Consider the following 56,831-nt stretch of genomic DNA (forward strand, 5'->3'; position numbering starts at 1 on the left):
AGGTCAAGCGCGCCGCCGACGTCCACCGGGCCTGCCAGGCCCTCGCCATCCCGACCCTCATCCTCGACGGCGCCCACGACATCCGCCCCCGCTCCGCCGTCGACTCCCTGGAGCGGGCGCTACCCCACGTCCGTCGCGTGACCCTCCCGGACGCCGGTCATCTGCCCTGGTTCGAGGACCCACAGGGCTTTCGGCAGGCGGTACATGACGCTTGGGCGTAGCGGACTGCCCTCGGGGAGGGTGGGGTCCTCGAAGTCGTCGGCCGGGTCGTAGGTCATGCCCAGGCGGCGCATCACGGCCCGCGAACGGTCGTTGCCGGTCGCCGTGACGGCGAGGATCTCCGGCAGATCCAGTTCCGCGAAGCCGAAGTCCAGCACGGCCCGGGCCGCCTCCGTGGCGTAGCCGTGGCCCCAAGCGGCACGGGCCAGCCGCCAGCCGGCCTCCACGCCGGTGAACGGCTGCCCCTCCTCGACCGGGTCCAGGCCGGTGAACCCGATGAACTCGCCCGTGCCGCGCACCTTCACGGCCCAGAAGCCCCAGCCCCGCTGCTCCAGAGCGGCCTGGAATCGGGCCACGGCCGCGTCGCACTGCTCGCGGGTGGGCGTGCCGGGCAGGTACCGGCGGACCTCCGGGTCCGCGTTGAGCGCGGCCCAGGGTACGAGGTCGGACTCCCGCCACTCGCGGAGCAGCAGGCGGTTGGTGCGCAGTCGGGGCATCGGGCCAACGTAACGGGCGTACGGAGGGGGAGCCACTGGATTGTGGCCCCGCGATACTTGTCCCCATGACCACCCGGACCGCACGCCCTGCCCGGACCGCCCACACCGCCGACCTCGCCCCCGACGAACTGCTCACCGTCCGGCGCTTTCTCCACGACGCCTTCGACGGCGACTTCGGCGACACCGACTGGGACCACACGCTGGGCGGCATGCACGCCCTGGTGCACGACGAGCGCGGCCTCGCCGCACACGGGGCGGTCGTGATGCGCCGCGTGCGCTACGGGCGGCGGTGGCTGCGGATCGGGTACGTCGAAGGGGTCGCCGTACGGCACGATGCGCGGCGCACCGGGCACGGCGGGCGGGTCATGGACGCCCTGGAGGGGATCATCAGCCGGGCGTACGCCTTCGGCGCCCTGTCCGCCAGCGACGACGGCGCCCGCCTGTACGAGGCCCGGGGCTGGCAGGCGTGGGGCGGACGCGTCTGCGCGCTCGGCCCGGACGGGGTGATCCGGCTGCCCGAGGAGGAGGGATCCACGTACGTGTGGCCCGCCCCCGACGGGGTGGCCGATCCCGCCGACGAGCTGGTCTTCGACTGGCGCGACGGTGATGTGCTCTAGCGGAAACCCGCAGGTCACGGTCGTGTGACGCACTCCGCCGTCTCAGATAGTAGGAAGTCCGAGTAATTGTGGGGACAGACGCTCCGTCCTCGCTTAGCTTTGTAGGAGCCGAACGTCTCGCTCGATCCAGCGAATGGCGGTCGTGAGCCGGGCCCCGTGCAGGCAACCCCTGCGGCACCGCTCCCCGCCCCACCCGGCGTCTCGAAACCCCCTGCCGTACTCCACGCTGTCGAAGGAGTCGATTTCCCATGGCCGAGACGACCGTCCGCCGCCGAGTCCGTCACGTCTCCCGTACGAGCGAGTCCGACCGCAAGAACGCCGCCGCAGCCCTCCAGCGCGCCCTCGACCGCCGCGACAACGGCGGCGAGACCGGCCACTGAGCCGTCCGTATCGCGGACAGCGTGTGTCATCCCATGGGACGAGGAGTAGGGTGCCCGCATGTCTCGCAGCATCAATCTCGCAGTGATCCCCGGTGACGGCATCGGCCAGGAGGTCGTGACCGAAGGCCTGAAGGTCCTCTCCGCCGCCCTCCCGCAGGATGTGAAGCTGGAGACAAAGGAGTACGACTTCGGAGCCCGGCGCTACCACGCCACCGGTGAGACCCTCACCGACGCCGACCTCGACGCCCTCAAGAAGCACGACGCCATCCTGCTTGGCGCGATCGGCGACCCGAGCGTCCCCTCCGGCGTCCTGGAGCGCGGCTTCCTGCTCAAGCTCCGCTTCGCCTTCGACCACCACGTCAACCTGCGTCCGTCGAAGCTGCTCCCGGGTGTGGACACGCCTTTGAAGGGCGAGCCGTCCATCGACTTCGTCGTGGTCCGCGAGGGCACCGAGGGCCCGTACACCGGCAACGGCGGCACCATCCGCAAGGGCACCGAGCACGAGGTCGCCACCGAGGTGTCCGTCAACACGGCCTTCGGTGTCGAGCGCGTCGTCCGTGACGCCTTCGCCCGCGCCCAGGCCCGCCCGCGCAAGAAGCTCGCGCTGATCCACAAGAACAACGTGCTGACCTTCGCGGGTCACCTGTGGACCAACATCTTCAACAAGGTGGCCGCGGAGTACCCCGAGGTCACCACCGAGTACATGCACGTCGACGCGGCGACCATCTACCTGGTCACCCAGCCCGAGCGGTTCGACGTCATCGTCACCGACAACCTCTTCGGCGACATCATCACCGACCTCGCCGCGGCCGTCTCCGGCGGCATCGGCGTCGCCGCGAGCGGGAACATCAACCCGTCCGGCGAGTTCCCCTCGATGTTCGAGCCCGTGCACGGCTCGGCGCCCGACATCGCCGGCCAGGCCAAGGCCGACCCCACCGCCACGGTCCTGTCCGTCGCCCTGCTGCTGCGCCACCTCGGCCACGAGGCCGAGGCGACCCGGATCGAGGAGGCCGTCGCCGCCGACCTCGCCGAGCGAGTCGGCAACCCGGCCCGCAGCACCTCCGAGATCGGCGACGCACTCGCCGTACGAGTAGCCGGCTGACCCGCCGCGCCGCACTTCACAAGGCCGCCGGGTCGCAATCCGCGCCCGGCGGCTTTTCTCTGTCTCCGCCGGGTGCGACCATCATCCCCTGGGTCGCATTTCACGCCGTTTTTCGTCCACGGCAACCCGCGCGCGATAATCGAACGCGGAGCCGCGGACTGAGGGAATGCTCGGACGTCCTAGCACTGGCCAGTGGCAGTACGGGCGTGAGCGGCGGCCCGTCACTACAACCGGTGAAGGACAACCACTCATGACGACGCCCACGATCGAGCTCAAGCCCTCCGCCAATCCGCTCTCCGACGCGGAGCGGGAGGCGATCCTCGCCAGCCCCGGCTTCGGCCGCCACTTCACCGACCACATGGTCACCATCAAGTGGACCGAGGGCCGCGGCTGGCACGACGGACAGCTCGTCCCGTACGCGCCGATCTCCCTCGACCCGGCCACCATGGTCCTGCACTACGCGCAGGAGATCTTCGAAGGCCTCAAGGCCTACCGGCAGCCCGACGGTTCGGTCGCCACCTTCCGCCCGGACCAGAACGCCCTGCGCTTCCAGCGCTCCGCCCGTCGGCTGGCGATGCCCGAGCTGCCGGTCGAGACGTTCATCGAGGCCTGTGACGCGCTGGTCAAGCAGGACCAGGCATGGGTCCCGGCGCACGGCGGCGAGGAGTCCCTCTACCTGCGCCCCTTCATGATCGCCACCGAGGTCGGGCTGGGTGTGAAGCCCGCGGGCGAGTACCTCTTCCTCGTCATCGCCTCCCCGGCCGGCGCCTACTTCCCGGGCGGCGTCAAGCCGGTCTCCATCTGGGTCTCCGAGGACCGCGTCCGCGCCGTCCCCGGCGGCATGGGCGACGCCAAGACCGGCGGCAACTACGCCGCCTCCTTGCTCGCCCAGGCGGAAGCGGCCAAGCAGGGCTGCGACCAGGTCTGCTACCTCGACGCCGTCGAGCACAAGTGGGTCGAGGAACTCGGCGGCATGAACCTGTACTTCGTGTACGGCGACAAGATTGTCACGCCGACCCTCACCGGCTCCATCCTGGAGGGCGTCACCCGCGACAGCCTCCTCGCCGTCGCCCGCGACCTCGGCTACGAGGCCGAGGAGGGCCGCGTCTCCGTCGACCAGTGGCAGCGCGACTCGGAGAACGGCCGCCTCACCGAGGTCTTCGCCTGCGGTACGGCCGCCGTGATCACGCCGGTCGGCACGGTCAAGCGCGCCGACGCGGAGTGGAAGCAGGGCGACGGCGAGCCCGGCGAGGTCACCCTCCGCCTGCGCCAGGCCCTTCTCGACATCCAGCGGGGCACGGCCGAGGACAAGCACGGCTGGATGCACCAGCTGGGCTGAGCCCCCCGCCGGTGGTGCCGAACCGCGCCTCACCAGGCACGGTTCGGCGCCGTTATCTTGTTGTGATCCGAATCACAACGGGCATAGGGTGAATGGGCCCGAAGGTCACGCCGGGGTGCGTGCCGAACGGCGGTGCGCGCCCGGAGCGACCTGCGGGTGAGGAAGTGATCCCGTTGTCCGTCGCTTGGGACGACATCGGCGGGCTCGTCGATGCCCACGAACGGTTTCTGGCCGGTACGCTCGTCGACTCCGCGGTCCGCGACACGGTGCTGAACTCCTGGAAGCGCAGCAGGTCCGCGGGGCTCGAGCCGCACCAGCTGGTGATTCCCTACGCCCCGGACCTGGCGCTGGAGGACCGTTTCCTGCGCGCCGCCGAACCGGTCCTGAAGGATCTGGCCGCCGCGCTCGCCGACGTGGGCATGGCGATCGCGCTCTGTGACGCGCAGGGCCGTATGGTCCAGCGCCTCGGCGGTGACCGGCAGCTGCGCGACCGCCTCGACGAGGTGCGGTTCGCCCCGGGCTTCGACGCCTCCGAACGGGTCGTGGGCACCAACGGCGTCGGCACGGCGCTGGCCGAGCGCGGTCCCGTCTTCGTGATCGGCCGGGAACACTTCGCCGACTGCCTGCAGCCCTTCGCCTGCGCGGGCGCGCCGGTGCGCGACCCACTCAGCGGGCGCATCGAGGCGGTCCTCGACCTCACCTGCCTGCGCGACGACAACGACCCGACCATGCTGCGGCTGGTGCGCGAGGCCGCCCGCGGCATCGAGGCGCGGTTGCTGGAGCAGTCCACGCAGCGGGAACGGGCCCTGCTCGCCGCGTACCGGCGAGCGGGCCGCGACACCGACCGATGGCCGCAGCAGCCCGCGGTCCGGGCGGCGCCCCCCTGGGGTGCTCCCGACGTCGGTGGCCTCGGCCGGCTGGACCTCGCGGTCATGCGGGAGAAGGCGGAGGAACTCATCGCCTCGCCGCAGCGCACCCTCGACGAAGTGCCGCTGTCCGACGGCCGGACAGCCACTCTGCTGCGCCGCCCGGTCATGGGGGCGGCGGGCGTGACGGGCGTGGTCGTCGAGGCCCGCATTCTCGGCGGCCCGCGACTGCGCATGACCGGACCGGCCACGGCGACCGAGGCGGCGACGGGTGTGTCGACGCGCCCGCCGACCCGGCCGAGGTCGGTGGCCGAGGCGGCGCCTACGGGCCCGTCGGCCCGGCCGAGGTCGGTGGCCGAGGTGGTGCCCACGGGCCCGCCGACCGAGCCGCGGTCGGTGCCCGAGGCGGCGCCCACGGGTGCTCCGACCCGCCCGAGGTCCGTGGCCGAGGCACTCCTCGCGGCCCTGCCGACGCCGACCGCCACGCCGACCGTGGCCCGCCCGCCCGTCACCGAGGCCGCCCCGGAACCGGGCCGGGCCGCCGTGACCGACCGGGACGACGGCGACGTCGGCCGGCTCGTGCTGGTCGGCGAGCTCGGCGTCGGCCGGCTGGCCGTCCTGGCCCGCAAGCGCCTGGAGCTGCTGCACGACGCGAGCGTCCGGATCGGCACCACGCTCGACGTCACCCGCACGGCCGACGAGCTGGCGGAGGTGACCGTCCCCCGCTTCGCCGACTTCACCGCCGTCGACCTTCCCGACTCCGTCCTGCACGGTGACGAGCCCGGCCCCCTCGGAGCGGACACCCCGCTGCGCAGGGTCTCCCTGGGTGCCGTACACGAGGAGTCCCACCTCTACCGCGTCGGCGACCCGGTCCGGTACGTGCCGTCCACACCGCAGGTCCGCAGTCTGGAGAGCAGGCAGTCCGTGCTCGAACCCGTCCTCGGCGAGGCCTACGGCTGGCGCGCCCAGGACCCGCCGCGGCTCGAACGGGTGCTCGCGGCCGGCATTCACTCCCTGATCACCGTGCCGCTCCGGGCGCGGGGCGCGACCCTCGGCGTCGTGAGCTTCTACCGCTCCGAGAAGCCCGCCCCCTTCGAGGAGGACGACCTGTCCCTGGCGCAGGAGCTGGCCGGCCGCGCGGCCATCTGCATCGACAACGCCCGCCGGTACACGCGCGAGCACAACACCGCCCTCGCCCTGCAGCGCAGCCTGCTGCCGCGCGGCCGGCCCGAGCAGAGCGCCGTCGACGTCGCCTACCGCTATCTGCCCGCCCAGGCAGGCGTGGGCGGCGACTGGTTCGACGTGATCCCGCTGTCCGGCGCCCGGGTCGCGCTGGTCGTCGGTGACGTGGTCGGCCACGGCCTGCACGCCGCCGCCACCATGGGTCGGCTGCGCACCGCCGTCCACAACTTCTGTTCGCTGGACCTGCCGCCCGACGACCTCCTGACCCACCTCGACGACCTGGTCGGCCGACTCGACCGGGGCGAGGGCTGGGCGGTGGAGAGCACCCAGCCGGACTCCGGCATCGTCGGAGCCACCTGCCTGTACGCGGTCTACGACCCGGTGTCCCGGCACTGCACCCTGACCCGCGCCGGGCACCCGCTGCCCGCGGTGGTCGGCCCCGACGGCACGGTCGAGTTCGTCGACCTGCCCTCGGCACCGCCGCTCGGGCTCGGCGGGCTGCCCTTCGAGACCGTCGAACTGGAACTGGCCGAGGGCAGCCAGCTCGTGCTGTACACCGATGGCCTGATCGAGGACCGGTACCGGGACGTGGACTCGGGCCTGCAGAAGCTCGGCGCCGTACTGGCCCGGGCCGACCGGACGCCCGAGGACACCTGCGAGGCGGTCCTGGACGCGCTGCTGCCGGTCCGGCCCAGCGACGACGTGGCCCTGCTCGTCGCCCGCACCCACGCCCTGGGGCCCGAGCAGGTCGCACAGTGGGAGGTGCCCAGCGACCCGGCGGCCGTCTCCCGGTCCCGCGCCGCGGTCACCGACCAGCTGTCCGCCTGGGGCCTGGACGACCTGGCCTTCACCACGGAACTCGTCGCCAGCGAACTGGTCACCAACGCCATCCGCCACGCCACCGGCCCGGTCCAGCTGCGGCTGCTCCGCGACCGCGCGCTGATCTGCGAGGTCTCCGACGGCAGCAGCACCTCGCCCCGGCTGCGCCGCGCCCGCACGGAGGACGAGGGCGGACGCGGGCTCTTCCTCGTCGCCCAGCTGACCGAGCGCTGGGGCACCCGCTACACCACGAACGGCAAGATCATCTGGACGGAGCAGTCCCTGACGTCACCCGCCATTTGACTACACCTCGGCAGTCGCCCGGGCCGCCCCGGAGTCCCCTTCCACGGCGGCCCTCGCGCGGACCGGGATCAGCAGATACGCCAGAGCGCCCACCGCTCCCGACAGCAGGAAACTCACGTCCACCCCGCCGGTCAGGGCCAGCAGCGGCCCCTCGTACGACGGCAGGGACACCGCCAGCACGCCGACGAAAGCGCCCAGCGCCCAGGACACGCTGGCCGCAACGTTCCAGCCCCCCCGGTACCAGTACGCCCCGCCCCGCGCACGCCGGTTGTAGACCTGGAGCGCCTCCGCGTCGTACACACCGCCGCAGCGGACGAAGCCGATCAGCGTGATCACCGCCCACGGCGTGCCGATCGCCGTCAGCAGCAGCACGAAGGACGTCATCGCGGCCTGCGCCTCCCAGGCGAAGTGCCCGACGAAGACACAGGCGGTGGCGACGACGGCGACCGCGCAGGTGGCCCGGGCGCGGGAGGCGCGCGGCAGGATGGCGTCCAGGTCGAGGCCCATGGAGTAGAGCATGAGCCCGGCGTTGCCGACCGAACCGGCGGAGGCGGCCAGCAGGAGCGGGATCAGGTACCAGGTCGGGGAGGCCGTGACCAGCGGCCCGGCGTAGTCAAGGGCCGCGCGGGCGGCGTACGCCGTGAAGGTGCCGAAGAGTTGCGGGACCAGCAGCCCGAGCATCAGGCCCAGCCAGGTCGCGCGCAGCACCCGGCGGGAGGAGTGGCGGGCCGGTGAGATGTAGCGGGTGTAGTCGCCGAGGAGCGTGATGAAGGCGATCGGGCCGGACAGCCCGGCGGCCACCGTGGCCAGCACCCACGTCGGCCAGAAGCCGCCGAGCAGATAGCCGCCCGCCTCCGGGAGCGCGCCGGTCGTGAAGTCGGGGGCGTAGGCGACGAGACCGAGAACCAGCAGCCCGGTCATGGCGAAGGCGAGGACGCGGGACATGGCGAGCAGCACGCGGTAGCCGTAGACCGCGCCCGCGACGGTGGCGGCCGCGAGCAGCGCGTAGACCAGGCCGTACGACAGCCCGCTCGCCGGCAGTCCGAAGAGGCGCTCCAGCACGCGCACCGTGACGTCGCCGCCGATCCACACGGTCAGCGCGGTGTAGCCGAGGGCGAGCAGCAGCCCGACGATCGAGCCGACCAGCCGCCCGCGCACCCCGAACTGGGCGCCGGAGGACGTCGACAGGTTGGTGGCGGTGCGCAGGGAGACCAGAGCGAGCGGGGCGGTGAAGAGGGTCCCGACGACCGTACCGACGACGATCGCGCTCACCGACCCCCACCAGTCCAGCCCGAAGGACGGCGGCAGCCACCCGAAGACGATCACTCCGAGGCAGAGGTTGGAGCCGAGCAGGATCGAGACGAGGTCGCGCGGTGTGCTGGTGCGTTCCTCGTCGGGGATGGTGTCGACTCCGCGCTGTTCCATCGGCATGGTTGGGCTCCCTCAGTTAGAGTGACGTTCAATCTGAGGTGTTCGGACTCCTGTCGTCAACCCTTTGGTTGCGGCAATTCAACGTTTAGAGTTGCGCTCTAAAGCTAGGAAAGGCAAGGAGGTGCCGCGCAGTGAGACTGACCCCCACGGAACGTGACCGGCTGCTGCTCTTCGGGGCCGCCGAACTGGCCCGCGCACGCAGGTCCCGCGGGCTGCGGCTGAACGTGCCGGAGGCGACCGCACTCATCGCGGACACCGTGTGCGAGGCCGCCCGCGACGGCGCCCGGCTCGCCGAGGCCATCGAGCGCGCCCGCTCGGTGCTCGGCCCGGACGACGTCCTGCCGGGTGTCGCCGACGTCGTGACCGAGGTGCATGTCGAGGCCGTATTCGACGACGGCTCACGGCTCGCGGTCGTGTCGGACCCCATCGGGGGCGGGCTGGGGGAGCGGGCGCCGGGCGCGCTGCTGCCGGGGCCGGAGCACGCCGAGCCCGAGGCGGTCGTACGCCTGACGGTCACCAATACCGCCACCGTGCCGGTCTCCGTCACCTCCCACTTCCACTTCTTCGAGGCCAACCCGCGCCTGGACTTCGTACGGGCCGACGCCTACGGGATGCGGCTCGCCGTGCCCGCCGGGTCGTCCGTGCGCTTCGGGCCGGGGGAGACCGCCGAGGTCGGCCTGGTGCCGATCGGCGGCGAGCGGATCGCGATCGGCTTCGCCGGGCTGGTCGACGGGCCGCTGGACGCGCCGGGGGCCAAGGAGGAGGCCCTGCGACGGGCGGCCGCCTGCGGCTACCTCGGCGTATCAGGAACCACTGACCAGGAGGTCGAGCGATGAGCCGCCCCGGAGGCCACCCGGCCGAAGCCCGCCGTCTCACCCCGTACGAGTACGCGGCCACCCACGGCCCCCGCGCCGGGGACCGCGTCCGGCTGGGCGACTCGGGACTCACCATCAGGGTCGAGTCCGACGCGCAGCAGTACGGCGACGAGTTCCTCGCCGGTTTCGGCAAGACCGCCCGCGACGGGCTGCACCTCAAGGCGGCCGCCGTCCGGGACACCTGTGACGTCGTGATCAGCAACGTCGTCGTGATCGACGCGGTGCAGGGGATCCGCAAGGTCTCCATCGGCATCCGCGAGGGCCGGATCTGCTCGATCGGGCGGGCCGGTAACCCCGACACCCTCGACGGGGTCGACGTCGTCGTCGGCACGGGCACGTCGATCGTGTCCGGCGAGGGTCTGATCGCCACTGCCGGGGCCGTCGACACCCACGTCCATCTGCTGTCGCCGCGGATCATGGAGGCCTCGCTGGCGTCCGGCGTGACCACGATCATCGGGCAGGAGTTCGGGCCGGTGTGGGGCGTCGGCGTCAACTCGCCGTGGGCGCTGAAGCACGCGTTCAACGCCTTCGACGCCTGGCCGGTCAACATCGGGTTCCTGGGGCGGGGTTCGTCGTCCCACGAGGCGCCCTTGATCGAGGCCCTCGCCGAAGGCGGCGCGTCCGGCTTCAAGGTGCACGAGGACATGGGCGCCCACACCCGCGCCCTCGACACCGCGCTGCGGGTCGCCGAGGAGCACGACGTCCAGGTCGCCCTGCACAGCGACGGCTTGAACGAGTGCCTGTCGGTGGAGGACACCCTGCGGGTCCTGGAGGGCCGCACCATCCACGCCTTCCACATCGAGGGCTGCGGCGGCGGACACGTCCCGAACGTGCTGAAGATGGCCGGGGTGCCCAACGTCATCGGCTCCTCCACCAACCCCACCCTGCCCTTCGGCCGGGACGCGGTCGCCGAGCACTACGGCATGATCGTCTCCGTCCACGACCTGAAGACCGACCTGCCGGGCGATGCCGCCATGGCCCGCGACCGCATCCGCGCCGGGACGATGGGCGCAGAGGACGTGCTGCACGACCTGGGCGCGATCGGCATCACCTCGTCGGACGCGCAGGGCATGGGTCGCGCGGGCGAGACGGTCCGCCGTACGTTCGCCATGGCCGGGAAGATGAAGGCCGAACTCGGCGCCCCGGACGCCGATCACGACAACGAGCGCGTCCTGCGCTACATGGCCAAGCTGACCATCAACCCCGCCATCGCGCACGGCCTCGCGCACGAGGTCGGGTCGATCGAGGTCGGCAAGCTCGCCGACCTCGTGCTGTGGCGGCCGGAGTACTTCGGCGCCAAGCCGCAGCTGGTGCTCAAGGCCGGTTTCCCGGCGTACGGCGTGGTCGGCGACCCCAACGCGGCCACCGACACCTGCGAACCCCTCGTGCTGGGCCCGCAGTTCGGCGCGTACGGTGCCACGCCCGCCGACATCTCCGTGGCGTTCGTTGCCCAAGCCGCCCTCGACCAGGGCCACGACACCATGCCGACCCGCCGCCGCAGGGTCGCCGTGCGCGGCACGCGCGGGATCGGCCCGGCCGATCTGCGCCTCAACTCCCGTACCGGGCAGGTCGACGTCGACCAGCGCACCGGCCTTGTCACCCTCGACGGCGACCCGCTGCGCTCCCGACCGGCCGAGTCCGTCTCCCTCAACCGTCTGTACTTCCTGTGAGGAACCCTGTGAGCACCCCCGCATCCGACGGCTTCCGCATGCCCGCCGAGTGGACCCCGCACGAGCGCACCTGGATGGCGTGGCCCGGCCCGAACCCCACCTTCGACAACCCGGAGGACCTCGCCGCCGCCCGGCTCGCCTGGGCCTCGGTCGCCCGCGCGGTCCGCCGCTTCGAGCCGGTGACGGTGGTGTGCGGCCCCGGACAGTCGGCGGACGCGAAAAGCCTCCTGGGCGAGGACATCGAGACCGTCGAGCGCGACCTCGACGACGCGTGGATGCGGGACATCGGCCCGACGTTCCTGACGAACGGCAAGGGTGAACTGGCCGCCGTCGACTGGACGTTCAACGGCTGGGGCGCCCAGGAGTGGGCCCGCTGGGAGCACGACGCGAAGATCGCCGCGTATGTCTCGGACCTCGCGGGCGCGAAGACGTACGCCTCGAAGCTCGTCAACGAGGGCGGCGCGATCCATGTCGACGGCGAGGGCACGGTCCTGTTGACGGAGACGGTCCAGCTCGGCCCCGAGCGCAACCCCGGCCGGCCGCGCGAGGAGGTCGAGGCGGAGATCCACGCTCACCTCGGCACCCGCAAGGCCATCTGGCTGCCCCGCGGCCTCACCGGCGACTACCCTCCGAACGGCTTCGGCACCCTCGGCCACGTCGACATCGTCGCCGCCTTCGCCCGACCCGGCGTGGTCGTGGCCCATGCGCAACCGGACCCGGCGCACCCCGACCACGAGGTGACGAAGGAGGCCATCGGCATCCTGAAGGCGCAGACGGACGCGCGGGGCCGCCGCCTGGAGGTCGTCGAGATTCCCGCCCCGACCGTCCTGGAGGCCGACGGCCACTGGGCCGACTACTCCTACATCAACCACTACCTCTGCAACGGCGGCGTCGTGCTGTGCGGCTTCGACGACCCGCGCGACGAGATCGCGGCCGGCATCTTCCGCCGCCTGTTCCCGGAGCGCACCGTGACCCTGGTGGACGCCCGTACGATCTTCGCAGGCGGCGGAGGCATCCACTGCGTCACGCAACAGCAGCCGAAGATCTAGAGGAGTCACGGATGGCCGGTGCGGCTCGCGCGCGGAAGAACGCACCGCCTCGCGAAGACGTTCTCGCCGCCGCCATGGAGATGATCGCCGAGCGCGGTCTGGAGAAGCTCACCATGGCGGCGCTGGGCCGTGCGGTGGGGATGAGCAGCGGCCATCTCCTGTACTACTTCCACAGCAAGGACGAGCTGCTGCTGCAGACCCTGGAGTGGAGCGAGGGACGGCTGGGCGTCGAGCGCGGACGGCTGCTCAGCCGTGGCGGCGGCGCTCGGGAACGCCTCGACGCCTACGTGGACCTGTACGTCCCCGACGGTCATCGCGATCCGCACTGGACGCTCTGGCTGGAGGTCTGGAACCGCTCGCAGAACGCCGACGACGACGCCCGCGCCCGGCAGGCCGCCATCGAGGGCGCCTGGCACCGCGATCTCGTCGCGCTGATCGCGGAGGGGGTGTCGAGGGGGGAGTTCCGCCGCGTCGACCCCGACCGTTTCGCCTCCCGGCTGCGCGCGCTGCTCGACGGTTTCTCCATCCATGTGGCGATCGGGCTGCGGGGGACGGACCGGGCGCAGATCCTGGAGCACGTACGGGAGTTCCTGGACGACGGGCTGGTCCGGGGCGACGCCTGAGGGCACGTCTGAGGGCACGTTGCCCTGGCGTGACGACGGGACTACCGCCCGCATCCTGAGACACCCGTGAGACGCGGGGCGGTTTGTGCCAGACTGCCCCCGTGCTCTCGTTCGCCACGATGATTATTGGCAGCAGGCGCGCCGGTCCGCAGTGACCGCCACGTACGACCACGTACGGGTGGACACCGTCGTCCTCGACCCGCGCGCAGACCTCTCGCACCCGCGAGAGGTTTTTCGCTTTTCTGGCCCACCTTCAGCCGGGAGCGCAGCGCGAGGGATCATAGGGGACGGTGGAGCCGGTCATTCCGGTACAGACCGAGATCCATACATCAGGAGCCTTCAGACCATGACGGAAACCAGCGAGCTCGACGACTCGTTCCACGTCTTCGACACCACCCTGCGAGACGGCGCCCAGCGGGAGGGCATCAACCTCACTGTCGCGGACAAGCTGGCCATCGCACGGCACCTGGACGAGTTCGGCGTGGGCTTCATCGAGGGCGGCTGGCCGGGCGCCAACCCGAGGGACACCGAGTTCTTCGCCCGCGCCCAGCAGGAGATCCAGTTCCGCCACGCCCAGCTGGTCGCCTTCGGCGCCACCCGCCGCGCCGGGGGAAAGGCGAGCGAGGACCCGCAGGTCAAGGCGCTCCTGGAGGCCGGCGCCCCGGTGATCACGCTGGTCGCCAAGTCGCACGACCGGCACGTCGAACTCGCCCTGCGCACCACCCTGGACGAGAACCTGGAGATGGTCCGCGACACGGTGTCCTATCTGCGGGACCAGGGCCGCCGCGTCTTCGTCGACTGCGAGCACTTCTTCGACGGCTACCGCGCCAACCCCGAGTACGCCAAGGCGGTCGTCCGTACGGCGTCGGAGGCCGGCGCGGACGTGGTCGTCCTCTGCGACACCAACGGCGGCATGCTCCCCGCCCAGGTGCAGGCGGTCGTCTCCACGGTGCTGGCCGACACGGGTGCCCGCCTCGGCATCCACGCCCAGGACGACACCGGCTGCGCGGTGGCCAACACCCTCGCCGCGGTCGACGCGGGCGCCACCCACGTCCAGTGCACGGCGAACGGCTACGGCGAGCGCGTCGGCAACGCCAACCTCTTCCCCGTGGTCGCCGCCCTGGAACTGAAGTACGGCAAGAAGGTCCTGCCCGAGGGACACCTCCGCGAGATGACGCGCATCTCGCACGCCATCGCCGAGGTCGTCAACCTCACCCCCTCCACCCACCAGCCCTACGTCGGCGTCTCCGCCTTCGCCCACAAGGCCGGCCTGCACGCCTCCGCCATCAAGGTCGACCCGGACCTGTACCAGCACATCGACCCCGAGCAGGTCGGCAACACCATGCGGATGCTGGTCTCCGACATGGCGGGCCGCGCCTCGGTCGAGCTGAAGGGCAAGGAACTCGGCATCGACCTGGGCGGCGACCGCGAGCTGGTCGGCCGGGTCGTGGAGCGGGTGAAGGAGCGCGAGCTCAAGGGCTACACGTACGAGGCGGCGGACGCCTCCTTCGAGCTGCTGCTGCGCACGGAGGTCGAGGGCAGGCCGCTGAAGTACTTCGACGTCGAGTCCTGGCGCGCGATCGTCGAGGACCGCCCCGACGGCAGCCACGCCAACGAGGCCACGGTGAAGCTGTGGGCCAAGAGCGAGCGCATCGTCGCGACCGCTGAGGGCAACGGCCCGGTCAACGCCCTCGACCGGGCCCTTCGAGTGGCCCTGGAGAAGATCTACCCCCAGCTCGCCAAGCTGGAGCTGGTCGATTACAAGGTCCGCATCCTGGAGGGCAAGCACGGCACCCAGTCCACGACCCGGGTCCTCATCGCCACCTCCGACGGTGCGGGCGAGTGGTCGACGGTGGGCGTCGCGGACAACGTCATCGCCGCCTCCTGGCAGGCACTGGAGGACGCGTACACCTACGGCCTCCTCCGCGCAGGGGTGGAACCGGCTTCGTAGGGTCAGGGTGCCCGCCACACGTTGTCGAAAGCCTCGTTCTCGATGCGGCGGCGCTGGCGGACGGCCTCCAGTTCCGTCAGGGCGTCGTTGACGGCGCCCAGGATGGTCACCGTCGCTTGGTTGGTGGCCTCGTCGGAGCCGGTCGTCGAGGGGGTCTCGATACCCAGGGCGTCCGCGAGGCCCACGAGGACGGGCTCGTGGGCGGCCCACCGGTCGTTCGCGCGGCGTCGGGAGGGCGAGTCTGCCGTCGCGGCCGGGTCGCTGCGCCGCCGGAGCCAGTGGCGGCGCGTCCCGCCGGTCGGCGTCTCCTCCTCCAGGACGCCGACGTAGGCCTGGGCCAGCCCCCGCCCGCGGCGCCACAGCCAGTCCTCGATCGTCTCGTACGGCGGCTGCCGGACGAGCGACGCCCCCGCCTCGTCCAGCAGGCGGTCGCCCGTGGTGCGCTCGGCGCCGGGCACGAGGAGATCGTCGTCCAGGGTGAGCACCCCGGCGTCGAGAAGGTCGAGCAGTTCCGCTCCGGCGAGGGCGAGCGACAGGTCGCCCTGTCCCACGTCACGGCTGGAGGGGACGTTCAGGGCGACGATCAGCAGATCCTGCGGTGTGGTCATCTCGGCTCCAGGTCACGGGCGCGGGTACGGGCCCGTATCTCCACGATGGGGCCGTTGCAGCCTATCCGCAGCCCGACCGCCGCCCCCGGCCCTACTGCAGCCGCCACTTCTGATTGGCCGCCCCGGTGCAACTCCAGATCTGTGCCCGCGCCCCGTTCGCCGACGAGTTGTCCGTGACGTCGAGGCACTTGTCCGCGGCGAGGTTGACCACATCACCCGTCGACGAGTTGTACGACCACTGCTGCGCACCCGTGCCGTTGCAGTCGTACAGCTGCACCTTTGCCCCGTCCGCCGTCGACCCCGACGTCACGTCCAGGCACTTGCCCAGCGCCCGCACCGACCCGTCGGCCCGCACGGTCCACTGCTGGGCGGCGCTGCCGTTGCAGTCGTAGAGCTGCACGGCCGTACCGTTCGCCGACGAACCCCCGGCCACGTCCAGGCACTTGCCCGCCAGACCGACGAAGGCCCCCGTCCGGTCACCGCCACCGCTCTGCGTCCCCGACCAGGTGAAGGTCGCCGACGTCTTGCCCGGCAGGGTGTACGTCGCGTGCTGCGAGCCCCAGTTGATGGTCACGGTCTTCGCCGCCGAGGCGTCGTTGTAGGCGATCAGCGCCTTCGAGCCGTCCGGGTTGCGCCAGGCCACGTTCGGAACGGACGTCGACGCGGTGGAGGCGATCCGGTGGGCGCCCGGCCGGACGAACTTCGTCAGGTGGCCTATCGTGTAGTACTCGACGGTGTAGTCGACCTGCCCGTGCCGCGCGTCCCCGTTGTGCACGGTGATCAGCCCGTCGCAGACACCGCAACCGCCGTTGTGCGGACCCCGGTTCTGGTCGACCGCGAGGGACCACTTCGTCACCGACTTCGCCCAGTTCCGGGTGTAGTCGATGATGTTCATCATGTCCTCGCGCTGCTGGTTGGCGATCCAGGTGCCGCCCGAGTGCTCGGTGCCGAAGGCGTCCAGCTGCGGGTACTGGTTGTGCACCGCGGTCTGCTTGGCCACGTCACCGCCGTAGCCGTGCCAGGCGATTCCGCCGAAGTTGGGGTGCGAGCGGACCGCCGCGTCGTCCACCGTCTGGGCGGCGTACGCGTCGTAGGTGTCCCAGTTCCAGTCGTGCGCCAGCACCTTGGTGGACAGGCCCGCCGCCTGGAGCTTGGGCAGCAGCTCGTTCTTGGTGAAGTAGTGCAGCCCGGAGGCGTTCCAGCTCATCGACGGATAGCCGGAGCAGCACGTCGGCTCGTTCTGCGCGGTGACGTACGAGATCGGGATGCCCTGCGCCTGGTACGCCTGCACGTACTTCACGAAGTACGACGCGTACGCCCCGTAGTGCTCCGCCTTCAGCCAGCCCCCGTTGAGCTGTCCGCTGTCCTTCATCCAGGCGGGCGCGGTCCACGGCGAGGCCATCACCGTGAGCGCGGGATTCAGCTGGAGCGCCTGCCTGGTCAGCGGCACCACGTCCTGCAAGTCGTGTGCGATCGTGAACTCGGAGAGGTCGGGGTCCGTCTGCCCGGCCGGCATGTCGTCGTAGGTGTAGCCGAAGCGGGCCAGGTCCGAGCCGCCCATCGGATTGCGCAGGAACGACAGCCCGATGCCCTCCGTCGGCGAGAACAGCTTGCGCATGGTCTCGTCCCGCGTGGCCTGCGACAGCGCGCCGCTGCCGTCCATCAGCCAGGCCGCGGTGTCCGTGAAGGAGGCGCCGCCGCCGGTGAAGGTCTGGTAGCGGGTGTTCTCGTCGACGGTGATGTTCTCCCCGCCGCCGCCCGCGCCGGGCTGGAACGCGAAGGGCGCCTGGGGTTGCAGACCGCGGACGACATGGCGTCCGCCGGCGTCGTCGGTGGTGGTCAGGTACGCGGTGATCTGTTCGCCGGCGGCCTGTGCGGGTGTGATGCCCGCGGCGCTCAGCAAACCGGCCAGCAGCAAGCCGACGGCCGGGAGGCGTGTTCTCATCGTGCGCCGCCCTTCTGGGGGGAGTGGGGGAAGTGGGGCGTGCGAGCGGTGAGTAAATGACGCCCCGGGGCGGGCGTCAAGGGGTTGCGCATTCAGAAGCCGAACGGACAACGGCCCGGATCCGGCCCGGAGTTGCCTCTGTACCGGTTCTGACGTGAAGTCTTGACGACTGCGGGGGCCGCCAGTTAACTCACGCCGTGATCTAAGTCGTAAAAGACTTACGAGAGTCGAGGGACGTTCCATGCGAAGAACCGCCCTGCTCGCCTGTGCCGCCCTGCTCACCGGACTGCTCCCGCTCACCACCGCCGCCACGGCGTCCGGCGCCGACGACCCCGCCCCCGTGCCCGTCGACCGCTTCGAGGGCGAGGTGCCCTTCGCCAACCCGCCCGCCGGCGGCATCTTCACCTGGGGCAGCGACACCGACGACCCGCCCACCCTCGCGCTGACCGCCCGCGACGATGCGCCCGAGGGCGCGAAGGTCCTCTCCGGTACCTACGACATCAGCGGATACGGCGGCTTCACCCACGACTTCGCCTTTGCCGAGCCCGCCCACGACTGGTCCGCCCACCAGGGCATCCGCTTCTGGTGGGACGGCCAGAACAACGGCAAGAAGATCGCCTTCGAACTGAAGGACGGCGGCGCCAACGGCGAGGCCTCCGAGCTCTGGACGACGTCCTTCACCGACGACTTCACTGGCTGGAAACAGATCGAGATCCCCTTCGCCGACTTCACCTACCGAACGGACTACCAGCCCGTCGGCGGCATCGACCACATCCTCGGCCTCACCGAGATGTGGGGCTACGCCGTCACGCTCCCCGTCGGCGTCAAGGGCGAGTTCGCGATGGACGCCGTCGAGCTGTACGGCAGGGCGGACCAGTCGCTGCGGGCCTCAGTCCGCACGGACTCCGCGGTGTACCCGGTGAAGGAGGGCGGCACGGCGAAGGTGAGGCTCACGGTCGCCACCACGGGCGAGGCCCCCATCGACGAGCCGGTCACCGTGGCGTACGAGACGAGCGGCGGCACCGCCTCCGACGCCGACTACACCCCCGTCAGGGGCGAGTACACCTTTCCCGCGGGCACCGCCTCCGGCACCACCCACACCCTCCGCGTCCCCACCCGCAAGGACAGGACCGCGGAATCCGCCGAGACGATCCCCCTGAAACTGACGGTCACCGGCGCCAAGGCCCCCACCGAGACCCCGCAGGTCGTGATCGACGCGCACGGGCTGCCGTACCTCGACAGCAGACTCCCGGTGAGCAAGCGCGTCACCGATCTCCTCTCCCGCATGTCCCTGGAGGAGAAGGCCGGTCAGATGACCCAGGCGGAGCGCGGCGCGCTCACCAACGCCGGGGACATCGCCGCGTACGACCTCGGCTCGCTGCTCTCGGGCGGCGGCTCGACGCCGACGCCCAACACCCCCGAGGCCTGGGCGAAGATGATCGACGGCTTCCAGCTGAGGGCCCGGGCGACCCGCTTCCAGATCCCGCTGATCTACGGCGTCGACGCGGTGCACGGCCACAACAACGTCGTCGGCGCGACGATCATGCCGCACAACATCGGCATCGGAGCGACCAGAGATCCGCGGATCGCTCACGAGACGGGCGCGGTGACCGCCGCCGAGGTACGGGCCACCGGCATCCCCTGGGACTTCGCCCCCTGTCTCTGCGTCACCCGCGACGAACGCTGGGGCCGCTCCTACGAGTCCTTCGGCGAGGACCCGGCGCTGGTCGAGGCGATGGAGACGGTCATCCAGGGCCTCCAGGGCCGCGCCGACGGCCGTGACCTGGACCGCGACGACAAGGTCCTGGCCACCGCCAAGCACTTCGTCGGCGACGGCGGCACCGAGTACGGCTCGTCCACCACCGGCACGTACACCATCGACCAAGGCGTCACCAAGGTCACCCGCGAGGAGCTGGAGGCCGTCCACCTGGCCCCGTACGAGAGCGCTGTCGACCGGGGCGTCGGCACGGTCATGCCGTCGTACTCCTCCCTCGACCTGATCGGCGACGACCGGGGCCCGGTGAAGATGCACGCCAGTGCGGACATGATCAACGGCGTGTTGAAGGGCCGTATGGACTTCGACGGCTTCGTCATCAGTGACTGGGCGGCCATCGACCAGATCCCGGGCGACTACGCCTCCGACGTCCGTACGTCGATCAACGCCGGCCTCGACATGATCATGGTCCCGTACGCCTACCAGGACTTCCGCACCGCCCTGATCGACGAGGTGCGGGCTGGGCGGATCAGCGAGCGGCGGATCGACGACGCCGTCTCCCGCATCCTCACGCAGAAGTTCCGGCTGGGCCTCTTCGAGCAGCCGTACGCCGACACCAGCGGCGCGTCGAGGATCGGCTCCGCCGGGCACCGGGCGGTCGCGCGCGAGGCGGCGGCCGAGTCGCAGGTGCTGCTGAAGAACAGCGGGGGCCTGCTGCCGCTGAAGCGCTCGCAGAAGGTGTACGTCGCCGGATCCAACGCCGACGACATCGGCAACCAGACCGGCGGCTGGACCATCACCTGGCAGGGCAGCTCCGGTGACATCACCCCCGGCACGACCGTCCTGGAGGGCATCCGCAAGGCAGGCGGGGACGTCACCTACTCCAAGGACGCGTCGGCGCCGACGGCCGGTCATGACGTGGGGGTCGTGGTGGTCGGCGAGACCCCGTACGCCGAGGGCGTCGGCGATGTGGGCAACGGCCACGACCTGGAGCTGAGCGCCGCCGACCAGGCAGCCGTGGACAAGGTGTGCGCGGCGATGAAGTGCGCGGTGCTGGTCGTCTCCGGGCGCCCGCAGCTCCTCGGCGACCGGCTCGGGAAGATCGACGCGCTGGTGGCGTCCTGGCTGCCGGGCACGGAGGGCGACGGCGTGGCCGACGTGCTGTTCGGCAGGCGGCCCTTCACCGGGCAGCTGCCGGTGACCTGGCCGAAGACGCAGGACCAGCTGCCGATCAACGTCGGGGACGCCTCGTACGACCCGCAGTACCCGTACGGCTGGGGTCTGACCACCCTGACCAAGGTCCCGCAGGGCGGCACCCTGACCCTGAAGGGGCTCGGCATCGCGGCCCGGGCGGCGGAGAGGGCGGGCGCGAAGGAGGCGGGCCGGGCGATCGTCACCAAGGCGCGGCTGCTGGTCCAGCAGCGGATCGGGCAGGACATCACGGCGTCGGCGGCGAAGCCGTTCGCCGAGGCGGACCACCTGCTGCTGACCGGCCGGTACGGGGCGGCGGTGGACAAACTGACCGCCGCGTACAAGGCGGCGTGACCGATACCGCTGCGGGCATCGGTCCGGGGGGAATTTCCTCCCCGGACCGATGCCCCTTTCTGCACCCATTCAGGTAGCTTCGAACATATGAAGGCCGCGCTCGTACAAAGGCTCGTACGCCTGCTGATCGTGCCTGTCGCCGCCGTGCTGGCGGTGCTGGTGGCCGGTGCGCCCGGCGCACACGCGGCCACCGACCTGTCCAAGGTCGCCGAGGCCCTGCGCGAGAGCCCGGTCTACGTGGACCCGGCCGCGTCCGACATACTGTCCGGCTCGGACGCCGAAGCGCTCGCGGACAAGATCAAGGACGCGGACAAACCCGTCTTCGTGGCGGTCCTGCCGTCCGATTACCCCAAGGCGAACCTCTTCCAGAACCTGCGCACCGAAACCGGTGTCACCGGCCTGTACGGCATCCGGCTCGGCGACGAGTTCGACGCCCGCGCCGACAGCGCCGTGCTGAGCCGCGGGGCCGTGTCCAACCTGGTCACGTCCGTGCAGAGCGCGGGCGACGCCAAGGCCCAGCTGAACGACTTCGTCGACAGCGCGCTGCGCAACGTGGGCGGCACGGCGCCGAGCAGCTGGAGCGAGGGCACCGGCGACGGCGTCTCGGCCACCGGCCTGATCACCCTCGGCGCGGTACTGGCCGCCGGTGGCGCGAGCGCGTACGCGATCGTGCGCCGCAACCGCCGCCGCCACGAGGAGGAGCAGCGGGCGGCGCTGGAGAAGCTGCGAGTGGTGGTCGACGAGGACATCACCGCCTTCGGCGAGGAACTGGACCGTCTGGACTTCCACCCCGCCGAACCCGGCGCCGACGACGCCATGCGCGCGGACTACGAACACGCGCTGGACGCGTATGAGAAGGCCAAGGGGCACATGGCGGCGGCCCAGAAGCCCGAGGACGTACGGGCGGTCACACAGTGCATCGAGGACGGCCGCTTCTCGCTCGCGGCGCTGGCCGCCCGCCGCGAGGGGCGCCCGCTTCCCGACCGCCGTCCGCCGTGCTTCTTCGACCCGCGCCACGGCCCCTCGGTCGCCGACGTCACCTGGACGCCGATGGGCGGCGCGACCCGTGACGTGCCGGTCTGCGCGGCCGACCAGGCCCGCCTGTCCGACGGCCAGGACCCGATGATCCGCGAAGTGGAGACGGCCTCCGGCCGCCGCCCGTACTGGGACGCGGGCCCGGCCTACGGCCCCTGGGCCGGCGGTTACTTCGGCGGCGGCATCCTCCCCGGCCTGCTCATCGGCACGATGCTCGGCAGCATGATGGCCACCCCGTCCTACGCCGCCGACTACGGCTCCGGCTACGGCGACTTCGGCGCCGGCGGCTACGAGGGCGGCGACGTCTCCGGCGCGGACTTCAACACGGACGACTTCAGCGGCGGCTGGGGCGGCTTCGGCGGCGGCGACTTCGGCGGGGGCGGGGACTTCGGAGGCGGTTTCTGACACTCGTCCCTTGGTCCGTCACCGGAGGGGGAGATCAGGCGGGAGCGGTTTCCTCGGCCACTGAAGGGGGCTCCGCCCTGGCGATGAGCAGGGCCACATCGTCGAAATGTCCCGGGTGGCGCAGGGAGCCCAGCAGCATGTCGCAGGTTTCGTCCAGCGAGCGGTGGGGGTCGTCGAGGAAGTCGAGGAGGGTGTTCAGGCGTGCGTCGATGGGCTGGTCGCGGATTTCGACCAGGCCGTCGGTGTAGAGAACGAGTTGGTCACCCGGCACGAGGTCGAGGCAGGTGGTGTCGAAGGTGACGCCGCAGCCGCCCAGCGGTGCGCCGGTCGGCACGTCAAGGAGTGCGCGCGTGCCGTCCGGGTGGAGGAGGACGGGCGGCAGGTGGCCGGCGAGGGAGACGTGGCAGTGTGCGGTGTGGGGGTCGTACACGGCGTAGACGCAGGTCGCGATCGTGTCCATGCCGTCGGTGATGCTGTCGAGGTGGTGCAGGACCTGGGCGGGGTCGAGGTCGAGATCGGCCAGCGTACGGGTGGCGGTGCGGAGCTGGCCCATGGAGGCGGCGGCGCCGATGCCGCTGCCCATGACATCACCGACCACGAGGGCCGTCTTGTCCGCGCTGAGCGGGATGACGTCGAACCAGTCGCCGCCGATCTCACTGGTGGCCTCGGCGGGCTGGTACCGAGAGGCGAGGGTCAGGCCGGGGCGCTGCGGTGGGGGGTGGGGGAGCAGGCTGCGCTGGAGGGTCACGGCGGTGCGGCGTTGTTCCTGGACGGCACGGTGCCGCTCGGTGACGTCCACGCTGGACGTTGCCACGCCCAGCACCTTCCCGTTGGGGGCTTCGAGTCGGAAGAACGAGATCGACCAGGCGTGGTCGTTCTCCGGATCGGCCGGGGTACGGCCGACGGTGTACTGGTCCAGGATCGGTGTGCCGGTGGTCAGGACCTTCTTCATCGCTGCTTCGAAGGACTCGTCGAGGTAGGGCAGCACCTCATGGACGTGCCGGCCGACGTGCTCGGCGGCGGGGACACCGTTCATGCGCTCTTCCGCCGGGTTGACCGTGATGTAGCGAAGATCGGTGTCCAGCACGCCCAGCCCGATCGGCGACTGGGATATGAGCTGGGTGGACAGCGCCAGGTCCCGTTCGACCTCCCGCACCGTCGACTGCTCCGAGGCCAGGCCCAAGGCGTAGAAGTCCTGCTGCTCGTCCTGCAGCCGCATGTTGCGGAACTCGACCAGTCGGGTGCTGCCGTCCTTGTGCCGAACGGGAAACACTCCCGCCCAGCTACCCGCGCCCGCCATGACCTGGGCAAACAGCCCCAGCACGACCTCCAGGTGCTGCTCGTGGACCAGCAGGCGGCCCGCATACTGCCCGAGGGCCTCCTCGGCGCTGTAGCCGAACAGATCCTCGGCCTGCGGACTCCACAGCTTGATTCTGCCGTCGGCGTCCAGAACGACGGCGGCGACGGCCAGCACATCGAGCAGGCCACCTGACGCCACGCGTGCACTCCCAGCCTGCCCCACGTCGTCACCGAAGGCTTCGGTTGCGCTCATCCCGGCACCCCTTCCGCCCGCCCGCCGCCACGACTGGCTGTCTGCCTCGGCCAGGGCCCGCCTTGCTGCACGAGTTCCACAATCGTCCCCCCGGCACCCGCCGCTCAGCCATCCGCACAAGCGCCGCCCGGACCACTGTCCGGGCGGCGCGTCACAACAGGGCGAACGTTGCCTGGTGCGGCAACTAGAGAGTGGCCGCCGCCGAGGCGATCGCGGAGGCGAAGGTGGAGACCTCGGTGTAGACACCAGGGGCGTTGGGGCGGGCGCAGCCGATGCCCCAGCTGGTTATGCCGACCTGGATCCAGGCGCCGGCCGCGTCCCGGCGGAACATGGGACCGCCGGAGTCGCCCTGGCAGGTGTCGACGCCGCCCGCCGTGTACCCGGCGCATATCTCCTCGCCCGCGATCAGCCCGCCGTAGCCGCTGTAGGAACGGCAGGTGGCGTCACTGACGAACGGCACGTTCGCCTTGAGCAGGTAGCGCTGCTGGCCGCCGCCCTCGCGGGCCGCGCCCCAGCCGGCGACGGTGAAGGTGCCGGTGTTGTACTGCGCGGTGGTGGCGATCTTCAGGGTCGGCAGGTTGATCGGCTGGGCGAGCTTGATCAGGGCCCAGTCCTTGCCGTTGCCGTTGTAGCCGGGGGCTCGGTAGACCTTGGTCGAGCGGACCTGGACACGGCCGTTGGTGGACTGCAGGTCCACCACACCGGCGGTGGCGGTGATGCTGGTGTTGTTGCCGGTGGCGCCGACGCAGTGGGCGGCGGTCAGCACGATCTGCTGGGTGTACAGCGCACCGCCACAGCCCATCGACAGCCGGACCATGAACGGGAACTCGCCCTGCGCGGCACGCGTGCCGCCGACCACGGGCGCGGGGGCCGCCTGCGCGGCGGACACGGGCTGAAGGCTGACCACCGCGAGCGCGGCCGCACCGGCGACCGCGCATCTCTTGAGGGCCTTGAGGAAAGTCTTCACCTTGACGCCTTCCAGTGGGGGGTCTGGGGATGCGGGAATGTCAGGCGCATGTCAATTCCCGCTTGGATTATGAGCCCCTCCCACCCTCCGCACCAGCATCACAATCCGGCCATCCCGCACCGGCCGTCAGGCCGGTCCCCTCACCGGTCGGGCAGCGCCAGCCACTCGTCCCAGGTCAACTCCCGCCCCACGAACCGCGGCCGCTCGAACGGCCACTCCGTACCGATCCACCGCGGCACGAACACATCCAACGCGCGCTCCAGTTGCCCACCGACCTCGCTGTCCACCACCCACCAGGAGATCTCGGCATCGGCCCCGGCCTTCTGGGGCGGATCGATGTAGACGCAGCCGCGCAGCGCGGTCCTGTCCTCGTTCTCCACGGTGTAGTTGAACGACTCGTGCGCGTCGATCTCGGCGGCGTGCCGCTCCAGATCCTTCTGGTTGGCCTCGTACGACATCGTGGCCGACGGCCAGCCCCAGGCCTTCCCGTAGATCGACCACAGCCGCTCCCGCGACCCCATCACGGCCGGGTAGTCCAGCGGCGCGTCGGCCCCGCTGATCGGCCGCAGATGATGCCGGTTCCCGTCGGGGATCTCGACGCGCAGCGGGTGCACGAAGTCGCGCGGCAACCAGGTCATGCGAGCCGACCGAGGAAGGTGGTCCAGGTGTCGGGGGAGACGGTGAGGACGGGGCCGTCGGGGGTCTTGGAGTCGCGGATGTGGATGGCGGTGGGGTGGGTGGCGACTTCGAGGCAGGCGCCGCCTTCGTTGCTGCTGTGGCTGGACTTCCGCCAGACGTAGGCGACTTCCAGGCAGTCGCCGCCTTCGTTGCTGCTGTAGCTGGACTTGAACCACGCGGTCTTCATGACTCTCCTAGCAGTCCCTTCAAGAGGCGGACGCTCTCGCTGGTGGAGTAGGCCTGTGACCGCAGCATTCCATACTTCAGGTGGTAATCACTGACCTCATCTGGGTCATCTACGAGGAAGCTCGCGCGCTGCACCTCCAGGTAGACCAGGCGCTCGTGTTCGGGTGTTTCCAGTAGCGTCATGGGGCCCGCGAGCCCGGCGTGCGGCATCCGATCCATGGGCATGATCTGCACGCTCATGTGGATGGGGTCGGTGTACTCCAGGATCTGGCGGATCTGCTGCCGCATCACCTCCGGTCCGCCGACCTGCCGCCGCAGGATGCTCTCCTCCAGGACGAAGTGGCCCACGGGTGGACGCTCCCGCTGCCAGATCAACTGCCGCTCCATACGGGCGTTCACCCACTGCTCGGCTGTCTCGCTCCCGAGTGCGGGATAGCGGGAGTCGAAGGCGGCGAGGCAGTACTCCCTGGTCTGGAGCAGTCCCGGCACCATCTGGGTCTGGTACGAGAGAATGCAGACCGCCTCCTGCTCATGCTCGACCAACCCCTGCGCGAACTGCACGATCCTCTCCCGCACCGGCAGTTTCGCCACCAGCACGCTCAACACCCCACCGGTCCCCAGCAGTTCATCGAACTGTGCCGCCCGGTCCGGCTGAAGCGCGAGCCGTCCCTGCTCGATGGACCCCACCGTGTCCACATGAATGTTCGCCAGCTCGGCGAACTGCTCCTGTGTGAGGCCCGCTTGCTTCCGGAAGTGGGCGAGCACCGCGCCAACTGCCTGCCAGGAACCGACCTTCTTGGGCCTCTTCGCCGTGTGCATGCGTGGACCTTTCCCCCGTACGCAGCAGAACTCCTCGTAGTGGAGTCGTAGCAATCAGAACTACGACTTCACTCCCTGATCCACGATAGTGACTCCCTGTGACAGTGGCCGCATGAACGCACAATCCCAACACCCCCGCACCCGCGAGGCGTTCTACCGCCGAGACCGCAGATCGGTGCGTCTGGCACGGGAGTTCACCGGCGAGACGCTGACCGAGTGGGGCGTGACCGAGCGCGGCGACGATGTGCTGCTCTGCGTGAGTGAGCTGGCCACCAACGCGTTACTGCACGGCGTACCGCCAGGCCGCGGCTTCCTCGTCCGCCTCACCCTGTATCCCGAGGGTGTGCTCCGCGTCGCCGTCCATGACAGCGGCTCCGGCGAAGTCCGCGCCCCCGACCCGTCCCCGGACGCGGAACACGGGCGAGGCCTGCTCCTCGTCACCGCACTCGCGGACAAGTGGGGGGTGGGTGAGCGGAACCCCGGCAAGATCGTGTGGTGCGAGTTCGCGGAGCCGGCGGGCGCGGGCTGATACGCCGAGCGCCCGCCCTCCCGCACGGGGAGCGGAGGGCGGGCGCGCTCGAAAAGGCGTTACGCGTTCTTGATCGCCGAGATGTCGAAGTTCAGCTTGATCTTGTCGGAGATCAGCACACCGCCCGTCTCCAGCGCCGCGTTCCAGGTCAGGCCCCACTCCGAGCGCAGGATCTCGGCCTTGCCCTCGAAGCCGACCCGGTCGTTGCCGAACGGGTCCTTCGCGGAGCCGTTGAACTCCAGGTCGATCGTGATCTGCTTGGTGACGCCGAGGATCGACAGGTCACCGGTGATGCGGTAGTCCTCGCCGCCGAGCGCCTCCGCCTTGGTGGAGCGGAACGTCATCGTCGGGAACTCCTCCGTCTTGAAGAAGTCCGAGCTCTTCAGGTGGCCGTCCCGGTCGGCGTTGCCCGTGCTGATGCTGTCCATCGTGACGTCGATGGTCGCGGTCGACTTCGACGGGTCGGTGCCGTCCAGGTGCAGCGAGCCGGTGAAGTCGAGGAACTTGCCCTTCACGTTCGTCACCATGGCGTGCCGGGCGACGAAGCCGATGGTGGTGTGCGCGGGGTCGAGCGTGTACTCGCCGGTCAGGGCGGCCAGCTCCGGGTTCACCGCTGCGGTCGTGGTCGAGGTGTCGGTGTTCTTGCTGCCGAAGATGCCCATGGTGTGCTCCTCTGGGGACGGGTGGCTGTTGAACGTTCAACCATGCTCAACGGAGTCGACCGTAGACCTATTCCGTTCAACTTTCAACCTCATCGACGGGGTGTCGCGCTACCCTCACGTGTCACCCAAGGGATGGCATGGGCCAGACATGAATCTTCCGTGGCTGTCAGCTGACCATTTTGTGTGACCCCTACAACACCGAAGCCCTCTGAGCGTCGAAACGCCTGCATGCCGCCCCGGTTCTGTTCAGTGGCACCAGGAAAACGCCCCGGAGACTGTACGGAGTCGACGGCCCGCTTTCCTTGGTGTCCTTCGTAAGGTCGCTACATGACCGTTTTGGATGAGGCGCCGGGTGAGTCCACGAGCGAGCCGACGGACGCGCGCGGGCGAGTGGCCGAACTGCACGAGATCCGCGCCCAGGCGGTGGCCGGTCCCAGCGAGAGGGCGACCGAGGCGCAGCACGCCAAGGGCAAGCTGACCGCCCGCGAGCGGATCGAGCTGCTCCTCGACCCGGGCTCCTTCCGTGAGGTCGAGCAGCTGCGCCGGCACCGGGCGACCGGCTTCGGCCTGGAGACCAAGAAGCCGTACACCGACGGTGTCATCACCGGCTGGGGCACGGTGGAGGGCCGTACGGTCTTCGTCTACGCCCACGACTTCCGCATCTTCGGCGGCGCCCTCGGCGAGGCCCACGCCACGAAGATTCACAAGATCATGGACATGGCCATCGCGGCCGGTGCCCCGCTGGTCTCGCTCAACGACGGCGCGGGCGCCCGGATCCAGGAGGGCGTCAGCGCCCTGGCCGGTTACGGCGGCATCTTCCAGCGCAACACCAAGGCGTCCGGCGTCATCCCGCAGATCAGCGTGATGCTCGGCCCGTGCGCCGGCGGCGCGGCCTACAGCCCCGCCCTGACCGACTTCGTCTTCATGGTCCGCGAGACCTCGCAGATGTTCATCACCGGCCCGGACGTGGTCAAGGCGGTGACCGGCGAGGAGATCACCCAGAACGGCCTCGGCGGTGCCGACGTGCACGCCGAGACCTCCGGCGTCTGCCACTTCGCGTACGACGACGAGGAGACCTGCATCGCCGAGGTGCGCTACCTCCTCTCCCTGCTCCCGCAGAACAACCGGGAGAACCCGCCGCGGGTGGAGTGCTCCGACGCCCCCGACCGCCGCTCCGACGTCCTGCTGGACCTGGTCCCGGCGGACGGCAACCGGCCGTACGACATGGCGAAGGTCATCGAGGAGATCGTCGACGACGGCGAGTACCTGGAGGTCCACGAGCGCTGGGCGCGCAACATCATCTGCGCGCTGGCCCGGCTGGACGGCCAGGTGGTCGGCATCATCGCCAACCAGCCGCAGGTGCTGGCGGGCGTCCTTGACATCGAGGCGAGTGAAAAGGCCGCGCGCTTCGTCCAGATGTGCGACGCCTTCAACATCCCGATCATGACGTTCCTGGACGTCCCCGGCTTCCTCCCCGGCGTCGACCAGGAGCACGGCGGAATCATCCGCCACGGGGCCAAGCTGCTGTACGCGTACTGCAACGCCACCGTGCCGCGGATCTCCCTGATCCTGCGCAAGGCCTACGGCGGCGCCTACATCGTCATGGACAGCCAGTCCATCGGCGCGGACCTCACGTACGCCTGGCCGACGAACGAGATCGCCGTGATGGGCGCCGAGGGTGCCGCCAACGTCATCTTCCGCCGCCAGATCGCCGACGCCGAGGACCCCGAGGCCATGCGGCAGAAGATGGTCAAGGAGTACAAGTCCGAGCTGATGCACCCGTACTACGCGGCTGAGCGCGGCCTGGTGGACGACGTCATCGACCCGGCCGAGACCCGCGAGGTGCTCATCCGCTCCCTGGCGATGCTGCACACCAAGCACGCCGACCTGCCCTCGCGCAAGCACGGCAACCCCCCGCAGTAACCCAGCGGACTTTCCGCGGCACCCCCGCGGAAACCTCATCCACGGAGACTGACAGCCATGGACCACCCTGACATCCGCGTCGAGAAGGGCCACGCCGAGCCCGAGGAAGTCGCCGCCATCACGGCCATCCTCCTGGCCCGCGCCGCCGCCCACACCGCCACGTCCACCCGCGCCCACCGCGCCCACGCCAAGGCCGGCTGGCGCCGCCTGGAGCGCGAGCCGGGCTTCCGCGCCCCGCACAGCTGGCGCTGACAAAAAGACAAAACACAAAGACAAAAAGAAGGGCCCCTCTCCAAGAGAGGGGCCCTTCAACGTCCCTGGACCTACCGCAGACGCGCCATCAGCGCGTGCTCCACCAACGTGATCAGCGTCGACTTGGCGTCCGCGCGATGACGGGCGTCCGTCGTGATGATCGGAGTGTCCGGGCCGATCTGCAGCGCCTCGCGGACCTCCTCCGGCGCGTACGGCTGCTGTCCGTCGAAGCCGTTGAGGGCGATGACGAACGGCAGTCCGCTGTTCTCGAAGTAGTCGACCGCGGGGAAGCAGTCGGCCAGGCGCCGGGTGTCCACGAGCACCACCGCGCCGATGGCGCCGCGCACCAGGTCGTCCCACATGAACCAGAAGCGGTCCTGGCCGGGCGTACCGAAGAGGTACAGGATCAGGTCCTGGTCCAAGGTGATACGGCCGAAGTCCATGGCCACGGTCGTCGTGGTCTTGTCTCCGGTGTGGGTGAGGTCGTCGATGCCTGCCGAAGCAGACGTCATGACGGCCTCCGTGCGCAGCGGGTTGATCTCCGAGACGGCGCCGACGAACGTGGTCTTGCCCACGCCGAAGCCGCCCGCCACCACGATCTTCGCGGAGGTGGTGGAGCGGGAAGGACCGCCGCTAGAGCTTGCGAAGTCCACTGAGCACCCTTTCGAGCAGTGTCACGTCTGGCTGGCCGCCGGCGTTCTCGTCGCCGCCGGGCTGATGGATGGCGACCAGGCCCGCCTCCGCCAAGTCGGCGACGAGGATCCTGGCCACGCCGAGGGGAATCGTCAGCAGGGCCGAGATCTCGGCCACCGACTTGATCTCCCGGCAGAGGTTGCAGATCCGCTGATGCTCGGGCAGCTGACCCTGCATCTGGTGCGGAGCCGCGGTGGTGTGCACCAGCGCCTCGATGGCGAGCTGGTACCGCGGCCTGGTGCGGCCGCCCGTCATCGCGTACGGGCGCACCAGGGGGTTGTTCGACGCCCCGGCGGGCGCCGGCTCAGGGGTGCGGCGCTGCGGCTGCACGGGCTGGATGCGCGGCGCGTTCGGCTGGTCGTACGGCGAGGGCCCGGGACCCTGCGGTGCGTACGGCTGCCGGTGGCTCGGTGCGGAGGGGAAGTTGTACCGGTTCGGGGAACCGTCGTTCTGCCCCTGGCCAGGGCCGTACGACCAGTTGCCTGATGAACCGCTTGGGGGTGTTGCCACTTTCTCCTCCTCCGACTGTGCCGGGCACCCATCGCTGTGGAGCCGCGTCCCGAAACCTTACGGCCACGGGACGCGAAATCGCACCGTCTGTCTCTTAGTTGAGAAGGCTTCCTTGGAGCTCCGCACGAAGATCCGGAGTCAGAACCGTGCCCGCACGGTCGACCAGAAGCGCCATCTCGTACCCAATGAGGCCGATGTCCGCTTCGGGGTGCGCAAGAACCGCGAGTGACGACCCATCGGAAATGGACATGATGAAGAGGAATCCTCGCTCCATCTCCACAACCGTCTGGTTCACGCTGCCGCCCTCGAAGATGCGCGAGGCGCCGGCGGTCAGTGAGGTCAGACCGGAGGCGACGGCCGCGAGCTGGTCGGCGCGGTCGCGGGGGAAGCCTTCGGACATCGCCAGAAGGAGTCCGTCGGCGGAGACCACCACCGTGTGGGACACCCCGGGGGTGTTGTCCACGAAGTTGGTGATCAACCAGTTCAGGTTCTGTGCCGCCTGGCTCATCGGGCTCACACTAACGCTCCTGGTTGTAGGTGCTGTCAGGACCGAAGCCCTGGCCGTTCGTTTCACTTCCTGCGCTGCGTCCCCGCTGGACACCCCGGCGCAGGTTGCTCAGCCTGCCCCGGACGTCCTCGGGAGCGCGGGAGACCTGTGGGCCGCCCTGCGGGGTCGACTCCGCGGCACCCTCGACCAGATTGGCCTTGGGTACCCGCCGCGGCAGGCCGGAGGAGGTGACCCCGCCCGCCTTGGGCTTGCGGAGCTGGGAGGCCTGCTGCCAGCGCTCGTCGTTCGCCGAGCGCCAGCCGTCGTCGGCGTTGCGCTCCGCCGAAGGGGCCGCCGCGTCCCGGTTCCCGGGCAGGCCCGCCGCCTGGCCACCACCGGTGGATCCCCGGCGGGGAAGCCCGGCGTCGGTCAGCGCGTGCCCTGCGGTGTGGCCCGGTTCCGGACGGTCGAAGCCTACGCGGTCGCGCTCACTCGCGTCAGCGGCCTGCGCAGATTCCGTTTCGGGAGCGTACTGGTCGGCGTACCCGTTCTGGTAGCCGTCACGCTGCTGCCAGTCGCCCTGGTAGGAGTGCTCGTCGAAGGCCGAGAAGCTCTCCGCCGCCCCGGACGGGACAGCCGCGGGCTCCTCCTGGGCAGGCTCCGCATAACCGGGCTCCGGGTAGCCGCCGTTGGTCGCGAAACCATCGTTCTGCGGCAGCCCGTTCGGCGTGTAGTACTGCTCGTCGTACGACCCCTGCTGCTGGTCCTCGTACGACGTCTGCTCCTGGTACGCCGACTGCTGACCGTAGGCCGCGGCCTGGTCCGGGTAGGCGTTCTGGCCGTTGTCGTACGGCTGTTGGCCGTTGTCGTAGCCCTGCTGGCCGTGGGCCTGGGCCTCCAGGGCCGCGCGGCGCTCCTCGCGCATCAGGGAGCGGCCCACCGGGTCCAGCTCGCGGATGTCGTCGGGGACCTCGGTGTAGCGGCTGTCGTCGAAGCCGAGCTCGGCGGCCGTACGCATCGGCTGGTTGAAGCTCTCACCCTGGAACTGCTGCTCCGGGATGATCTGCGAGACGGTGAACTCCTCGCGGTCCGGCGCCTGCTCGCCGCCACCGCCGTGCGTGATGGCGTCGGGCAGCATGACCAGCGACGTGGTGCCGGCCTGCTCGCCGGAGGGGCGCAGCTGGACGCGGATGCCGTGCCGGTCGGACAGCCGGCCGACCACGAACAGGCCCATGCGCTGGGAGATCGCGGCGTCCACGGTCGGCGGGTTGGCCAGCTTGTGGTTGATGTCCGCGAAGTCCTCGGCGGTGAGGCCGATGCCCTTGTCGTGGATCTCGACCATTACGCGGCCGTCGGGCAGCCGGGTCGCGGTGACGCGGACCTTGGTCTGCGGGGAGGAGAACGTGGTCGCGTTCTCCAGCAGCTCGGCCAGCAGGTGCACGAGGTCGGTCACGGCACGGCCGTGGATGTCGGCCTCCGGCACCCCGGATATCTCGATGCGCTCGTACTGCTCCACCTCGGAGGAGGCGGCGCGCAGCACGTCGACCAGCGGGACCGGCTGGTCCCAGCGGCGGCCGGGCTCCTCGCCGGCGAGGACCAGGAGGTTCTCGCCGTTGCGGCGCATACGGGTCGCCAGGTGGTCCAGGCGGAAGAGGTTCTCCAGCTGGTCCGGGTCGGCCTCGTTGTTCTCCAGGTCGGTGATCAGGGTCAGCTGGCCCTCGATCAGCGACTGGTTGCGGCGCGAGAGGTTGGTGAAGATCGCGTTGATGTTGCCCCGCAGCAGGGCCTGCTCGGCGGCGAGCCGGACGGCCTCGCGGTGCACCTGGTCGAAGGCCCGGGCGACCTCGCCGATCTCGTCGGTGGAGGTGATCGGGATGGGCGAGACACGGGTGTCGACGCGACCGGGGTCGGTGCGCGAGAGCTGGTCGACCAGCATCGGCAGCCGCTGCTCGGCGATGCCGAAGGCGGCGTTGCGCAGCTGGCGCATCGAGCGGCTCATCTGGCGGGCCACCATGCCGGCCAGGATGAACGCGGCGAGCAGGGCGACCACGACGGCGGCACCGACGATGATGGCGTCGCGCTTGGCTTCGTCGGCGATGCTCGACGCCTCGTTCACCGCGGTGTCGGCCAGGTCCGACTCGATCTGGTGGTACGCGTTGTACTTGAGGGTGGTGACCGCCCACCAGTTCTCGGCGGTGACGCCCTGCTGGGCGAGCGCCTCACGGGCGCTCGCGTCGGTGGTCGTCAGACCCGCCACGGCCGCGACCATCACGGTCGGGTCGGACGGCGGCGCCTTGTACTCCGGGTCCTTGGCCAGGGCTTCCTTGGCCTGCCGCTGGGCGTCCGCCTTGATCTGCGTCTCGGCGTCCTTCAGCTTCTGCGCGTCGGCCTCGGTACCACCGCCGATGTACTCCTCGACGGCGATGCGCTCAAGGTAGGCGTACGAGGTGAGCGCCACGCGCTGCTTGGCCAGGTCGGTGTCCTTGGGGCCCGGCTTGACCAGCAGGTGCATACCGATGGAGCGCTCCAGCGACAGCGCACCCTTGGTCAGCGTGATCGCGTAGACGGTCCGGCCGTAGCTGGTGATGTTTCCGGTGCCCAGGCCCAGCTCGTTGGCGAACTCCGTGAGCGGGTGGGCGACCTCGACGTAGCCCTCCTCCGTCTGCACGCCGGTGAGCCGGGAGGTGTAGGCGACCTGGCGCAGCTCCTGGAGCTTGGGCTCCACCTCGCGGAACAGGCTCAGCCGGCGCTCCAGACCCGCCTTCTGCGGCATGTTCTGGGCGGCCTCGTCGAAGGCGTCGGCGGCCTCGTCGGTCTTCTTGCGGGCCTGCGTGACGGTGGCCTGGTCGCGGCCCAGCAGCAGCGGGGACGCGGTGACGTCACGCTCGTTGTAGAGGGCGTCCGCGTAGGTCAGGGAGGCCCGGACCAGACGCGCGGTGTTCTCCGCGTCCTCGGCCTCCTGCCAGGTGTCGATCGAGCTCTTCACCTGGAAGCCGCCCATGACCAGGCCGACCAGCACGGGGATGAGCAGGATCGCGTTCAGCCGGGTCGCCACACGCCAGTTGCGCGGGGAGAAACGGCCGCCGCTCGGAGCGGGCGCGGCCACCTGCTCCGAACCGGGCACAGCAGGGGCGGGCGCCGCTCCGCGCGGCGGCGGGGTGAAGTTGCCCCGGGCGGGCGGCTCGGGACCTTTGTTGCTTCGCCTCACTCGACCAACAACCTCTCGGCGGCGGGCACCTACGTCGTGCCGCAGTGTCTCAGAGCCCAGTTCGCCATCGACCACTGAGTACGTCTTTGACCTTTGGGCAGTTCAGGCATTCCAGCACGTCGACCTGCGCTCTTCCAAACATGGGAAAGGGCGGATTCCTCGTGAGGTAAGCCCCAGATAAAACGGTCATAAAGAGCGAGCCCCGTCAAAAGACGGGGCTTTTGTGAGCGCAGCGAGACCGCATGACCGCGACGCGTGGCCGTACCACTCGATTCCTCTGCCGAAACGTTATGAACACCGAAGCCGACCGTGTCAAAGGCCACAGCCGGCTCCGCTGCCACGCTGACGACGCCTACGGCAACTGCCGTACGAAGCCGTCCACTTGAGTCCTACTTCAGCCGCGCCATCAGAGCGTGCTCCACCAGCGTGATCAGCGCGGACTTGGCGTCGGACCGGTGCCGGGCGTCGGTGGTGATGATCGGGGTGTCCGGGCCGATCTGCAGCGCCTCGCGGACCTCCTCCGGCGCGTACGGCTGGTGTCCGTCGAAGCCGTTGAGGGCGACCACGAACGGCAGGCCGCTGTTCTCGAAGTAGTCCACCGCCGGGAAGCAGTCCGCCAGCCGGCGGGTGTCCACCAGCACGACCGCGCCGATGGCGCCGCGCACCAGGTCGTCCCACATGAACCAGAAGCGGTCCTGACCCGGCGTACCGAACAGGTACAGGATCAGGTCCTGGTCGAGCGTGATGCGGCCGAAGTCCATCGCCACCGTCGTGGTGGTCTTGTCCCCGGTGTGCGTGAGGTCGTCGATGCCCGCGCTCGCGGACGTCATGACCGCCTCGGTGCGCAGCGGGTTGATCTCCGAGACGGCGCCGACGAACGTGGTCTTGCCCACGCCGAAGCCGCCGGCCACCACGATCTTGGCGGAGGTGGTGGCACCTCTCGGTTCAGAGCTTGCGAAGGCCACTGAGCACCCTTTCGAGCAGTGTCACGTCGGGCGCACCGCCGTTGTTCTCGTCGCCGCCGGGCTGGTGGACGGCCACCAGTCCGGCCTCGGCGAGGTCCGCGACGAGGATGCGGGCGACGCCGAGCGGCATGGCGAGCAGCGCCGAGACCTCGGCGACCGACTTCACCTCGCGGCACAGGTGGCAGATGCGCTGGTGCTCCGGGAGCAGTCCCATGAGCGCTGCCGGGTCGGCCGTGGTGCTGATCAGCGCCTCCAGGGCGAGCTGATAGCGCGGCCGGGTCCGGCCGCCGGTCATCGCGTACGGACGGACCAGCGGCTGGTCGCCCTCGTCCCCGTACGGATCTGTGTACGGATCATGAGAGGCGGTGGGCGGGGTCATGAATCCTCCGGGCGGGACAGCAAGTCGGTCAGTCGTGCCGTCTGACGGGGGCCGGTGGGGGGATTGTGGCGGCCGGACGGTGATTTGGTGAGGCGGGTGGAACTGGGGACGTTAGTGGAGCAGACTTCCTTGCAGTTCGGCGCGCAGGTCCGGCGTGAGCACTGCTCCCGCCCGGTCGACCAGCAGCGCCATCTCGTAGCCGACGAGGCCGATGTCGCACTCGGGGTGCGCGAGAACGGCGAGCGACGAGCCGTCCGAGACGGACATGAGGAAGAGAAATCCCCGCTCCATCTCCACGACGGTCTGCGCCACGTTACCGCCCTCGAAGATCCGGGACGCCCCGGCGGTCAGTGAGGTGAGCCCCGAAGCGACCGCCGCGAGCTGGTCGGCGCGGTCGCGCGGAAAGCCCTCCGACATCGCCAGGAGGAGACCGTCGGCGGACACGACGACGGTGTGGGACACCCCGGGGGTGTTGTCCACGAAGTTGGTGATCAACCAGTTCAGGTTCTGTGCCGCCTGGCTCATCGGACTCAACTAACGCTCCTGCTGGTGAGTGGGGCTCGGGAAACTGCCCGTCTGGCCGGACCCGGCCTGACGGCCCTGTGCGATACCCCGACGGAGGTTGGTCAGCCGGCCGCGCACGTCCTGTGGGGCGCGCGAGACCTGCGGACCGCTCTGGTGCTGCTGTTGCTGTGCCGTGCCCGGGACGAGGTTCGCCCGGGGCACCCGGCGCGGCAGGCCGGAGGTGGTGACGCCGCCCGCGGCCGGCTGCCGTACGCGCTCGGCCTGCCGGACGAGGTCGTCGTTCGGCGAGCTGCGCCAGGCGGGGGCGGCGGGACGCTGCTGAGCCGAGGGGCCCTGCGGCTGCTGCGGGGCCGGCGCGGCGCCGTTGCCCTGCGGGCGCTGGGGCCGACCCGGCTGGGACTGCTGACCGGGGTGGCCCTGCTGGCCCTGGCCCTGCTGGCCCGGCTGGCCTGCCTGGCCGCGGAACCAGTTCGTCTCCAGCGTGTCGTACAGCGGCGTACGCCCGTCACCGGGACCCGAGGCCGGCGGCAACGCCTCCGGCTGCGGGCGGCCGGGCCGCTGCTGCGGGGCCGGCGGCCGCTGGCCACCGAAGTCGCCCTGCGGGCGCTCGAACTGGCCCGGGCCCGAGGGGTTCTGGCGGCCGCCGGGCAGCGAGTGCTGACCCGTGGAGGAGCCGTCGTACCCGGAGTACTGGCTGGTAGCCCCGTTGTCGTAGCCCGACTGAGCCGGGAAGTGACCCGTGGACCCGTTGTCGTAGCCCTGCGGCGGGTACTGGCCGCTCGCGCCGTTGTCCTGCCGCTGCGGAGCGGGGAACTGGCCGGTGGAGCCGTCGTCGTACGCCTGCGGTACGGCGAACTGGCCCGTGTTGGACGGGTTGTTCGGGTTGTTCGGGTTCCCCGGGGCGGAGGGGCTGCCGAAGACGTCCGAGCGGACGAACTGGCCGTTGTTCTGCTGCCCGTTCGCGCCCGGGCGCGGGAACTCGTCGGGGGCACCGGGGCCCTGGCGGTCGTCCGTGCGGGGAACCGCAGGGAACTCCGCGGTCGAGCCTGGGCCGTGCCGGTCGTCGATCCTGGGCATCGGGGCCGTCTGGGACGGGTCCCGCTGCTCGTCATGGCCGCGCGGGGTGTCCAGCGTGGCGCGCGGCACGGGGGGCTGCGCGTTCTCGTCGCTCCAGCTCGGGCGCTGCTGCTCGTTGCCGCCCGGCAGCTCGGCCCGCGCTCCGCCACGCGGCGGCAGCTGCGGCTGACGGCCGCGCCGGCCGCGCTTGCCACCGGTCTCCGCGTCGCCGCGCTGCGGGGTCGCGGGGCCGCGGGTGTCCTGGCCCTGCGGGGGAACCGGCATCTGGGCGTTGCCCGCCGACCGGCCCTGCGGAGTCTGCGGTCCATGCGCACCGCCCGGCGCACCCGGGGCACCGCCCGAGTCGCGGCCCGGCAGCGCGGCCCGCGGGCCCTGACCGGCGCCGAGCCGGCCACCGCCGGAGGACGCACCGGCACCAAGGGCATCACCACCGGCCGGACCTGCACCGAGTGCCCCGCCGCCCGGCGCACCGGCGCCCAGCGAGGAGCCGTTGCCACGTCGAGCCGCGGCCGCACCGGCGGCGGCCTGCGCGGCGGCCGGACCGCCACCGCCACCGGGGCCGCCCTGACCGGGCTTGCCCTGCGGCTTCTTGCCGCCCTGGGCCACGTCGACCGGCAGCATGACCAGCGCGGTCGTACCACCGGAGTCGGACGGGCGCAGCTGGATGCGGATGCCGTGGCGCTGCGAGAGGCGGCCGACCACGAAGAGGCCCATGCGGCGGGAGACGGAGACGTCCACGGTGGGCGGCGAGGCGAGCCGCTCGTTGATCTGGGCGAGGTCCTCGGGGGAGAGGCCGATACCGGTGTCGTGGATCTCGATCAGCACCCGGCCGTCGGGCAGCGCGTGACCGGTGACCTTGACCTTGGTCTGCGGCGAGGAGAACGACGTGGCGTTCTCCAGCAGCTCGGCGAGCAGGTGCACGAGGTCGTTGACCACGCGGCCGGCCACCTGGGTGGTCGGCACCGACGCCAGCTCGATGCGCTCGTACTGCTCCACCTCGGACGCGGCGGCACGCAGCACGTCGACCAGCGGAACCGGCCGGGTCCAGCGCCGGCCGGGCTCCTCACCGGCGAGGACCAGGAGGTTCTCACCGTTCCGGCGCATACGGGTGGCGAGGTGGTCCAGCTTGAACAGCGAGGCCAGCTGGTCCGGGTCCGCCTCGCGGGACTCCAGTTCGGAGATCAGCGACAGCTGGCGCTGGATCAGACCCTGGGAGCGGCGCGAGAGGTTGGTGAACATCGCGTTGACGTTGCCCCGCAGCAGGGCCTGCTCGGCGGCGAGGCGGACCGCCTCGCGGTGCACGTCGTCGAAGGCCGCGGCCACTCGGCCGATCTCGTCCCGGGAGTGCACACCGACCGACTCCACGGACGTGTCGACGTCCTGCGGGTCGGACTCGGACAGCTGCTTGACCAGCTCGGGCAGACGCTCCTGGGCGACCTTGGTCGCGGTGTCCTCCAGCCGGCGCAGCGAGCGGATCATGGAGCGGGCCACCACGAAGGCGCCGACCAGCGAGACGCCGAGCACCAGCAGCACCAGCGCACCGGAGATGATCGCTTCCTGCTCCGACTCGCTGCGCAGCTCGCGCGCCTTCTGCTCCATGTCGTCGAGCAGCTGGCGCTCGATGTTCTTCATCTGCTGGATCTTGGTGGAGCTGTCGTCCAGCCAGTCCCGGTACGAGCGCTTCTCCAGGCCCTGCAGACCGTCCTCCCGCCCGAGCGCGCGGGCGGCGAACTTGTCGGTGGCCTCGATGGTCGCGTTGTTCTGGTTGATCGGCTTCAGCAGCTCCTCGGCGCCGTCGCCGTAGATGCTGGAGAAGCTGCGCAGCTCCGAGACCTGGCTCTCCAGCGCCGACTGGGCGTAGAGCCGGTCGTTCTCGGAGAGGTCGCCGAAGGTCTTGTTGTTGGCCGGCAGCGCCGCCGCCAGCACGGCGCGCTGGACCGACGCGTACTCCTTGGCGGAGGAGAACGCGGACAGGGCGCGGGTGCGCTGGATCATCTCGGGGTTGCTGGTCGCCTCGGCCATGTCCTGCGAGAGGTCCAGCAGGTGCTCGATGAGGCGGTGGTAGGCCTCCACGGTCTGCGTGGAGTTGTCCTCGGCCTCGTAGGCGTTGTTGCGGATCTCGTTGAGGCTGTTCAGGTCGCGGGCGAGACCGACCACGCTGTCGCGCACGCCCTGGAGGTTGCCGTCCTTGCTGGCGGTGTCGACCTCCTCGGACGAGTTGAGGAAGTTCTCCAGCGCCCGGTCCGTCTTGTCCTGGAAGCCCTTGACCGTGACCGCGCTGGTCGTCGAGCCGTGCGCCAGCGGGCCGGCGGACTGGTCGCGCTCCTCCTGGAGCGCGGCGGCCAGCTCGGTGGCCTGCTTGGTCATCTCGGTGAGCAGCTTCATGTTGTCGAGCTGCTCGATGTCGTCCATGGACTGGCTGATGCGCAGCGCGCCGAGCGAGGTGGCCGCGACCACCGGCAGCGTGAGCAGCGCCACCAGACGGGTCGAGATCCGCCAGTTGCGCAGGGCTATTCGCGGCCCGGGGCCGCTCGCGCCCTGCGGTGGCTTCACCGTCGGAGCGGGAGTGGAAGAGCCCGGGGTCGCCGAGGCGCCGGGACGACCCGAGGCCGTGGACGCGCCGGGGCGCCCGGAGCGCGGACCGCCGTCGCCGGACGGGGTCGGGCCCGGGCCCTGGGCGTGCTGGGGCGAGGAGCTGCCGGCCGTGGGGCCAGTCCCGCCGTGCGGCTCCGGCTCCGCCGAAGCGCTGCCATCCCTCTTGAAACGTCCCTGCACTAGCGTCGCAACCTCTGGACCAGGCGCCCCTCCGCGTGAACGGAAGGACGGTGTCGGCGTCGTCGGGCACGCCCTGAATACGCACCCGGGTGGTCGTGAGTGACCGGCGCTGGACTCCCCTTCTCGCCGCTCACTCGTCAGGAGCGACGGTGTTTCGCGCCCCCTGCGCGCCGGCTCGATCCTGCGGCGGTCCGTGGAATTCCAGCACAGTGCAGGATCTCCAACAAGGCCAGTTGGTCAGGCTGTGACCTCCGTGACAGCACGTGAGGGTGACGTCACGACACGTAGAGCGGGCTCCGCCTTATAGCGGACATACCCGAACGAGTTACCGGGGTGTGCGCGGTGTCCCAGTCGCCATGATCAGGAGCGGAATGAGGCCTTCAGTGGGCCATTGTCCGTTTCGTTGGCATGAGTTGCGAGCCTGAATTGACCGGTTTGAGCGCGAGTTCGTGAGCAAACTCACACGACACCCGCGTGCGCCTCGTACCGTCGGCGGGGAATTGGATGTTTAGCCTGACGCTTTACAAGAGGCAACGTTCTGCCAACCAGGCGCTTCCGGCGCCCCGCACACGACAGGGTCCAGTACAACCGTGAAGACGACGATGATGTTCCGCACGATAGCCAACCCGCGGCGCACCACGCTGGCGCACCTCGAGGACGCCGACGAGCTGCGGACCCCGGACCACCCGGAGCACTCCGTCGAACTCCCCACCCAGACCGCCAACCCCCGGCGCACGGTCCTGATGGACGTCCCGGCCGGGGCTGTCGTGGCCGGGTAAGGCCGAGCACGTATTAGGGCGCCCCGCGCGTTATTGCACGGGGCGCCCGCGTCATGCCCGCGACCTGACCCGCCGGGCAGGCCCTGCCGCGTTAGCCTGGAGCGTCAGACTCCAGCCAGCTCAGGTAAGGGGCGCAAGGATCCCGTGCGCATCGCCAGGTTCTCCATCGACGGGAACGTCGCCTTCGGCGCGGTCGAGGGTGACAAGCCGGACGAACTCGTCCTCGACATCATCAAGGGCATCCCGTTCGCGGACTTCGAGCTCTCCGGCACCAAGGTGCCGCTGAGCAAGGTACGGCTGCTGCCGCCGGTCCTCCCCAACAAGGTCGTGGCCTTCGGCCGCAACTACGCCGAGCACGCGCGCGAGCTGGGCAACGAGGTGCCCGACGCCCCGTTCGCCTTCTTCAAGCCGTCCACCTCGGTGATCGGCCACGGCGACGAGATCCAGTACCCCTCCTTCTCCGAGGAACTCCACCACGAGGCCGAGCTGGCCGTCGTCATCGGCCGCATGTGCCGCGAGGTCCCCCGCGAGCGCGTCCGGGACGTCATCCTCGGCTACACCTGCGCCAACGACATCACCGCCCGTGACGTCCAGCGGCGCGAGAAGCAGTGGGCCCGGGCCAAGGGCTTCGACACCTCCTGCCCGCTCGGCCCCTGGGTGGAGACCGACCTGGAACCGAGCGACCTGACGATCCAGCTGACCGTCAACGGACAGCAACGCCAGCTCGGCCGCACCAGCGAGATGATCCACCCGATCGAGGATCTGATCGTCAACATCTCCGAGGCCATGACGCTGCTCCCCGGCGACGTGATCCTCACGGGCACCCCGGCAGGGGTCGGCCCCCTCGCTGTCGGCGACGAGGTCTCCGTCAGCATCGAAGGCATCGGCACTCTCACCAACAAGGTTGTCAAGCGTGGCTAGCGCACCCGGCTCCCCCGTACGCGTCCGTTTCTGCCCCTCGCCCACCGGTAACCCGCACGTGGGCCTGGTCCGCACCGCCCTGTTCAACTGGGCATTTGCCCGCCACACCGGCGGTACGTTCGTGTTCCGTATTGAGGACACCGACGCGGCCCGCGACTCCGAGGAGTCCTACGAGCAGCTGCTCGACTCGATGCGCTGGCTCGGCTTCGACTGGGACGAGGGCCCCGCAGCATTCGATAGCGCCTCCGGCGCGGGCGGCGGCCCGCACGCGCCGTACCGCCAGTCGCAGCGCATGGACCTCTACAAGGAGGTCGCCCAGAAGCTGCTGGACGCCGGCCACGCCTACCGCTGCTACTGCTCCCAGGAGGAGCTGGACACCCGCCGCGAGGCCGCCCGCGCCGCCGGCAAGCCCTCCGGCTACGACGGCCACTGCCGCGAGCTGACCGCCGAGCAGGTCGAGCAGTACAAGGCCCAGGGCCGCGAGCCGATCGTCCGGTTCCGGATGCCCGACGAGACGATCACCTTCACGGACCTGGTCCGCGGCGAGCTGACCTTCACCCCCGAGAACGTCCCGGACTACGGGATCGTACGAGCCAACGGAGCCCCGCTCTACACGCTCGTGAACCCGGTCGACGACGCCCTGATGGAGATCACCCACGTCCTGCGCGGCGAGGACCTGCTGTCCTCCACACCGCGGCAGATCGCCCTGTACAAGGCGCTGATCGAGCTGGGCATCGCGAAGTCCGTGCCCGCCTTCGGCCACCTGCCGTACGTGATGGGCGAGGGCAACAAGAAGCTCTCAAAGCGTGACCCGCAGTCGTCGCTCAACCTCTACCGCGAGCGCGGCTTCCTGCCGGAGGGCCTGCTCAACTACCTCTCCCTCCTGGGCTGGTCGCTCTCGGCCGACCAGGACATCTTCACGATGGACGAGATGGTCGCGGCCTTCGACATCGCGGACGTGAACCCCAACCCGGCCCGCTTCGACCTCAAGAAGTGCGAGGCGATCAACGGCGACCACATCCGGCTGCTGGATGTGAAGGACTTCACGGAGCGCTGCCGCCCGTGGCTGCAGGCCCCGTTCGCCCCGTGGGCCCCGGAGGCCTTCGACGAGGTGAAGTGGCAGGCCATCGCGCCGCACGCGCAGACCCGCGTGAAGGTGCTGTCCGAGATCACCGACAACGTCGACTTCCTGTTCCTGCCGGAGCCGGTCTTCGACGAGGCCAGCTGGACCAAGGCCATGAAGGAGGGCTCGGACGCCCTGCTGCGCACGGCCTGCGAGAAGCTTGAGGCGGCCGACTGGGCCAGCCCCGAGTCGCTGAAGACGGCCGTCCTGGAGGCCGGCGAGGCCCACGGCCTCAAGCTCGGCAAGGCCCAGGCCCCGGTCCGCGTCGCCGTCACCGGCCGCACGGTCGGCCTGCCGCTCTTCGAGTCCCTGGAGGTCCTGGGCAAGGACAGGACCCTGTCCCGCATCGACGCGGCGCTGGCCAAGCTGACGGCGTAGCGCACCCCGTGAAGGGCGGCATCCGGCAGCGGGTGCCGCCCTTTCGCCGTACGCGCCCGGAACCCGCGGTCGCCGGGTTACCTTCGGACCATGAGTATTCGGGCCGTGGTCTGGGACGTCGACGACACGTTGTTCGACTACACGACCGCGGACCGCGTGGGCATGCGCGCGCACCTGGCGGCCGAGGGCCTGCTCGACGGGTACGACAGCGCCGAGCAGGCCCTCGCGCACTGGCGGGCGATCACCGACAGCCAGTGGGCGCGCTTCGCGGCCGGTGAGGTGTCCTTCGAGGAGCAGCGGCGGGACCGGGTGCGAGTGTTCCTGGGCCAGGAACTCACCGACGCCGAGGCGGAGGCCTGGTTCGAGCGGTACATCGCGCACTACGAGGCCGCCTGGGCGCTCTTCCCCGACGTACTGCCCGTCCTGGACGCCCTTGCCGCCAGCCATCGGCACGCGGTGCTGTCCAACTCCAGCCTCCACGTCCAGGACCGCAAGCTGCGCGTGCTCGGCGTGCACGACCGCTTCGAGGCCATCCTGTGCGCCGCCGAGCTCGGCGTCTCCAAGCCGGAGGCCGGCGCCTTCCTCGCGGCGTGCGAGGCGCTGGACCTGCCGCCGGACCTCGTGGCGTACGTCGGCGACCACCCGGAGATCGACGGGCGGGGCGCCGCCGACGCCGGACTCGTGTCCGTGTGGATCGACCGCAACGGCGCGCACACCTGGGCCGACGGCCCCACCGGCCCGCACCGGATCGCCTCGCTCGCCGAACTCCCCGCGATCCTCGGCTCCGATACTCGTTTTGGAGCCCCGTCCACCTTCAGGTAATGTTCTTCCTGCGCCGCCGGGGAGCGGGCCGAGAGGCCGGAAACCGGAGGCGCGAACTAGAACGAGATCCCCGCAGGGGCTTGCGTTCCAGTGGCCTATGGTGTAATTGGCAGCACGACTGATTCTGGTTCAGTTAGTCTTGGTTCGAGTCCAGGTAGGCCAGCTCGCAGAGCTCATCTGCAAAGCCCCCGTTGTGTAGCGGCCTAGCACGCTGCCCTCTCAAGGCAGTAGCGCCGGTTCGAATCCGGTCGGGGGTACGGATCCTTGCAGGGAATCCCTGAGAGGATCAAGGCCCCCGTTGTGTAGCGGCCTAGCACGCCGCCCTCTCAAGGCGGTAGCGCCGGTTCGAATCCGGTCGGGGGTACTGACTGGTCTAAACCACATTGGTCTATGGTGTAATTGGCAGCACGACTGATTCTGGTTCAGTTAGTCTTGGTTCGAGTCCAGGTAGACCAGCTCGGACCTGCGGAAACGCAGAGTCCACGCCCCCGTTGTGTAGCGGCCTAGCACGCCGCCCTCTCAAGGCGGTAGCGCCGGTTCGAATCCGGTCGGGGGTACGCAATCGATGGGCCTCCACTTCGGTGGGGGCCCATCGGCGTCTTCCGCGTCACTGCCTGCCGAACCGGCGGCGCGACTCCTCCGCCTCCGCCAGCCTGCGCAGCGCCAGCAGCACCGGCTCGTACAGCACGGTCAGCGCCACGGCCGCCTCCACCTGCTCGTCCGCCGTCCCGCCGTACCGCTCAACCAGATCCAGGTCATGGACGGCGAGCTGCCCCAGGGCGCGGGCGTACGGCGTCAAGTCCTCGACAGTGCAGGGATATCCGAGCCGCTCCAGCGTGGCGATCGCGGTCACCAGCATCGCGTGTGCGGGGGGTGTCACGTCGGTCAGGGGGCCGTAGCCCCAGCCGAGCAGCTCCAGCAGGCGGTCCGCGCGCTGCCGGGCCGTCTCGGTCGCCGGGTCGTCCGGGTCGGCGGGCCTGCCGTGCGGGAGGGCCCAGACGGCGGTGCCCAGGCGTTCGTTGTGGTCCAGGGAGTCGTCGTCCAGCGCGGCGAGCACCTCGCGGGCGGAGGCCACGGACACCCCGCCGACCTGGATCAGCGCCCGCACCAGACGCAGCCGGCGCAGATGCTCCTCGTCGTACTCGGCCTGAGTGGCGGTGATCCGGCGGCCCGGCGGCAGCAGTCCCTCGCGCAGGTAGTACTTGATCGTGGCCGTGGAGACGCCGCTGCGCTCACTCAGCTCCGCCAGTCGCATGTCCGTCCCATGTTCGCGTTTCCCCTTGCGCCCCCTCTTGGGGAGTGTCACTATCCAAGCATGGATAGCGGTGCTATCCAATGACGGTGGATGGACGATGGATGGGGGACATCATGAGCAAACCGGTCGAAGGGCGCATGACCGCCGTGGGTGAGGGCGAGATCGTCGTCTTCCTCATCGGGATGCGCGTCAACAGCTTCGCGGCGCTGCGGAGTTGGTGGCCGGTCGCCAGGGCCATGCCGCCCATGCTCGCGGAGCTCTCGCGCGAGAAGGGCAGCGGACTGCTGGGGCACCAGTTCCTGCTGGGCTTCCCGCGGGTGCTGTACGTCGTGCAGTACTGGGACTCGAAGGAGAAGCTCCTCGCGTACGCCTCGGCGCCGGACCGGGAGCACCGCCCGGCCTGGGCCGCCTTCAACCGGCGGCTGCGCGAGGGGAAGGGGAAGGTCGGCTTCTGGCACGAGACGTACGTCGTGCCCGCCGGGTCCTACGAGTCGGTTTACGTGAACATGCCCGAGTTCGGCCTGGGTCGGGCCACCGGGGTGGTCCCGGTCGCCCGGCGCGGGGACCGTGCGGCTGATCGGCTCAGGGTGAAGTGAGCGGGGCGGACGTCGGGGGACGGGCCTGCCGCGGCGTTGAGGCGGGCCCTTCTCCCGATCGACCGGCGCTGGTCAGCCGGAGCGGCGCAGGGCCTCGGAGAGGCGGGCCGCGGCGTCGATGACCGCCTGGGCGTGCATCCGGCCGGGGTGGCGGGTCAGGCGCTCGATGGGGCCGGAGACCGAGACGGCGGCCACCACGCGGTTCGACGGGCCGCGCACGGGCGCGGAGACGGACGCCACGCCCGGCTCGCGCTCGCCGATGGACTGGGCCCAGCCCCGGCGTCGTACGCCGGACAGGGCCGTCGCCGTGAAGCGGGCGCCCTGCAGGCCACGGTGCAGGCGCTCCGGCTCCTCCCAGGCCATGAGGATCTGGGCGGAGGAGCCCGCCTTCATCGTGAGCGTCGAGCCGACCGGGACCGTGTCCCGAAGGCCGGACAGGCGCTCCGCCGCGGCGACGCAGATGCGCATGTCGCCCTGGCGGCGGTAGAGCTGCGCGCTCTCGCCCGTGACGTCCCGGAGGTGGGTGAGCACCGGTCCGGCGGTGGCGAGGAGGCGGTCCTCGCCGGCTGCCGCGGCCAGCTCGGCCAGACGCGGGCCGAGAATGAAACGGCCCTGCATGTCGCGCGCCACCATACGGTGGTGTTCCAAAGCCACGGCCAGGCGGTGAGCCGTGGGTCGTGCCAGTCCGGTGGCCGCGACCAGACCCGCGAGGGTGGCCGGACCGGACTCCAGAGCGCTCAGGACGAGGGCCGCCTTGTCCAGAACGCCGACGCCGCTACTGTTGTCCATGCAACGATACTTGCGTCTCACTCTGTGAAACGCAAGTTCAATTTTCGGTGGAACGCGCCACCCTGGATGGCACGAAGTCACAGCGGCCCGGTGGATGAAAGGGCCTGGCGGCGGACGCCCGGAACCAGGGCACGCACCTGCCGCACCTCAAGATCTCTAGTTGGGTCGGCGCAACCTTTTGCCGGCCGGAGGGAAAGCGATGGGTAGGACACTCGCGGAGAAGGTCTGGGACGACCATGTCGTCCGGCGCGCCGAGGGCGAGCCCGACCTCCTCTACATCGATCTGCACCTGCTGCACGAGGTGACCAGCCCGCAGGCCTTCGACGGCCTCCGCAAGAGCGGCCGGAAGGTGCGCCGCCTCGACCTGACCATCGCTACCGAGGACCACAACACCCCCACCCTCGACATCGACAAGCCCATCGCGGACCCGGTCTCCCGCGCCCAGCTGGAGACCCTGCGCAAGAACTGCGCCGAGTTCGGCGTGCGCCTGCACCCGCTGGGCGACGTCGAGCAGGGCGTCGTCCACGTCGTGGGCCCGCAGCTGGGTCTGACCCAGCCCGGCACCACCGTGGTCTGCGGTGACTCGCACACCTCCACGCACGGCGCCTTCGGCGCGCTGGCGTTCGGCATCGGCACCTCGCAGGTCGAGCACGTGCTCGCCACCCAGACGCTGCCGATGGCCCGCCCGAAGACCATGGCGATCACGGTCAACGGCGAACTGCCCGAGGGCGTCACCGCCAAGGACCTGATCCTGGCGATCATCGCGAAGATCGGCACGGGCGGCGGCCAGGGCTACATCCTGGAGTACCGCGGCGAGGCCATCGAGAAGCTTTCGATGGAGGCCCGGATGACCATCTGCAACATGTCGATCGAGGCCGGCGCCCGCGCGGGCATGATCGCCCCCGACGAGACCACGTTCGACTACCTCAAGGGCCGCCCGCACGCCCCCGAGGGCGCCGACTGGGACGCGGCGGTGGAGTACTGGAAGACGCTGCGCACCGACGACGACGCCGAGTTCGACGCCGAGGTCGTGATCAACGCCGAGGAGCTCTCGCCGTTCGTCACCTGGGGCACCAACCCCGGCCAGGGCGCGCCGCTTTCGGCGTCCGTCCCCGACCCCGCTTCGTACGAAGACGCTTCGGAGCGCTTCGCCGCCGAAAAGGCCCTGGAGTACATGGGGTTGGAGGCCGGGCAGCCACTGCGGTCCATCAAGGTGGACACCGTCTTCGTAGGCTCCTGCACCAACGGCCGCATCGAGGACCTGCGCGCCGCCGCGGACCTGCTGCGGGGCCGCAAAGTCGCCGACGGCGTACGGATGCTGGTCGTTCCGGGCTCCGCGCGCGTGGGTCTGCAGGCCGTCTCCGAGGGCCTGGACGTGGTCTTCAAGGAGGCCGGCGCCGAGTGGCGGCACGCGGGCTGCTCGATGTGTCTGGGCATGAACCCCGACCAGCTGGCCCCCGGTGAGCGCTCGGCGTCCACCTCCAACCGCAACTTCGAGGGCAGGCAGGGCAAGGGCGGCCGTACGCACCTGGTGTCTCCGCAGGTCGCCGCCGCGACCGCGGTCCTGGGGCACCTGGCCTCGCCGGCCGACCTGTCCGACGTCGAGACCCGTACGCCCGCTGGAGTCTGAGGATCATGGAAGCATTCACCACCCACACCGGCCGGGCCGTCCCGCTGCGCCGCAGCAACGTCGACACCGACCAGATCATCCCCGCCCACTGGCTCAAGAAGGTGACCCGGGACGGGTTCGAGGACGGGCTGTTCGAGGCCTGGCGCAAAGATCCGGAGTTCGTGCTCAACCGGCCCGAGCGGCAGGGCGCGACCGTGCTGGTCGCCGGCCCCGACTTCGGCACCGGCTCCTCGCGTGAGCACGCCGTCTGGGCGCTGCAGAACTACGGCTTCAAGGCCGTGATCTCCTCCCGCTTCGCCGACATCTTCCGCGGCAACTCGCTGAAGAACGGCCTGCTCACGGTCGTACTGGAGCAGAAGGTCGTGGACGCGCTGTGGGAGCTCACGGAGCAGGACCCCACCGCTGAGGTCACTGTGGACCTTGAGGCACGTGAGGTTCGCGCCGAGGGCATCACCGCCTCCTTCGAGCTGGACGAGAACTCCCGCTGGCGGCTGCTGAACGGGCTGGACGACATCTCCATCACGCTGCAGAACGAGGACGACATCGCCACGTACGAGGCGGGGCGTCCCGCCTACAAGCCGCGCACGCTGAAGGTCTGAACCTTTCTACCCCGCGCGGCGGTCGACTTTCGGCCACCCCAACACCCCGGCTGCACCCCCGATCGGCCCGATCGGGGGTGCAGCCTTTTTTCACACCCGGATGGCCGCACCCGGCACCGGGCGTTCCTTCAACTTCCCACGTTACGACCGTTGTTGTTGGGGTACGCGAGTCTTGACAACGCGGCTTCGGCAGCGCGTCGGAGGGCCGTCCGAGGCGTCAGTTGCCCCCCGGGCAGGCGACAACTCGCCCCAGATGGCACAATCTGTGCATGGAACACGACGGCCAACTCGAGCTCTATGCGGCAGTCGCGGACCAACTCAAGGAAGCGCACGCAAGGGTGCGCGCACTGCAAGTCCCGGAGGGCGTACGGATGGCGCTGACCCGGAAGCTGCTGGTCATCACGGCCGCGGCCAAGCACGACCTCGCCGACGCGACAAAGCGTCTGGAGCGGTTCACCGCCGACCTCGACGCGGGGCGATTCCCCGAAGAGGAAGGCTGAATCACGTCAGGGGCAGCCGAGTCGGTTGCGGCACAAGGGTGATTAGCCCGTTTCGTGTTTGATTTGCGGTATATATCTGCCTAACGTGCGAAAAAGCTTGAACACTTTCGTTCTGGCGATGTCTCCGAAGGGGAAGACGTGAACAAGGCGCAGCTCGTAGAAGCGATTGCCGACAAGATGGGCGGCCGTCAGCAGGCCGCCGATGCTGTCGACCATGTACTGGACGCCATCGTCCGCGCTGTCGTCGCAGGTGAGCGGGTCTCGGTCACCGGCTTCGGCTCTTTCGAGAAGGTCGACCGCCCGGCTCGCTACGCCCGCAACCCCCAGACCGGCGAGCGGGTTCGGGTCAAGAAGACCTCGGTGCCGCGGTTCCGCGCGGGCCAGGGTTTCAAGGACCTGGTGAGCGGCTCGAAGAAGCTCCCGCGCGGCGGCGAGGTGGCCGTCAAGAAGGCGCCCAAGGGCAGCCTGACCGGCGGTGCCGCGGCCACGGTCAAGAAGGCCGCGGCCAAGAAGACCACCAAGGCGGCCGCGAAGAAGGCCGCGGCGAAGAAGGCGGCGCCGACCAAGAAGGCCGCCGCCGCCAAGAAGACCACGGCGAAGAAGGCGCCCGCCAAGAAGACGACGGCGGCCGCCAAGACCACCGCGGCGAAGAAGACCACCGCCAAGAAGGCGACGGCCAAGAAGGCGCCGGCGAAGAAGGCCACGGCGAAGAAGGCCCCGGCCAAGAAGACGACGGCACGCAAGACCACCGCCAAGAAGACCACCGCCCGCTCGTAGCCGAGGGCGCTGGGTACTCACGCGCCGGGCCGGACTCCGTTTCAGGAGCCCGGCCCGCGGCGTGTTCAGGGGCTGGTCAGTTCACGGGCTGGTCAGAGGGGTCTTGTCCACGCGCAGGTCCACGCGCAGGTCACAGCGTCTGCAGCGTCACCAGCGTGATCCGCGGGCTCTCCTTCGGCCCCTCCACCTCGATCCGGACCCGCTGCCCGGGCCGCAGCAGCCGCAACCCGCCCGCGTCGAACGCGGCGGCGTCGAAAGGCACGGGAGTGCCGTCGTCGAGCAGGACCTGCCCGCTGCGCGTCTCGGCGTCGTACGTGTATGCGGTGGCGTGCATGTCGGCAGCCTACTGCCCGGGGATCAGCAGCCGCGCGGTCGCCGCCGCCGTGCGCGGCCCCACCCCGAGCGCCAGTGCCGCGCGCAGATCCTCGGCGGTGTCCACGTCCTGACGTACGGAATCCACGTCCGCGAGACGGAGTTCCTCCGCTCCGCCCGCGCGATGGCGGGCACGTGAATCCGTACCGAATGCCGGGAGCAATTCCCGGCCCGGACCGGCCGCCAGCAGGGTCGTACCGATTGCCGCGGCGTCCGGGAGAAAAGCGCGCGGGAATTCCGCGGCCGCATCCAGGACCCGGGCCAATTCCGCGGGCCGCAGCGCCGGAAGATCGGCGTTCAGAGCCGCGACCGGGCTTTCGGGGCGCTGTGCCCGTACGGCCGTCGCTCCGTGCGCCAGAGCCGCGTTCAGCCCGCCGCCCGGTTCGTCGGTGACGATCCGGGCGCCCAGCGCGGCCAGCTCCCGGCCCGCCAGGGCGTCGTCCGTGACGACTGCCACATCCCGCACCGCCGGGCTGGCCAGCGCCGCGGCCAGGGTGTCCTGGGCGAAGGCGAGGGCGAGACCCGGGCGCAGCCCGTCGGCGGCGGCGTCCGAGAGCCTGCTCTTGGCCCGCGCCAGAGGCTTCACGGGTATCACCAAGGTCCACTGCACGAGCGTTCGTCCCTCTCTTGTCGCGGCCATTGTCACCCGGGCCTCCCGGCACGCGCGGACTCGGGGCGTACGGTGTCCTCGACAGACCGGCGGCCTGGGGCGACACTTGTGCGGCCCCCAGGCCCTAGAAGGAAGGTGTCCGTGTGCCCCGCCGCAGAATCGGCTTCTGGTACCGCTTCGCCGCGGTGATCTGTAAACCGCCGCTGGTGGTTCTGCTCAAGCGGGACTGGCGCGGAATGGAGCACATTCCGGCCGAGGGCGGCTTTATCACCGTGGTGAACCACAATTCGCACGTCGACCCCTTCGCGTACGCGCACTTTCAGTACAACACCGGACGGGTTCCGCGATTCCTGGCGAAGAGCGGGCTTTTCAAGAAGGGATTCATCGGCGCCGCGATGCGCGGCACCGGGCAGATCCCCGTCTACCGGGAAAGCACGGACGCGCTGAGCGCCTTCCGGGCCGCGATCGACGCCGTGGAGCGCGGCGAGTGCGTCGCCTTCTACCCCGAGGGCACCATCACCCGGGACCCGAACGGCTGGCCCATGACCGGCAAGACCGGTGCCGCGCGCGTCGCGCTGAAGACCAAGTGCCCGGTCGTTCCGGTCGCCCAGTGGGGCGCCAACGAACTGCTGCCGCCGTACGCCAAGAAGCCCAACCTCCTGCCGCGCAAGACCCACCACGTGCTCGCCGGCCCGCCGGTGGACCTCTCGCGCTTCTACGGCAAGGACATGACCGCGGAGGTCCTCAAGGAGGCCACCGAGGTCATCATGGCCGCGATCACCCGCCAGCTGGAGGAGATCCGCGGCGAGCGGGCCCCCGAGACGCCGTACGACCCCAAGCGCGAACGCATCGAGCAGCGGCGCCGGACGGAGGCACAGAAGGAGGGCCGGACCGCGGCCGCGGGGATGGGCCGCGAAGCGGCGGGGCAGCCAGGCCGGGGAACCGGTCCGGACGCGGCCGATCCGTCGGGCCGGGAGGCCGGTTCGGACGCGGGCGATCCATCGGGTCGGGAGGCCGGTTCGGACGCGGGCGATCCGTCGGGTCGGGAGGCCGGTTCAGACGTGGCCGATCGGTCGCGTCGGGAGGCCGGTTCGGGCGCGGGCGATCCGTCGGGTCGGGAGGCCGGTTCGGGCGCGGGCGATCCTTCGGGCCGAGAAGCCGGTTCCGGGGTGGCTGGAGAGTCCGGCCGGGAATCCGGTGGGGAGCCCGGTCGGAGAGTGGTCGGGCAGTCGGGTCGGGGAACCGGTCGGGACGTGGCTGGCGACTCTGGCCGGGAGTTCGCCGGGGAGCCCGGTCGGAGAGTGGTCGGGCAGTCGGGTCGGGGAACCGGTCGGGGCGCGGCTGGAGAGTCTGGCCGGGAGTTCGTTGGGGAACCCGGTCGGGGAGTGGCCGGGCAGGCCGGTGGGGAAGAGGGGCTGGGCAAGTGAGCAAGGCGGTCAAGGCGGCGGTCTTCGGCGCCGGTTCGTGGGGCACGGCCTTCAGCATGGTGCTCGCCGACGCGGGGTGCGAGGTCACCCTGTGGGCGCGTCGTACGGAGGTCGCCGAGGCCATCAACTCCGGCCGCACCAACCCCGACTACCTCCCGGGCTTCGAGCTCCCCGAGAACCTGCGCGCCACCACCGACCCCGCCGAGGCGGCCGCCGGCGCCGACTTCACGGTCCTGTCCATCCCCTCGCAGACCCTGCGCGGCAACCTCGCCGACTGGGCGCCGCTGCTGGCCCCCGACACCGTCCTGGTCTCGCTGATGAAGGGCGTCGAACTCGGCTCCGCCATGCGGATGAGCGAGGTCATCACCGACGTCGCCAAGGTCCCCGCGGAGCGGGTCGCCGTGGTCACCGGGCCCAACCTCGCGCGTGAGATCGCCGCCCGGATGCCGGCCGCCGCCGTGGTGGCCTGCACTGACGAGGCGGTCGCCCAGCGGCTCCAGGCCGCCTGCCACACGCCGTACTTCCGCCCGTACACCAACACCGACGTCGTCGGCTGCGAACTCGGCGGCGCGGTCAAGAACGTCATCGGGCTCGCCGTCGGCATCGCGGACGGCATGGGCCTCGGCGACAACGCCAAGGGCTCGCTCATCACGCGCGGCCTCGCGGAAACGACCCGGCTGGGGCTGGCGATGGGCGCGGACCCGCTGACCTTCTCCGGACTCGCGGGCCTCGGCGACCTGGTGGCCACCTGCTCCTCACCGCTCTCCCGCAACCACACCTTCGGCACCAACCTCGGCAAGGGCATGACCCTGCAGGAGACCATCGCGGTCACCAAGCAGACCGCCGAGGGCGTCAAGTCCTGTGAGTCGGTGCTCGATCTGGCCCGGCGGCACGGCGTCGACATGCCCATCACCGAGACGGTGGTCGGCATCGTGCACGAGGGCAAGCCTCCGGTGGTCGCTCTCAAGGAGCTGATGTCGCGCAGCGCGAAGCCGGAACGACGCTGAGCGACGCGGCCGTACGGACGCTGTCTTGGGCCCCTACCACCGGGTACTCTCAACGCGTTATGAGCACCGAGAACCTCCCCCAGAGCCCCGAGCAGCCGTCCCGCAAGCCGCGTGTGGCCGTCGTGTTCGGTGGGCGCAGCTCCGAACACGGGATCTCCGTGGTCACCGCCGGCGCCGTACTGCGGGCCATCGACCGGACCAAGTACGAGGTCCTGCCGATCGGCATCACCCAGGACGGCCGGTGGGCGCTCACCGCCGACGAGCCGGAGCGGATGGCGATCACCGACCGCCGTACGCCCAGCGTCGAGGACCTCACCGACTCGGGGGAGGGCGGCGTCGTGCTCCCCGTGGACCCCGCCAACCGTGAAGTCGTCTACAGCGAGCCGGGTTCCGTGCCCAAGGCCCTGGGCGAGGTCGACGTGGTCTTCCCTGTGCTGCACGGCCCGTACGGCGAGGATGGCACCCTCCAGGGCCTCCTGGAACTCTCCGGCGTCCCGTACGTGGGTTCCGGCGTGCTCTCCTCGGCCGTCGGCCAGGACAAGGAGTACATGAAGCGGGTGTTCACCTCGTTCGGGCTGCGGGTGGGCCCGTACATGGTGATCCGGCCGCGCGAGTGGCAGCAGGACGAGTCGGCCGCCCGCAAGAGGATCATCGACTTCGCCGGCGAGCACGGCTGGCCGCTCTTCGTGAAGCCCGCGCGCGCGGGTTCGTCGATCGGCATCACCAAGGTCGACGACCTGTCCGGCCTCGACGAGGCGATCGCCGAGGCCCAGCGCCACGACCCGAAGATCATCGTCGAGGCGGCGGTGCGCGGCCGCGAGATCGAGTGCGGCGTGCTGGAGTTCGAGGACGGACCGCGGGCCTCCGTCCCCGCGGAGATCCCGCCGCCGGACACGCACGCGTACTACGACTTCGAGGCGAAGTACATCGATTCCACGCCCGGCATCGTCCCGGCCCCGCTGACGCCGGAGCAGACCGCCGAGGTGCAGCGACTCGCCGTGGAGGCCTTCGAGGCGGCGTCCTGCGAGGGGCTGGTCCGCGCGGACTTCTTCCTCACCGAGGACGGGGACTTCGTGATCAACGAGATCAACACGATGCCCGGCTTCACGCCGATCTCGATGTATCCGCAGATGTGGCAGGCGAGCGGAGTGACGTACGCGGAACTGGTGGACCGCCTGATCCAGGCGGCACTTCACCGCCCGACGGGGCTGCGCTGACCCAGGGACCCACGGCGATCAGTCGGCGATCCCCTTCGGGATCGCCTTCTTGATCGCCGGAGCCAGGTCGATGAGCGTGGCGGATGTGTCATGGCCCTCGGGCACGGCGACCTCCACGTAGGCGCGGCGATTGGCGGTGGTGAAGCGGTACGCCCCGTCGCCCGCCTTCTCCATCAGCCAGTCGACCCCGTTCACCCCGCCGGCCACCGCATCGGCATCCGCACCCTGCGCCACCTTCGGGTCGATCATCTTCGGCGGTCGTTCGACACCGCAGCGCAGTATGATCTCCGGGTTTCCCCAGCCCGCCGTCAACGCGGACCGGGGCTCGGGGTCCCGGCGCTCCAGCCCGGCGACCTCGCGCGGCAGCGCGTCGTCCAGGTTCCGGCACAGCTTCGTGACGGCCGGAGACGCACTGGGAACCGCGACGCTCGCGCTGTCGTCTGCTGAGGAGCAGCCCGCGACAGTGATCAGCAGGGCGAATGCGGGCAGACCGATGAGCCGGTGACGGAGAAACTTCACCGGCCAAGGGTAGACGGGGACTACAGATGGACGACCGGGCAGGTCAGGGTGCGGGTGATGCCGTCCACTTGCTGGACCTTGGCGACCACCATGCGGCCCAGGTCGTCGACGGTGTCGGCCTGGGCGCGCACGATGACGTCGTACGGTCCTGTCACGTCCTCGGCCTGGATCACCCCAGGGATCTTGCTGATCGTCTCGGCGACGGTCGACGCCTTGCCGACCTCAGTCTGGATCAGGATGTACGCCTGTACCACGGAACCTCCAGGGCGGCCACGAGGATCATGTGGGGAAAAGGAACGCCACGGTATCGCGTCGCCGCTCGCCGCGGGGAGACCTGCGGAAACCGGGGCACGCGTGCCGGGGTGCAGGCACGACGGATGTTGACGGACACGGCGACCGCCTCGGCGGTCATGGGGGACCGGTCGGCGGTCATCAGGGACCGGTCGGCGGTCCCTTCGACCGTATCGAGGACACTGATGTCCCGCGACCGGGAACGCACAGGGACAGAAGGGGCGTAGGGCAATGAAGGGCACTGTTGGTGAGCTCGGGGAGTTCGGGCTCATCAGGGAGCTCACCTCCCGTCTCACCACCACCCCGGCGGTGCGCGTCGGCCCCGGCGACGACGCCGCGGTGGTCGCCGCGCCCGACCGCCGGGTCGTGGCCAGTACCGACATCCTGCTGGAGGGGCGGCACTTCCGCCGGGACTGGTCCACGGCGTACGACGTCGGGCGCAAGGCGGCCGCGCAGAACCTCGCGGACATCGCCGCGATGGGCGCCGTACCGACCGCGCTGCTGCTCGGCCTGGTCGTGCCGGCCGAACTCCCGGTCACCTGGCCGACCGAGCTGATGGACGGGCTGCGCGACGAGTGCCAGGTGGCGGGCGCGTCCGTGGTCGGCGGCGATGTCGTACGCGGGGACACCATCACCGTGTCGATCACCGCGCTCGGCGATCTGCGCAACCAGGAGCCCGTGACGCGGGCCGGCGCGCAGCCCGGTGACCTTGTCGCGGTGACCGGCTGGCTGGGCTGGTCGGCGGCCGGGTACGCGGTGCTCTCGCGCGGGTTCCGTTCGCCGCGCGCCTTCGTCGAGGCCCACCGGCGCCCGGAGCCGCCGTATCACGCGGGTCCGGCGGCGGCCGCGCTGGGCGC

At 70.4% G+C, this 56,831-nt stretch carries 52 protein-coding genes, 5 tRNA genes and 1 pseudogene (2 of these 58 running past the window's edge); 34 read left to right on the forward strand and 24 right to left on the reverse strand.

Translation table 11 applies throughout. The features are described 5' to 3' along the window. Positions 1-221, forward strand: partial view of an alpha/beta fold hydrolase gene (locus SSP24_RS22715; RefSeq protein WP_141311535.1) — the final stretch only. The gene continues 655 nt to the left of window position 1, outside the view; 221 of the gene's 876 nt are visible here — the last part of the coding sequence; its start codon lies beyond the left edge, outside the window; the stop codon is at positions 219-221. Here SSP24_RS22715 and SSP24_RS22720 read toward each other — a convergent pair. Next, entirely contained in the window at positions 120-716 is a 597-nt protein-coding gene (locus tag SSP24_RS22720; RefSeq protein ID WP_141311536.1) for a GNAT family N-acetyltransferase, read from the reverse strand. The genes SSP24_RS22715 and SSP24_RS22720 overlap by 102 nt on opposite strands. 65 nt (positions 717-781) lie before the next feature. On the opposite strand from SSP24_RS22720, the gene SSP24_RS22725 reads away from it, so the two are divergent. The 5 genes from SSP24_RS22725 to SSP24_RS22745 all read left to right on the forward strand — a co-directional run bounded on the left by SSP24_RS22725 (position 782) and on the right by SSP24_RS22745 (position 7,324). Then, entirely contained in the window at positions 782-1,333 is a 552-nt protein-coding gene (locus SSP24_RS22725; protein ID WP_141311537.1) for a GNAT family N-acetyltransferase, read from the forward strand. Positions 1,334-1,581: 248 nt separating this feature from the next. Beyond that, a complete protein-coding gene (locus tag SSP24_RS44950) occupies positions 1,582-1,713 on the forward strand; it encodes a hypothetical protein (RefSeq protein WP_015493350.1) in 132 nt (43 codons plus the stop codon). A 58-nt stretch (positions 1,714-1,771) separates the two neighbouring features. Further along, positions 1,772-2,815 carry a 3-isopropylmalate dehydrogenase gene (locus SSP24_RS22735; protein WP_141311538.1) on the forward strand — a complete coding sequence of 348 codons (1,044 nt, stop codon included), beginning with the start codon at positions 1,772-1,774 and terminating at the stop codon, positions 2,813-2,815. Between the two features lie 250 nt (positions 2,816-3,065). Then, on the forward strand, positions 3,066-4,154 hold the full coding sequence (locus SSP24_RS22740) for a branched-chain amino acid aminotransferase (protein WP_141311539.1): 1,089 nt from the start codon (positions 3,066-3,068) through the stop codon (positions 4,152-4,154). Positions 4,155-4,318: 164 nt separating this feature from the next. Beyond that, positions 4,319-7,324, forward strand: coding sequence for a SpoIIE family protein phosphatase (locus tag SSP24_RS22745; protein ID WP_141311540.1), 3,006 nt, complete (start codon positions 4,319-4,321; stop codon positions 7,322-7,324). Here SSP24_RS22745 and SSP24_RS22750 read toward each other — a convergent pair whose 3' ends face one another. Then, a complete protein-coding gene (locus SSP24_RS22750; protein ID WP_141311541.1) occupies positions 7,325-8,755 on the reverse strand; it encodes a cytosine permease in 1,431 nt (476 codons plus the stop codon). It lies immediately after the preceding gene. Positions 8,756-8,886: 131 nt separating this feature from the next. Between SSP24_RS22750 and ureA the strand changes: the two genes are divergently transcribed. The 5 genes from ureA to cimA all read left to right on the forward strand — a co-directional run bounded on the left by ureA (position 8,887) and on the right by cimA (position 14,923). Beyond that, on the forward strand, positions 8,887-9,591 hold the full coding sequence (gene ureA / locus SSP24_RS22755; protein ID WP_141311542.1) for an urease subunit gamma: 705 nt from the start codon (positions 8,887-8,889) through the stop codon (positions 9,589-9,591). Continuing rightward, entirely contained in the window at positions 9,588-11,300 is a 1,713-nt protein-coding gene (locus SSP24_RS22760; RefSeq protein WP_141311543.1) for an urease subunit alpha, read from the forward strand. The genes ureA and SSP24_RS22760 overlap by 4 nt, the downstream gene beginning before the upstream one ends. A gap of 8 nt (positions 11,301-11,308) precedes the next feature. After that, a complete protein-coding gene (locus tag SSP24_RS22765; protein WP_141311544.1) occupies positions 11,309-12,349 on the forward strand; it encodes an agmatine deiminase family protein in 1,041 nt (346 codons plus the stop codon). A gap of 11 nt (positions 12,350-12,360) precedes the next feature. Beyond that, a complete protein-coding gene (locus SSP24_RS22770; RefSeq protein ID WP_141311545.1) occupies positions 12,361-12,972 on the forward strand; it encodes a TetR/AcrR family transcriptional regulator in 612 nt (203 codons plus the stop codon). A 346-nt stretch (positions 12,973-13,318) separates the two neighbouring features. Next, positions 13,319-14,923: a citramalate synthase gene (cimA, locus tag SSP24_RS22775; RefSeq protein WP_141311546.1), complete on the forward strand. Its 1,605-nt coding sequence runs from the start codon at positions 13,319-13,321 to the stop codon at positions 14,921-14,923. Between the two features lie 2 nt (positions 14,924-14,925). Here the strand turns inward: cimA and SSP24_RS22780 are convergent, their stop codons facing one another. After that, the gene (locus SSP24_RS22780) at positions 14,926-15,531 is read right to left on the reverse strand and encodes a GOLPH3/VPS74 family protein (protein WP_141311547.1); all 606 of its coding nucleotides are present in this window, start codon (positions 15,529-15,531) and stop codon (positions 14,926-14,928) included. 91 nt (positions 15,532-15,622) lie between these two features. After that, positions 15,623-17,476, reverse strand: a complete 1,854-nt coding sequence (locus SSP24_RS22785) for a ricin-type beta-trefoil lectin domain protein (RefSeq protein ID WP_141311548.1) — start codon at positions 17,474-17,476, stop codon at positions 15,623-15,625. 241 nt (positions 17,477-17,717) lie between these two features. Here SSP24_RS22785 and SSP24_RS22790 point away from each other — a divergent pair, with 241 nt between their 5' ends. Together SSP24_RS22790 and SSP24_RS22795 are read left to right on the forward strand one after the other, a co-directional pair. Continuing rightward, positions 17,718-20,735: a glycoside hydrolase family 3 protein gene (locus tag SSP24_RS22790; RefSeq protein WP_141311549.1), complete on the forward strand. Its 3,018-nt coding sequence runs from the start codon at positions 17,718-17,720 to the stop codon at positions 20,733-20,735. A gap of 87 nt (positions 20,736-20,822) precedes the next feature. Beyond that, entirely contained in the window at positions 20,823-22,175 is a 1,353-nt protein-coding gene (locus SSP24_RS22795; protein WP_141311550.1) for a hypothetical protein, read from the forward strand. Positions 22,176-22,209: 34 nt separating this feature from the next. Here the strand turns inward: SSP24_RS22795 and SSP24_RS22800 are convergent, their stop codons facing one another. The 5 genes from SSP24_RS22800 to SSP24_RS22820 all read right to left on the reverse strand — a co-directional run bounded on the left by SSP24_RS22800 (position 22,210) and on the right by SSP24_RS22820 (position 26,377). Then, on the reverse strand, positions 22,210-23,727 hold the full coding sequence (locus SSP24_RS22800; RefSeq protein WP_141311551.1) for a SpoIIE family protein phosphatase: 1,518 nt from the start codon (positions 23,725-23,727) through the stop codon (positions 22,210-22,212). Positions 23,728-23,911: 184 nt separating this feature from the next. Continuing rightward, positions 23,912-24,694: a serine protease gene (locus SSP24_RS22805; RefSeq protein WP_141311552.1), complete on the reverse strand. Its 783-nt coding sequence runs from the start codon at positions 24,692-24,694 to the stop codon at positions 23,912-23,914. Between the two features lie 140 nt (positions 24,695-24,834). After that, entirely contained in the window at positions 24,835-25,332 is a 498-nt protein-coding gene (locus SSP24_RS22810) for an N-acetyltransferase (RefSeq protein WP_141311553.1), read from the reverse strand. Continuing rightward, complete coding sequence (locus SSP24_RS22815; RefSeq protein ID WP_141311554.1) at positions 25,329-25,559, reverse strand: DUF397 domain-containing protein; 231 nt, start codon at positions 25,557-25,559, stop codon at positions 25,329-25,331. Before SSP24_RS22815 ends, SSP24_RS22810 begins: the two co-directional genes overlap by 4 nt. Further along, entirely contained in the window at positions 25,556-26,377 is an 822-nt protein-coding gene (locus SSP24_RS22820; RefSeq protein ID WP_141311555.1) for a helix-turn-helix domain-containing protein, read from the reverse strand. Before SSP24_RS22820 ends, SSP24_RS22815 begins: the two co-directional genes overlap by 4 nt. A gap of 112 nt (positions 26,378-26,489) precedes the next feature. On the opposite strand from SSP24_RS22820, the gene SSP24_RS22825 reads away from it, so the two are divergent. Then, positions 26,490-26,906 carry an ATP-binding protein gene (locus SSP24_RS22825; protein WP_141311556.1) on the forward strand — a complete coding sequence of 139 codons (417 nt, stop codon included), beginning with the start codon at positions 26,490-26,492 and terminating at the stop codon, positions 26,904-26,906. A 59-nt stretch (positions 26,907-26,965) separates the two neighbouring features. On the opposite strand, the gene SSP24_RS22830 is transcribed toward SSP24_RS22825, so the two are convergent. Further along, the gene (locus SSP24_RS22830) at positions 26,966-27,568 is read right to left on the reverse strand and encodes a YceI family protein (RefSeq protein WP_141311557.1); all 603 of its coding nucleotides are present in this window, start codon (positions 27,566-27,568) and stop codon (positions 26,966-26,968) included. Positions 27,569-27,958: 390 nt separating this feature from the next. Here SSP24_RS22830 and SSP24_RS22835 point away from each other — a divergent pair, with 390 nt between their 5' ends. Continuing rightward, positions 27,959-29,491 carry an acyl-CoA carboxylase subunit beta gene (locus SSP24_RS22835; RefSeq protein ID WP_174864694.1) on the forward strand — a complete coding sequence of 511 codons (1,533 nt, stop codon included), beginning with the start codon at positions 27,959-27,961 and terminating at the stop codon, positions 29,489-29,491. 57 nt (positions 29,492-29,548) lie between these two features. Further along, entirely contained in the window at positions 29,549-29,743 is a 195-nt protein-coding gene (locus SSP24_RS22840) for an acyl-CoA carboxylase subunit epsilon (protein WP_141311559.1), read from the forward strand. A gap of 71 nt (positions 29,744-29,814) precedes the next feature. Here the strand turns inward: SSP24_RS22840 and SSP24_RS22845 are convergent, their stop codons facing one another. The 8 genes from SSP24_RS22845 to SSP24_RS22880 all read right to left on the reverse strand — a co-directional run bounded on the left by SSP24_RS22845 (position 29,815) and on the right by SSP24_RS22880 (position 40,362). Further along, positions 29,815-30,396, reverse strand: coding sequence for a GTP-binding protein (locus SSP24_RS22845; RefSeq protein ID WP_110630992.1), 582 nt, complete (start codon positions 30,394-30,396; stop codon positions 29,815-29,817). Further along, positions 30,377-30,946 carry a DUF742 domain-containing protein gene (locus tag SSP24_RS22850; RefSeq protein ID WP_141311560.1) on the reverse strand — a complete coding sequence of 190 codons (570 nt, stop codon included), beginning with the start codon at positions 30,944-30,946 and terminating at the stop codon, positions 30,377-30,379. The genes SSP24_RS22845 and SSP24_RS22850 overlap by 20 nt, the downstream gene beginning before the upstream one ends. Positions 30,947-31,040: 94 nt before the next feature. Next, the gene (locus tag SSP24_RS22855; protein WP_004983065.1) at positions 31,041-31,454 is read right to left on the reverse strand and encodes a roadblock/LC7 domain-containing protein; all 414 of its coding nucleotides are present in this window, start codon (positions 31,452-31,454) and stop codon (positions 31,041-31,043) included. Between the two features lie 10 nt (positions 31,455-31,464). Continuing rightward, positions 31,465-34,641 (reverse strand): nitrate- and nitrite sensing domain-containing protein, encoded by a 3,177-nt coding sequence (locus tag SSP24_RS22860; protein ID WP_167529664.1) that lies wholly within the window; start codon positions 34,639-34,641, stop codon positions 31,465-31,467. A 389-nt stretch (positions 34,642-35,030) separates the two neighbouring features. Then, entirely contained in the window at positions 35,031-35,606 is a 576-nt protein-coding gene (locus SSP24_RS22865; RefSeq protein ID WP_141311562.1) for a GTP-binding protein, read from the reverse strand. Next, positions 35,587-35,985 (reverse strand): DUF742 domain-containing protein, encoded by a 399-nt coding sequence (locus SSP24_RS22870; RefSeq protein ID WP_073941118.1) that lies wholly within the window; start codon positions 35,983-35,985, stop codon positions 35,587-35,589. The genes SSP24_RS22865 and SSP24_RS22870 overlap by 20 nt, the downstream gene beginning before the upstream one ends. A 111-nt stretch (positions 35,986-36,096) precedes the next feature. After that, positions 36,097-36,510, reverse strand: a complete 414-nt coding sequence (locus SSP24_RS22875; RefSeq protein WP_003973453.1) for a roadblock/LC7 domain-containing protein — start codon at positions 36,508-36,510, stop codon at positions 36,097-36,099. 9 nt (positions 36,511-36,519) lie between these two features. Beyond that, complete coding sequence (locus SSP24_RS22880) at positions 36,520-40,362, reverse strand: nitrate- and nitrite sensing domain-containing protein (RefSeq protein WP_141311563.1); 3,843 nt, start codon at positions 40,360-40,362, stop codon at positions 36,520-36,522. Positions 40,363-40,952: 590 nt separating this feature from the next. On the opposite strand from SSP24_RS22880, the gene SSP24_RS22885 reads away from it, so the two are divergent. The 9 genes from SSP24_RS22885 to SSP24_RS22925 all read left to right on the forward strand — a co-directional run bounded on the left by SSP24_RS22885 (position 40,953) and on the right by SSP24_RS22925 (position 44,942). After that, positions 40,953-41,141 (forward strand): hypothetical protein, encoded by a 189-nt coding sequence (locus tag SSP24_RS22885; protein WP_141311564.1) that lies wholly within the window; start codon positions 40,953-40,955, stop codon positions 41,139-41,141. 144 nt (positions 41,142-41,285) lie between these two features. Further along, positions 41,286-42,062, forward strand: a complete 777-nt coding sequence (locus SSP24_RS22890) for a fumarylacetoacetate hydrolase family protein (RefSeq protein ID WP_141311565.1) — start codon at positions 41,286-41,288, stop codon at positions 42,060-42,062. Next, positions 42,055-43,563: a glutamate--tRNA ligase gene (gene gltX / locus SSP24_RS22895; protein WP_141311566.1), complete on the forward strand. Its 1,509-nt coding sequence runs from the start codon at positions 42,055-42,057 to the stop codon at positions 43,561-43,563. The genes SSP24_RS22890 and gltX overlap by 8 nt, the downstream gene beginning before the upstream one ends. A gap of 90 nt (positions 43,564-43,653) precedes the next feature. Next, positions 43,654-44,385 carry an HAD family hydrolase gene (locus SSP24_RS22900; RefSeq protein WP_141311567.1) on the forward strand — a complete coding sequence of 244 codons (732 nt, stop codon included), beginning with the start codon at positions 43,654-43,656 and terminating at the stop codon, positions 44,383-44,385. A 91-nt stretch (positions 44,386-44,476) separates the two neighbouring features. Next, positions 44,477-44,548: transfer RNA gene (locus SSP24_RS22905), tRNA-Gln, on the forward strand. A gap of 21 nt (positions 44,549-44,569) precedes the next feature. Continuing rightward, positions 44,570-44,642: transfer RNA gene (locus SSP24_RS22910), tRNA-Glu, on the forward strand. A gap of 34 nt (positions 44,643-44,676) precedes the next feature. Further along, positions 44,677-44,749 (forward strand) — tRNA-Glu (locus SSP24_RS22915). A 20-nt stretch (positions 44,750-44,769) separates the two neighbouring features. Then, positions 44,770-44,841 (forward strand) — tRNA-Gln (locus SSP24_RS22920). Between the two features lie 28 nt (positions 44,842-44,869). Next, positions 44,870-44,942 (forward strand) — tRNA-Glu (locus tag SSP24_RS22925). 50 nt (positions 44,943-44,992) lie between these two features. Here SSP24_RS22925 and SSP24_RS22930 read toward each other — a convergent pair. Further along, positions 44,993-45,640 (reverse strand): MerR family transcriptional regulator, encoded by a 648-nt coding sequence (locus SSP24_RS22930; RefSeq protein ID WP_141311568.1) that lies wholly within the window; start codon positions 45,638-45,640, stop codon positions 44,993-44,995. Positions 45,641-45,753: 113 nt separating this feature from the next. Between SSP24_RS22930 and SSP24_RS22935 the strand changes: the two genes are divergently transcribed. Next, the gene (locus SSP24_RS22935; RefSeq protein WP_229865915.1) at positions 45,754-46,236 is read left to right on the forward strand and encodes a DUF4188 domain-containing protein; all 483 of its coding nucleotides are present in this window, start codon (positions 45,754-45,756) and stop codon (positions 46,234-46,236) included. A 72-nt stretch (positions 46,237-46,308) separates the two neighbouring features. Here the strand turns inward: SSP24_RS22935 and ndgR are convergent, their stop codons facing one another. Further along, on the reverse strand, positions 46,309-47,025 hold the full coding sequence (gene ndgR / locus SSP24_RS22940) for an IclR family transcriptional regulator NdgR (RefSeq protein ID WP_026278050.1): 717 nt from the start codon (positions 47,023-47,025) through the stop codon (positions 46,309-46,311). A gap of 199 nt (positions 47,026-47,224) precedes the next feature. Here ndgR and leuC point away from each other — a divergent pair, with 199 nt between their 5' ends. From leuC to SSP24_RS22960, 4 genes are all read left to right on the forward strand, one after another. Further along, entirely contained in the window at positions 47,225-48,655 is a 1,431-nt protein-coding gene (leuC, locus tag SSP24_RS22945) for a 3-isopropylmalate dehydratase large subunit (RefSeq protein WP_141311569.1), read from the forward strand. Between the two features lie 5 nt (positions 48,656-48,660). Further along, the gene (gene leuD, locus SSP24_RS22950; RefSeq protein ID WP_141311570.1) at positions 48,661-49,254 is read left to right on the forward strand and encodes a 3-isopropylmalate dehydratase small subunit; all 594 of its coding nucleotides are present in this window, start codon (positions 48,661-48,663) and stop codon (positions 49,252-49,254) included. A gap of 269 nt (positions 49,255-49,523) precedes the next feature. After that, positions 49,524-49,754 (forward strand): SCO5555 family protein, encoded by a 231-nt coding sequence (locus SSP24_RS22955; RefSeq protein ID WP_141311571.1) that lies wholly within the window; start codon positions 49,524-49,526, stop codon positions 49,752-49,754. 138 nt (positions 49,755-49,892) lie between these two features. Next, the gene (locus SSP24_RS22960) at positions 49,893-50,531 is read left to right on the forward strand and encodes an HU family DNA-binding protein (RefSeq protein ID WP_141311572.1); all 639 of its coding nucleotides are present in this window, start codon (positions 49,893-49,895) and stop codon (positions 50,529-50,531) included. A 130-nt stretch (positions 50,532-50,661) separates the two neighbouring features. Here the strand turns inward: SSP24_RS22960 and SSP24_RS22965 are convergent, their stop codons facing one another. Together SSP24_RS22965 and cofC are read right to left on the reverse strand one after the other, a co-directional pair. Beyond that, positions 50,662-50,865 carry a hypothetical protein gene (locus tag SSP24_RS22965; RefSeq protein WP_141311573.1) on the reverse strand — a complete coding sequence of 68 codons (204 nt, stop codon included), beginning with the start codon at positions 50,863-50,865 and terminating at the stop codon, positions 50,662-50,664. 9 nt (positions 50,866-50,874) lie between these two features. After that, complete coding sequence (gene cofC, locus SSP24_RS22970; protein ID WP_141311574.1) at positions 50,875-51,513, reverse strand: 2-phospho-L-lactate guanylyltransferase; 639 nt, start codon at positions 51,511-51,513, stop codon at positions 50,875-50,877. 143 nt (positions 51,514-51,656) lie between these two features. Between cofC and SSP24_RS22975 the strand changes: the two are divergent. From SSP24_RS22975 to SSP24_RS22985, 3 genes and pseudogenes are all read left to right on the forward strand, one after another. Further along, positions 51,657-52,442, forward strand: a pseudogene (locus SSP24_RS22975) (lysophospholipid acyltransferase family protein); the annotation flags it as partial. Positions 52,443-52,936: 494 nt separating this feature from the next. Beyond that, positions 52,937-53,947 carry an NAD(P)H-dependent glycerol-3-phosphate dehydrogenase gene (locus tag SSP24_RS22980; protein ID WP_141311575.1) on the forward strand — a complete coding sequence of 337 codons (1,011 nt, stop codon included), beginning with the start codon at positions 52,937-52,939 and terminating at the stop codon, positions 53,945-53,947. Between the two features lie 59 nt (positions 53,948-54,006). Then, positions 54,007-55,164, forward strand: coding sequence for a D-alanine--D-alanine ligase family protein (locus SSP24_RS22985; protein WP_141311576.1), 1,158 nt, complete (start codon positions 54,007-54,009; stop codon positions 55,162-55,164). Between the two features lie 18 nt (positions 55,165-55,182). Here SSP24_RS22985 and SSP24_RS22990 read toward each other — a convergent pair whose 3' ends face one another. Continuing rightward, entirely contained in the window at positions 55,183-55,683 is a 501-nt protein-coding gene (locus SSP24_RS22990) for a DUF3515 domain-containing protein (protein ID WP_141311577.1), read from the reverse strand. Between the two features lie 20 nt (positions 55,684-55,703). Further along, entirely contained in the window at positions 55,704-55,937 is a 234-nt protein-coding gene (locus tag SSP24_RS22995) for an Lrp/AsnC family transcriptional regulator (RefSeq protein ID WP_003997603.1), read from the reverse strand. A gap of 268 nt (positions 55,938-56,205) precedes the next feature. On the opposite strand from SSP24_RS22995, the gene SSP24_RS23000 reads away from it, so the two are divergent. Further along, positions 56,206-56,831, forward strand: the 5' portion of a protein-coding gene (locus SSP24_RS23000) for a thiamine-phosphate kinase (RefSeq protein ID WP_141311578.1). 343 nt of this gene lie beyond the right edge of the window; only the first 626 of its 969 coding nucleotides appear in the window; the start codon lies at positions 56,206-56,208; its stop codon lies beyond the right edge, outside the window.

Source organism: Streptomyces spinoverrucosus (assembly GCF_006539505.1).
GTDB lineage: Bacteria > Actinomycetota > Actinomycetes > Streptomycetales > Streptomycetaceae > Streptomyces > Streptomyces spinoverrucosus.

Bases quoted from the DNA above. Each gene is read 5' to 3' on its own strand.
- SSP24_RS22720 (WP_141311536.1), bottom strand. From the start codon at position 716: ATGCCCCGACTGCGCACCAACCGCCTGCTGCTCCGCGAGTGGCGGGAG.
- SSP24_RS22725 (WP_141311537.1), top strand. From the start codon at position 782: ATGACCACCCGGACCGCACGCCCTGCCCGGACCGCCCACACCGCCGAC.
- SSP24_RS44950 (WP_015493350.1), top strand. From the start codon at position 1,582: ATGGCCGAGACGACCGTCCGCCGCCGAGTCCGTCACGTCTCCCGTACG.
- SSP24_RS22735 (WP_141311538.1), top strand. From the start codon at position 1,772: ATGTCTCGCAGCATCAATCTCGCAGTGATCCCCGGTGACGGCATCGGC.
- SSP24_RS22740 (WP_141311539.1), top strand. From the start codon at position 3,066: ATGACGACGCCCACGATCGAGCTCAAGCCCTCCGCCAATCCGCTCTCC.
- SSP24_RS22750 (WP_141311541.1), bottom strand. From the start codon at position 8,755: ATGCCGATGGAACAGCGCGGAGTCGACACCATCCCCGACGAGGAACGC.
- SSP24_RS22760 (WP_141311543.1), top strand. From the start codon at position 9,588: ATGAGCCGCCCCGGAGGCCACCCGGCCGAAGCCCGCCGTCTCACCCCG.
- SSP24_RS22770 (WP_141311545.1), top strand. From the start codon at position 12,361: ATGGCCGGTGCGGCTCGCGCGCGGAAGAACGCACCGCCTCGCGAAGAC.
- cimA (WP_141311546.1), top strand. From the start codon at position 13,319: ATGACGGAAACCAGCGAGCTCGACGACTCGTTCCACGTCTTCGACACC.
- SSP24_RS22780 (WP_141311547.1), bottom strand. From the start codon at position 15,531: ATGACCACACCGCAGGATCTGCTGATCGTCGCCCTGAACGTCCCCTCC.
- SSP24_RS22785 (WP_141311548.1), bottom strand. From the start codon at position 17,476: ATGAGAACACGCCTCCCGGCCGTCGGCTTGCTGCTGGCCGGTTTGCTG.
- SSP24_RS22790 (WP_141311549.1), top strand. From the start codon at position 17,718: ATGCGAAGAACCGCCCTGCTCGCCTGTGCCGCCCTGCTCACCGGACTG.
- SSP24_RS22795 (WP_141311550.1), top strand. From the start codon at position 20,823: ATGAAGGCCGCGCTCGTACAAAGGCTCGTACGCCTGCTGATCGTGCCT.
- SSP24_RS22800 (WP_141311551.1), bottom strand. From the start codon at position 23,727: ATGAGCGCAACCGAAGCCTTCGGTGACGACGTGGGGCAGGCTGGGAGT.
- SSP24_RS22810 (WP_141311553.1), bottom strand. From the start codon at position 25,332: ATGACCTGGTTGCCGCGCGACTTCGTGCACCCGCTGCGCGTCGAGATC.
- SSP24_RS22815 (WP_141311554.1), bottom strand. From the start codon at position 25,559: ATGAAGACCGCGTGGTTCAAGTCCAGCTACAGCAGCAACGAAGGCGGC.
- SSP24_RS22820 (WP_141311555.1), bottom strand. From the start codon at position 26,377: ATGCACACGGCGAAGAGGCCCAAGAAGGTCGGTTCCTGGCAGGCAGTT.
- SSP24_RS22825 (WP_141311556.1), top strand. From the start codon at position 26,490: ATGAACGCACAATCCCAACACCCCCGCACCCGCGAGGCGTTCTACCGC.
- SSP24_RS22830 (WP_141311557.1), bottom strand. From the start codon at position 27,568: ATGGGCATCTTCGGCAGCAAGAACACCGACACCTCGACCACGACCGCA.
- SSP24_RS22840 (WP_141311559.1), top strand. From the start codon at position 29,549: ATGGACCACCCTGACATCCGCGTCGAGAAGGGCCACGCCGAGCCCGAG.
- SSP24_RS22855 (WP_004983065.1), bottom strand. From the start codon at position 31,454: ATGAGCCAGGCGGCACAGAACCTGAACTGGTTGATCACCAACTTCGTG.
- SSP24_RS22870 (WP_073941118.1), bottom strand. From the start codon at position 35,985: ATGACCCCGCCCACCGCCTCTCATGATCCGTACACAGATCCGTACGGG.
- SSP24_RS22875 (WP_003973453.1), bottom strand. From the start codon at position 36,510: ATGAGCCAGGCGGCACAGAACCTGAACTGGTTGATCACCAACTTCGTG.
- SSP24_RS22900 (WP_141311567.1), top strand. From the start codon at position 43,654: ATGAGTATTCGGGCCGTGGTCTGGGACGTCGACGACACGTTGTTCGAC.
- SSP24_RS22930 (WP_141311568.1), bottom strand. From the start codon at position 45,640: ATGCGACTGGCGGAGCTGAGTGAGCGCAGCGGCGTCTCCACGGCCACG.
- SSP24_RS22935 (WP_229865915.1), top strand. From the start codon at position 45,754: ATGAGCAAACCGGTCGAAGGGCGCATGACCGCCGTGGGTGAGGGCGAG.
- ndgR (WP_026278050.1), bottom strand. From the start codon at position 47,025: ATGGACAACAGTAGCGGCGTCGGCGTTCTGGACAAGGCGGCCCTCGTC.
- leuC (WP_141311569.1), top strand. From the start codon at position 47,225: ATGGGTAGGACACTCGCGGAGAAGGTCTGGGACGACCATGTCGTCCGG.
- leuD (WP_141311570.1), top strand. From the start codon at position 48,661: ATGGAAGCATTCACCACCCACACCGGCCGGGCCGTCCCGCTGCGCCGC.
- SSP24_RS22955 (WP_141311571.1), top strand. From the start codon at position 49,524: ATGGAACACGACGGCCAACTCGAGCTCTATGCGGCAGTCGCGGACCAA.
- SSP24_RS22965 (WP_141311573.1), bottom strand. From the start codon at position 50,865: ATGCACGCCACCGCATACACGTACGACGCCGAGACGCGCAGCGGGCAG.
- SSP24_RS22985 (WP_141311576.1), top strand. From the start codon at position 54,007: ATGAGCACCGAGAACCTCCCCCAGAGCCCCGAGCAGCCGTCCCGCAAG.